The following is a 55,631-nucleotide window of genomic DNA, read 5'->3' on the forward strand; positions in this document are numbered from 1 at the left end:
TACGCTTGACCCGAAAACCTACCTGCCGCGCGTTGCGCTCGATATTGATGAGAGCTACAACCATATTCCTGATTCCAGCTCGCTGGCTATTCGTACCTCAGGCCTGCTGGGAGAACAGTACCTGGCGCTGAATATCGGTTTCGACGATCCGGAACTGGGGACGTCTATCCTTAAAGATGGCAGCACTATTCAGGACACCAAGTCAGCCATGGTTCTGGAAGACCTGATTGGTCAGTTCCTTTATAGCAGTAAGGGCAGTGACAATAAGAATTCTGGCGATGATTCGGCAGCGACAGAGAGTCATACTGACGCCACGCCACCGGCCGCCACGACGCATTAATTTCAGGAGAGACACCCTATGTTTAAACGTTTATTGATGATCGCCATGCTGGTGATTGCTCCCTTGACGGCTGCTACGGCGGCGGATCAGTCCAATCCCTATAAGCTGATGAACGAAGCGGCGCAGAAGACCTTCGATCGTCTGAAAAATGAACAGCCGAAGATTCAGGCTAACCCGAACTATCTGCGTGATATCGTTGACCAGGAGCTGATGCCGTATGTCCAGGTGAAGTATGCCGGCGCGCTGGTTCTGGGCCGGTATTATAAAGATGCGACCCCGGCGCAGCGCGAAGCCTACTTTGTCGCCTTCCGTGAATACCTGAAGCAGGCCTACGGCCAGGCGCTGGCTATGTACCATGGTCAAACTTACCAGATTGCTCCGGAACAACCGCTGGGCGATGCAACGATCGTCCCTATTCGCGTGACGATCGTCGATCCCAATGGCCGCCCTCCGGTACGCCTGGATTTCCAGTGGCGTAAAAACACCCAGACCGGTAACTGGCAGGCTTACGATATGATTGCCGAAGGGGTGAGCATGATCACCACCAAACAAAACGAGTGGAGCGATCTGCTGCGCACCAAAGGCGTTGATGGCCTGACCGCGCAACTGAAGGCGATCTCCGCGCAGCCGATCACTCTGGAACAGAAAAAATAATGACCGGGCAGCTGAGCTGGACTCGCGACGGCGAGCGACTGGCGCTGCACGGGGAGCTGGACCAGGATCTGCTGGTCCCGCTCTGGGAAGCCCGTGCGCAGGCGACCGATGGCGTGTCGACTATCGACCTGAGCGCACTAACCCGGGTGGATACCGCCGGCCTGGCGCTGCTGATGCACTTTGTGGCGTTAATTCGTCACCAGGGCCGGGAGGCGAAACTGATTGGTAAGAGCGACAACCTGCAAACTTTAGCCAGTCTTTACAACCTTCCCGCCGATATGATCCCATAGTTTTTCAGTGCGTTACTGCTGAGGTTATCCTGAAAGCCCCATCAATATCTTCGATGGGGCTTTTTGCTTATTTAAGACCGCGCCACTTTCCTCTAAGATGTTGGGCTATTTTCACTACCAGATAAAATTTGAACCCATGGAAAATCATGAAATTCAGACCGTGCTGATGAACGCACTCTCCCTTCAGGAAGTCCACGTCTCTGGCGATGGCAGTCACTTTCAGGTTATTGCTGTGGGTGAGATGTTTGACGGCATGAGCCGGGTAAAGAAACAGCAGGCTGTCTACGCTCCGCTGATGGAATACATTGCCGACAACCGCATTCATGCTCTGTCGATCAAAGCATTTACCCCGCAAGAATGGGCCCGGGACCGCAAACTCAACGGCTTTTAAGCTGCAGGGATGTTCCCCGCAGCGTATGTGAATTCTTAACAGAGAACAGAATCAATGGATAAATTCCGTGTTCAGGGGCCGACACGCCTCCAGGGGGAAGTCACCATCTCCGGTGCGAAAAATGCCGCCCTGCCGATCCTCTTTGCCGCCCTGCTGGCAGATGAGCCGATTGAGATCCAGAACGTACCAAAACTGAAAGACATCGATACCACGATGAAACTGCTGAGCCAGCTTGGCGCCAAAGTGAAGCGCAATGGGTCAGTCTGGATCGATGCGGGTCCGGTCGACGTCTTCTGCGCGCCGTACGATCTGGTCAAAACGATGCGTGCTTCTATCTGGGCGCTGGGCCCGCTGGTGGCGCGCTTTGGTCAGGGACAGGTTTCACTGCCGGGCGGTTGTGCTATCGGTGCGCGTCCGGTCGATCTGCATATTATTGGCCTTGAGCAGCTGGGCGCAGAGATCAAACTGGAAGAAGGCTATGTGAAGGCGTCGGTTAACGGACGTCTTAAAGGCGCGCATATTGTGATGGATAAGGTCAGCGTCGGCGCGACCGTGACCATTATGAGTGCCGCGACGCTGGCGGAAGGCACCACCGTGATTGAAAACGCCGCTCGCGAGCCGGAAATCGTCGATACGGCGAACTTCCTCAACGCGCTGGGCGCGAAAATTAAAGGTCAGGGGACTGACCGCATCACCATCGAAGGCGTAGAACGTCTGGGTGGCGGCGTATATCGCGTTCTGCCTGACCGTATCGAAACCGGTACTTTCCTGGTCGCTGCGGCAATCTCCGGCGGTAAAATTGTTTGCCGCAACGCACAGCCTGATACCCTGGATGCCGTACTGGCCAAGCTGCGCGATGCGGGCGCCGATATCGAAATCGGCGAAGACTGGATTAGCCTGGATATGCACGGCAACCGCCCGAAAGCCGTCAATGTGCGTACCGCGCCACACCCGGGTTTCCCGACCGACATGCAGGCGCAGTTCACGCTGTTGAACCTGGTTGCGGAAGGGACCGGCGTGATTACCGAAACGATCTTTGAAAACCGTTTCATGCATATTCCGGAACTGATCCGTATGGGTGCACACGCGGAGATCGAAAGCAATACGGCGATATGCCACGGCGTGGCGCAGCTCTCCGGTGCGCAGGTGATGGCAACCGACCTGCGTGCGTCAGCAAGCCTGGTCCTGGCCGGCTGTATCGCGGAAGGCACCACGATTGTCGATCGCATCTACCACATCGATCGTGGATACGAGCGCATCGAAGATAAACTGCAGGCGCTGGGCGCGAATATCGAACGCGTGAAAGGCGAGTAACTCTGTCGTGATAACAGCCCCTTGACGTGTGTCAGGGGGCTGTTTTTTTATTCCGTTCTGTTGACTCAGCGAACCGCTTTCATTGGCTCTCTTTCTTCTGACGTATCATTTGCGTTCTGTCGATAAACTGATGCGTCACCGGGTCATGATAGCGTGAGGGCCAGATAATCCACGGTTTGGTATCCAGCGCATGAGCAATAATCAGCTCACCTTTTGGCCACGGCCGGGTCAATGCATTCGCCAGCGTTGAAGAACTCAAGCCGTTACGCCGCGACTCCGCTGCCAGCGACGTCCCTTTTTTGCGCAATCCAGCAATGATATCTGCCGGATGCCAGTCGATGAACTTTTCCATAAATTCTCCTGGTGGTGATGATCCCAATTGCCTGATATATGAGCAACGGAATGACTATACTCCCAGGTTTAATTAAGTTCTAACAAGTTCTTGTAAGGTGTCTTTATATTCGGAATATACCAGGAGGCAAGGCGATATATGGATTTTACTGGAACTTTGTGGGGCGTTCCCGCGACAGGCGCGGGAACGGGGCTGGGGAGATCAGTGGTCGCGTTGAACCGCAATATGGGCAAGACCGATAAGCGCTTCACGCCACGGGGAATCCGGTAAGACCTGAAGCACGGCAATGGCTTTGTCCGCTTCTTCTTCCGCGCGTTTACGGGTCCATTCCAGTGAGCCGCAGGCCGCCATCGTCTCGAGAACCGCGTCGAGAAGGTGACGCCCGTTGCCTTGTTCAATCGCTCCGCGAATCATCGCTGACTGCTCTGGAGTGCCATGACGCATGGCATGCAATAACGGTAAAGTCGGTTTGCCTTCGTTCAGGTCATCACCCACGTTTTTGCCGAGACGTTCGCCATCAGAGCTGTAGTCCAGTAAATCGTCGATCAGCTGGAATGCCGTGCCGAGATAACGACCATAGTCCTGAAGCGCTTGCTCCTGTTCGGCGGTACAACCGGCCAGGATGCCTGAGCACTGTGCTGCGGCTTCAAACAGACGGGCTGTTTTGCTGTAGATGACCCGCATATAGTTTTCTTCAGTGATATCCGGGTCGTTGACGTTCATCAGCTGCAGCACTTCGCCTTCGGCAATGACGTTAACGGCTTTAGACATCACTTCCAGCACTTTTAACGAGCCGAGGCTGGTCATCATCTGGAAAGAGCGGGTATAGATAAAATCACCAACCAGCACGCTGGCTGCGTTGCCAAAAGCGGCGTTTGCCGTCGCCTTGCCGCGGCGCATATCGGATTCATCAACGACATCATCATGCAGCAAGGTGGCGGTATGAATAAATTCGATCAGTGCGGCAATAGTGACGTGCGCGTCGCCCTGGTAACCCACTGCCCGGGCGGCAAGAACCGCAATCATCGGACGAATACGTTTACCGCCTCCGCTAACGATGTAATAGCCTAATTGATTGATAAGCTGAACATCTGAGTCAAGTTGCTCAAGGATTGTCGCATTGACACCCGCCATATCCTGCGCGGTTAACTCATTGATTTTTTCTAAATTCATCGCAAAAGCCGGGCCACATGTCCTGTTACCGCGAATCCAGGTGGGTTCACAGAAGGATTAAGATAGAATTAAACGAAGCTATGATTGTACTGAAAAATTGCCATAGATAAACGTTAGCGTGAAAGTTGTGTTTTTTTTTCTGCGTTGATCGCTAATCGCTCTTGTCAAAGGCTCGCGTTTTGCGTAATATTCGCGCCCTATTGTGAATATTTATAGCGCACTCTGAATCACACAAAGAGGTGCGCGGAAGCGGAGTTTTATATGTACGCGGTTTTCCAAAGTGGTGGTAAACAACACCGAGTAAGCGAAGGTCAGACCATTCGCCTGGAAAAGCTGGACATCGCAACTGGCGAAGCTGTTGAGTTCGCTGAAGTGCTGATGATCGCAAACGGTGAAGAAATCAAGATCGGCGTTCCTTTCGTTGAGGGCGGCGTAATCAAAGCTGAAGTTGTTGCTCACGGTCGTGGCGAGAAAGTTAAAATCGTTAAGTTTCGTCGTCGTAAACACTACCGTAAGCAGCAGGGCCATCGTCAGTGGTTCACTGATGTGAAAATTACTGGCATCAGCGCCTAAGACCTGAGGAGAGATTTAAATGGCACATAAAAAGGCTGGCGGCTCAACTCGTAACGGTCGCGACTCAGAAGCTAAACGCCTGGGCGTTAAGCGTTTCGGTGGCGAATCCGTTCTGGCGGGTAGCATCATCGTTCGTCAGCGTGGCACCAAATTCCACGCAGGTACCAACGTAGGTTGCGGTCGTGACCACACTCTGTTTGCTAAAGCAGACGGTAAAGTGAAATTTGAAGTTAAAGGCCCGAATAACCGTAAATACATCAGCATCGTTGCTGAGTAAGTTTTTCGTGGTCCGGTAACGGATTAAAGCCCCGCAACGTGTTGCGGGGCTTTTTACATTAGAATCCCGGATATTTTTCTGCAGGGAAAACGGGTATGAAGCAGCAGGCCGGCATTGGCATTCTTTTGGCCCTCACCACCGCGATGTGCTGGGGTGCGTTGCCAATTGCAATGAAGCAGGTTCTTGAAGTGATGGCGCCGCCGACGGTGGTGTTTTATCGCTTTTTGATGGCAAGTATCGGCCTTGGCACAATCCTCGCTATCAGAGGTAAACTGCCGCCGCTGCGCCTCTTTCGCAAACCGCGCTGGCTGGTACTACTGGCTATTGCGACGGGCGGCCTGTTTGGTAACTTCATTCTGTTCAGCTCTTCCCTGCAATATCTTAGCCCCACGGCTTCTCAGGTGATCGGACAGCTATCTCCGGTCGGCATGATGGTGGCCAGCGTATTCATCCTTAAGGAGAAAATGCGCGGTACCCAGGTTGTGGGGGCGCTGATGTTGATTTGCGGGCTGGTGATGTTCTTTAACACCAGCCTGATTGAGATTTTTACCCGCCTGACGGATTACACGTGGGGGGTAATTTTTGGCGTTGCAGCGGCTGCGGTTTGGGTCAGCTACGGCGTCGCGCAAAAGGTGTTATTACGCCGCCTGGCGTCACAGCAGATCCTCTTTTTGCTGTACACTTTATGTACGATAGCGTTGCTGCCGTTGGCGACGCTCTCACAAGTTCTGGCGTTAAGCAACTGGCAACTGGCGTGCCTGATTTTCTGCGGGTTAAATACCCTGGTAGGCTACGGTGCGCTGGCGGAAGCCATGGCGCGCTGGCAGGCAGCTCAGGTGAGCGCGTTGATTACCTTAACGCCATTGTTTACGCTGCTTTTTTCAGATTTATTATCACTGGCCTGGCCCGATGTTTTCGCCAGACCGATGTTAAACCTGTTAGGTTATCTCGGTGCGTTTGTCGTGGTTGCGGGCGCGATGTATTCCGCCATAGGCCACCGTCTTTGGGGTGGCTTACGTAAGCGTGAAGCGGTTGTACCGCTGCCCCGCTCAGGCGAATGATTTTCGGAGAGTAAAATGAAGTTTGTTGATGAAGCAACAATCCTGGTCGTAGCAGGTGATGGCGGCAATGGTTGCGTTAGCTTCCGCCGTGAAAAATATATCCCGAGAGGCGGCCCGGACGGCGGCGACGGTGGTGATGGTGGTGATGTCTGGCTGGAAGCGGACGAAAACCTGAACACCCTGATCGATTACCGTTTTGAAAAATCCTTCCGCGCTGAGCGTGGACAGAATGGCCAGAGTCGCGACTGTACCGGTAAACGTGGTAAAGACGTGTCGATCAAAGTGCCTGTAGGGACCCGTGTTATCGATCAAGGCACCGGCGAAGTCATGGGCGATATGACTAAGCATGGTCAGCGTCTGATGGTCGCTAAAGGCGGCTGGCACGGTCTGGGCAACACCCGTTTCAAATCGTCCGTCAACCGTACCCCGCGTCAGAAAACGATGGGGACGCCGGGTGACAAGCGCGATCTGCAGCTGGAGCTGATGCTGCTGGCAGACGTCGGGATGCTGGGTATGCCGAATGCCGGTAAATCTACCTTCATTCGCGCCGTTTCTGCGGCGAAGCCGAAAGTGGCTGATTATCCGTTTACCACGCTGGTGCCGAGCCTTGGCGTTGTGCGTATGGATAACGAGAAGAGCTTCGTTGTTGCGGATATTCCTGGGCTTATCGAAGGCGCAGCGGAAGGCGCAGGCCTCGGTATTCGCTTCCTGAAGCACCTTGAACGCTGTCGCGTGCTGCTGCACCTCATCGATATCGAACCGATCGACGGTTCCGATCCGGTTGAGAACGCGCGCATTATCATCGGTGAGCTGGAAAAATACAGCGAGAAGCTGGCTGAAAAACCACGCTGGTTGGTCTTCAATAAGATTGACCTGATGGATAAAGCGGAAGCTGAAGCGAAGGCGAAAGCCATTGCCGATGCGCTGGGCTGGGAAGAGAAGTTCTACCTGATCTCCGCGGCAAGTCAGCAGGGCGTGAAAGATCTGTGCTGGGACGTGATGACCTTTATCATCGAAAACCCAATCGTTCATGCACAGGAAGAGAAAGCGCCTGAAAAAGTCGAGTTTATGTGGGACGACTACCACCGTCAGCAGCTTGAAGAAGCCGAAGTTGAAGTCGAAGACGACGAAGACTGGGATGACGACTGGGACGAAGACGACGAAGAAGGCGTTGAGTTCATCTATAAGCGTTAAGCTGCTGGAGTGCCCCGGTACATTGCCGATCGGGGCGACGGCGGGACTGCTGCCCGGGATATGCCGGGAAGCGGTTCAGAGCGCACTAAAAAGGGCCGCATTTGATGCGGCCCTTTCGTATTAGTTGTTCTGGTACAAATCCTTATACAAGCGACTCTCGAAGCGTACCAGCGGGATCCGGCGGTTGCGCTGATCCGCAGGTGGTACCGCATAGCCTGATAAGTATTGTACGAAGGCGATTTTTTGCCCGCTGGCGGCAGTGATGAAACCTGCGAGGTTGTAAACGCCCTGCAGAGAACCGGTTTTGGCCGACACTTTTCCATCGACCCCAGCCTGATTCAGGCCTGCACGATACTGCAGCGAGCCATCGTGGCCAGCCAGCGGCAGCATGGAGATGAAGTTGAGTTCATTATCGTGCTGGGCGATATATTGCAGCACCTGCATCATGGTCGCCGGAGCAATCAGGTTATGCCGCGACAGACCGGAACCGTCGGCAATAATCGTATTTCCTAGATCAATGCCGGCCTGTTGACGCAGGATCTGGCGCACCGCATCCGAACCGGCACGCCAGGTCCCTGGAACGCCAAGACGAGCGTGACCAATGGTGCGAAAGACGGTGTCCGCAATCATGTTGTCTGATTTTTTTAACATGATTCGCAGGAGATCGTGCAGCGGAGCTGATTGCGTCGTAGCCAGCACGGTTCCCGGATCGTTCGCCAGAGTCTGGCGCAGCAGCGTCCCGCTATAGGTAATCCCTGCCTGGGTCAGTTCGGACTTCAGGATAACTCCCGCATAGCTTGCGCCGTCCTGAATGGCGAAAGCCAGCGGTAAGGGCTCACTACGCTGTGGCAGGCAACCCGTCAGGGTGTAGCGGTTCAGGTCGCCGGTCACCACGTCGAGTTCGCAATACTGGGCCTCCGCGGAGCCGCGGGCCAGCGTTCTTACCTGGCTAAACATCGTCACCGGGTAGTACGATGCGACGCGAATAAAGGCCAGATCGCCAGGTTTCTGCGCGCTATAAAGTGAGATAGAAAAACAGTTACGATCGACGATAGCAGCCGCCGGCGGGGCGCTAAAGCATTGCGTCATGTCGTTCCACGGCCAGCCTGGGGCCTTGTCATGACTGGCGAAGACCGAGGTATCAATCAACACGTTCCCCTCGATCCGCTGGACGCCCGCTTTTTTTAGCGTCGCCACCATATTGCGAATATCCTGACGTTTCAGCGTGGGATCGCCGCCAAAACGGGCAATCAGGTCGCCTTTTAGCACGCCGCCATCAAGGCTGCCTTTGGTTTCCAGCGTGGTGGTAAAACGAAAGTTCGGCCCGAGCTGCAGCAGAGCAGCCAGCGCAGTGATCACCTTCTGGGTACTGGCGGGGAGCGCCATCTGCTGACTGTGGAAATCTATCTCCGGCGTCGGGGAGCCAACCTTCTGCGCCATGAAGGCGAGGTTAGCACCCGCAGGCAGCTGGGTGATATATTCGTCAATGTTCGCCGCCTGAGCGCTAAACGCTATACCGGCGGTCAATCCGATGATAAATCTGGGAAATCGCATAATCTCGCGCTAACAACCTGAAACCAGGCCGTCATACTACGGTGCAACACCCTGTAAAGTAAACGATGACCCATAGTGAACTTCAGGGTAAAATACGTATCAAATTGAAAATTGCTGCTGACCTGGGGAATGTTTTCCGGGTTGGTTTTCTTTTTGCTCCTGTCCTGCTGAAGGCCTGACTGGTGGCGGAACGGCGGCGTCCGTTCTATGAAGGAATGATAAAGAGGTATAACAAATGCAAGCTATTCCGATGACCTTACGTGGTGCTGAAAAACTTCGCGAAGAACTGGATTTTCTGAAGTCCGTTCGTCGTCCTGAAATCATCGCTGCTATTGCCGATGCGCGCGAACATGGCGATCTGAAAGAGAACGCTGAGTACCACGCAGCCCGCGAGCAGCAAGGTTTCTGCGAAGGCCGTATTAAGGATATTGAAGCTAAGCTGTCCAATGCACAGGTTATCGATATCACCAAAATGCCGAACAACGGGCGGGTGATTTTTGGTGCAACGGTAAAGGTCCTGAACCTCGATACCGATGAAGAACAGACTTACCGCATCGTGGGTGATGATGAAGCTGATTTTAAGCAAAATCTGATCTCTGTGAATTCACCGATTGCCCGTGGTTTGATCGGTAAAGAACAGGACGATGTAGTGACAATCCGCACACCAGGCGGCGAAGTAGAATACGAAATTATCAAGGTCGAGTACCTTTAATCCGTATTTCCCGCTACCATGTTGATGGATTGTAAAGAAAGGAAAAAGGCCGCATAGCGGCCTTTTATCAACGTCCGGAGCATGGCATTTTGCTCGTCTACCCGTAGAAATCCCTCGTTTTACACAAAGTTGTGTCGAGATTCAGGATATTCTTAGCGTGGCAGCGAGATTTTACGCTCTTTAGTTGGGCGATACAGGACCAGCGTTTTACCGATGACCTGTACGTTACAGGCGCCGGTTTCGCGCACGATAGCTTCCACGATCAAGGTTTTAGTTTCGCGGTCTTCCGATGCGATTTTCACCTTGATGAGCTCATGGTGCTCTAACGCTTGTTCGATCTCGGCCAGTACCCCTTCGGTCAAACCATTGTTGCCAAGCATAACTACCGGCTTGAGCGGATGTGCCAGACCTTTCAGGTGCTGTTTTTGTTTAGTACTCAGATTCATCGTATTTTTTTGCTTACGTTGGGATTGAAAACGGTTCATTCTACCGCCATCTCCCATATATCGCCAAACTACCGTGTCGATTTTTACGTCGCAAAGTATGATGAACCCGAAACGGGAATGTTAAATGACAGGTAAAAAGCGTTCTGCCAGCTCAAGCCGCTGGCTTCAGGAACACTTTAGCGATAAATATGTTCAACAGGCACAGAAAAAGGGGTTACGTTCCCGTGCCTGGTTTAAACTTGATGAAATACAGCAAAGTGACAAGATTTTTAAACCGGGGATGACCATTGTTGACCTCGGCGCTGCACCCGGTGGCTGGTCGCAATATGCGGTTACGCAGATCGGAAACAGCGGCCGCATCATCGCTTGCGATCTTTTACCTATGGATCCAATCGTTGGTGTGGACTTCCTTCAGGGCGACTTTCGTGATGAATTAGTTCTGAAAGCGTTACTTGAACGCGTAGGTGACAGTAAAGTGCAGGTTGTCATGTCCGATATGGCACCAAACATGTGTGGAACACCGGCGGTGGATATTCCCCGGGCCATGTATTTGGTGGAGCTGGCGCTTGGAATGGCTCGTGATGTATTAGCGCCGGGTGGTAGTTTTGTAGTGAAGGTGTTCCAGGGCGAAGGTTTCGATGAGTATCTAAGAGAAATTCGCTCCCTGTTTACGAAGGTCAAAGTTCGTAAGCCGGACTCTTCTCGCGCACGTTCGCGTGAAGTGTACATTGTAGCGACCGGGCGTAAACCATAACCGGTAGATTTCAAACGAAAGTTTGAAAGACGCTGGATATAGAGTATCCTGACGCTGTTTTTAACACAGTTGTAATAAGAGGTTAATCCCTTGAGTGACATGGCGAAAAACCTAATACTCTGGCTGGTCATTGCCGTTGTGCTGATGTCAGTATTCCAGAGCTTTGGGCCCAGCGAGTCTAATGGCCGTAAGGTGGATTATTCAACCTTCCTGCAAGAGGTCAACCAGGACCAGGTTCGCGAAGCGCGTATCAACGGACGTGAGATCAACGTTACCAAGAAAGATAGTAACCGTTACACGACTTACATTCCGGTCAACGATCCGAAGCTGCTCGATAACCTGTTGACGAAAAACGTCAAAGTGGTTGGCGAACCGCCGGAAGAACCGAGCCTGCTGGCTTCCATCTTTATTTCCTGGTTCCCGATGCTGTTGCTGATCGGCGTCTGGATCTTCTTCATGCGGCAAATGCAGGGCGGCGGCGGAAAGGGCGCGATGTCCTTCGGCAAAAGCAAAGCCCGTATGCTGACGGAAGACCAGATCAAAACCACTTTTGCCGATGTCGCCGGTTGCGACGAAGCGAAAGAGGAAGTCGGTGAACTGGTTGAATACCTGCGTGAACCGAGCCGCTTCCAGAAACTGGGCGGTAAAATCCCGAAAGGCGTCCTGATGGTCGGCCCTCCGGGTACCGGTAAAACGCTGCTGGCGAAAGCTATCGCCGGTGAGGCGAAAGTACCATTCTTCACCATTTCTGGTTCTGACTTCGTTGAAATGTTCGTCGGTGTGGGCGCATCTCGTGTGCGTGACATGTTCGAACAGGCCAAGAAAGCGGCACCGTGCATTATCTTCATCGATGAAATCGACGCCGTCGGTCGCCAGCGTGGCGCTGGTCTTGGCGGTGGTCACGATGAACGTGAACAGACGCTTAACCAGATGCTGGTTGAGATGGATGGCTTCGAAGGTAACGAAGGCATTATCGTTATCGCGGCGACCAACCGTCCTGACGTACTTGACCCGGCGCTGCTGCGTCCAGGCCGTTTTGACCGTCAGGTTGTTGTAGGGCTGCCGGATGTCCGCGGTCGTGAACAGATTCTGAAAGTTCACATGCGTCGCGTACCGTTGTCGCCTGATATCGACGCGGCAATCATTGCGCGCGGTACCCCGGGCTTCTCGGGTGCTGACCTGGCGAACCTGGTCAACGAAGCCGCTCTGTTTGCTGCCCGTGGCAACAAACGCGTGGTATCGATGGTCGAGTTCGAAAAAGCGAAAGACAAAATCATGATGGGTGCGGAACGTCGCTCCATGGTGATGACGGAAGCGCAGAAAGAATCCACCGCATACCACGAAGCGGGCCATGCGATTATCGGCCGCCTGGTACCGGAACACGATCCGGTGCACAAAGTGACGATTATTCCGCGCGGTCGTGCGCTGGGTGTGACCTTCTTCCTGCCGGAAGGCGATGCTATCAGCGCCAGCCGTCAGAAGCTGGAAAGCCAGATTTCGACCCTGTACGGCGGTCGCCTGGCGGAAGAGATTATCTACGGTGTGGAACATGTTTCTACCGGTGCGTCGAACGACATTAAAGTCGCGACGAACCTGGCACGTAACATGGTGACGCAGTGGGGCTTCTCCGACAAACTCGGTCCGCTGCTGTATGCGGAAGAAGAGGGCGAAGTTTTCCTGGGTCGTAGCGTTGCGAAAGCGAAACATATGTCCGATGAGACTGCACGTATCATCGACCAGGAAGTGAAATCGCTGGTTGAACGCAACTACAACCGTGCTCGTCAGATTCTGAATGACAACATGGACATCCTGCATTCGATGAAAGATGCGCTCATGAAATATGAGACCATCGACGCACCGCAGATTGATGACCTGATGGCTCGCCGCGAAGTTCGCCCACCTGCGGGCTGGGAAGATCCGAACGGCACCAATAACTCTGGCAACAATGGCACCCCGAGTGCGCCGCGTCCGGTCGATGAACCGCGTACGCCAAACCCGGGTAACACCATGTCAGAGCAACTGGGCGACAAATAAGTTAGCCGCTATTGATGTTGTTATGTCTATCGAAACCCCGGGGCGCCTGCCGCTCCGGGGTTTTTCTTTTTATTAACCTTCCGGATTCATGGATTTCGCGATGAAACTCGTAGCCCAGGGCTCAACCCTCGATCTCTCCCATCCTCACGTAATGGGTATCCTTAACGTGACGCCAGATTCATTCTCCGATGGCGGCACACATAACTCGCTCGTGGAGGCGGTTAAGCATGCCAATCTGATGATAAATGCGGGAGCGACTATCATTGATATCGGCGGCGAATCGACCCGTCCGGGAGCGTTGGATGTGAGCGTCGAAGAGGAGCTGGCGCGCGTGATCCCGGTGGTAGAAGCCGTTGCTCAGCGTTTTGAAGTCTGGATCTCGGTAGACACGTCGAAGCCAGAAGTGATCCGTGAGTCCGCTCGGGCAGGCGCGCATATTATTAACGATATCCGTTCGCTGACCGAGCCTGGGGCGCTGGAAGCCGCGGCACAAACCGGGCTACCGGTGTGTCTGATGCATATGCAGGGGCAGCCAAAAACGATGCAGGAAGCACCGAAGTACGATGATGTCTTTGCCGATGTCACCCGCTTCTTCACCGAGCATATCGTGCGCTGTGAACAGGCGGGTATCGCAAAAGAGAAATTGTTGCTCGACCCGGGATTCGGTTTCGGTAAAAATCTTGCCCATAATTATGAGCTACTTGCCCGACTCGGCGAGTTCCATCAGTTCGGTCTCCCGCTGCTGGTTGGCATGTCGCGCAAGTCGATGGTCGGCCAACTGCTTAACGTCGGGCCGACGGAACGCCTCAGCGGCAGCCTGGCGTGTGCAGTGATTGCAGCGATGCAGGGCGCGCAGATTATTCGCGTCCATGACGTCAAAGAAACGGTAGAAGCGCTACGCGTGGTGGAAGCCACCCTGAGCACAAAGGAAAATAAACGTTATGAGTAACCGCAAATATTTTGGCACCGATGGTATCCGTGGCCGCGTGGGTGATGCGCCAATTACCCCGGAATTCGTGCTCAAGCTAGGCTGGGCTGCGGGCAAGGTGCTGGCGCGCCACGGTTCACGCAAAATCATTATTGGTAAAGATACCCGTATCTCTGGCTATATGCTGGAATCGGCGCTGGAGGCAGGGCTGGCTGCGGCGGGGCTCTCCGCTTCTTTCACCGGTCCAATGCCTACTCCGGCGGTGGCTTACCTGACGCGAGCCTTCCGTGCTGAAGCCGGAATTGTCATTTCAGCTTCGCATAACCCGTTCTATGACAACGGGATCAAATTCTTCTCTATTGAAGGCACAAAGCTGCCGGATAACGTAGAAGAGGCGATTGAAGCGGAAATGGAAAAAGAGCTCACCTGCGTTGATTCGGCCGAATTGGGCAAAGCCAGCCGTATCGTGGATGCCGCCGGCCGTTATATTGAATTCTGCAAAGGTACCTTCCCGAACGAACTGAGCCTGAATGCGCTCAAAGTGGTTGTCGACTGCGCCCATGGCGCGACCTATCACATTGCGCCGAATGTATTCCGCGAGTTGGGTGCTCAGGTGATCGCGATGGGTTGTGAGCCGAACGGGCTCAATATCAACGAAGAGGTCGGAGCAACCGACGTACGCGCCCTGCAGGCTCGCGTACTGGCCGAAAAAGCCGATCTGGGTATCGCCTATGATGGCGATGGCGACCGCGTCATCATGGTCGACCATGAAGGTAACAAGGTCGATGGCGATCAGATTCTGTATATCATCGCCCGGGAAGGTCTGCGGCAGGGCCAGCTGCGCGGCGGCGCGGTGGGAACGTTAATGAGCAATATGGGGCTGGAGCTGGCGCTCAAACAGCTGGGCATTCCGTTTGTCCGGGCTAAAGTGGGTGACCGCTATGTCCTCGAGAAGCTGCAGGAGAAAGGCTGGCGTATCGGCGCGGAAAACTCCGGCCACGTTATCCTGCTGGATAAAACCACCACCGGTGACGGTATCGTCGCGAGTCTGCAGGTTGTGGCGGCGATGGTGCGTAACCACATGAGTCTGCATGACCTGTGTAGCGGCATGAAAATGTTCCCGCAAATCCTGGTCAACGTCCGTTTCACCGAAGGCAGTGGCAACCCGCTGGAACATGAAAACGTGAAAGCGGTGATGGCGGAAGTGGAAGCGGCATTGGGCAACCGTGGTCGTGTGCTGCTGCGCAAATCGGGTACCGAGCCGCTCATTCGCGTCATGGTCGAAGGCGAGCACGAAGAGCAGGTGCATGAGTTCGCGCATCGTATCGCCGATGCGGTGAAAAACGCCTGATTAAGCCGGTGATTTATTTTCTCGTCTGCGCAGTGGTGCCGTCGGCGCCAGACAACGTGAAATAATTATGCGGACTGACAGGGTGCTAAGTGTTTAAAAAGGCGGCGCTTGCCGCCTTTTTCTTCGCCAAAAAATCGTTTTTTGCTGTTTTTTTCCGCAGTTGATACAATGCACCGAAATTGCCCTTGCGAAGGTCATTCGCTTTGGTTAGTATTCACACCCGCTTCAGTGGGAAACATTAAAACCTCCCGCTTTATTGGTTGAAGCAATTGGTATGCGGCGAATCCGCAAGGAACAGGTTGATTATGCAAGAAGCTCTTTTAGTTGTTTTCCTTATTGTAGCGATTGGCCTCGTTGGTCTGATTATGCTGCAGCAAGGTAAAGGCGCTGATATGGGAGCCTCCTTCGGAGCAGGCGCTTCCGGCACGTTGTTTGGATCCAGCGGTTCTGGTAACTTTATGACCCGCATGACTGGTATTCTGGCAGCGTTGTTCTTCATCATCAGTCTGGTGCTGGGCAATATCAACAGCAACAAGACCAATAAAGGAAGTGAGTGGGATAATCTGAGCGCGCCGAAAACCGAGCAGACTCAGCCAACAGCGCCGGCACAGCCGAGCAGCGATATCCCGCACTAATAGTTATATCCGTGCCGAGGTGGTGGAATTGGTAGACACGCTACCTTGAGGTGGTAGTGCCCGATTGGGCTTACGGGTTCAAGTCCCGTCCTCGGTACCAATATTCCGAAAAAAAGACGCTGAAAAGCGTCTTTTTTTTTTGCCTTCGACAGGCGCTTATTTATTTATAAATAACTCTTCACTGGTCTTGAACCCACCGCAATCGCTAAAGTCGCGCTCATCTATTCAGAAGAGGTGAAGTGACGCCATGAAAAAAATCAGGTCGTTTATCATTGCCGGCGCCCTGTGTTTGTCCGGATGCAGTACTACGCCGTCGGCGGATACCGTGGACACTATTAACACTTTAACGGTGCCGGTATTGCATAGTGACGCGCAGCTTTCAGGGCAGAGTGCTCAGGCGGTGGTCAGTTGTTTCCAGGATAATAGCGCAATTATCGGCAGCCTGAGCCGGTCGTTAAAAGATAACTACCTGCAGGATGCTTCTAAAAAAGACATCTTTGATAAAGACAGCGAGGCGTTCCACGTCTACAGCGCTCTGACGAAACTGGAACAGATGTCAGCGATGAACGAGGTTTATCGTAAAGAGAACAACATTGCCGGACTGCAGGTGATTAACCGCCTGCTGAAAGCCGTTCCTGTGGCGGCATAGGCGAATGAGGGATTGCCGTCGGCAATCCCTTTTTGCATCAGAAACGGAAGTTGAAACCTGCATAAGCGCCATCAGCCAACGTGTTGTCATGATGAGCGTCTTTCCCCGCCATATCGATATAGCGATATCCGGCTTCAATATTCAGCGATTTAATCACGTTAATCCGCACGCCGGCATTGGCTTCCACGTAGTCATCGACGCCGCTGGACATGGAGTCCGGAGAATAATAGGTTTCACCGAAAAGCGTAAAGTATTGGCCCAGCGGAAGCTGTGCACCGCCGCCCAGTGCGACGGCGTAGCCTTCATCGCTGTCTTGCGGATTCAGATAGAGCGCTTTGCCACCCAGAGTCAGGAGAAACGGACCGAGGTTAAAGTTATAGCCCATGCCTAACCCGGCGACGTCGCCGTCATTATCGCTGTGCGCCCAGTTGCCGTTAAAGGTCATACCCGGTTCTTCGGCACCGAAGCTGGCGGAAAGGTTAGTGAATTCTTCCCCCGCCTCTCCGTGTAAGTTTACCGATGCGCAGGCGGCGCTGCTGGCGCCGAGAGCGGCAACTAACAGAACTGATTTCGGAGTGATCATGCTCATTGTTGAATTCCTTCAGGTAAAAAAATGCCCGATACGGGCGTTCGGGCAAAAATTTAACGGGTTTTTGGGTTTAATCGTTATTTACTGAAGCGCGATACCTTTGTCACGATTGCGCCAGGGGTATCGACACTTACGCTTTGCTGATTATTGGCAGCGTCGCTGGCGCGCTAAAAGATCGCGCGACCAGCCCAGTCTGGTATGACATCCGGATAGTGCGCCATCTGCTGACGGACCATCCATCAGGCGTTTTCAGGGACAGCTGAAGCACCTGATTTCTCCACCCATCCTCGCGCCTGAAGGGACATAAATGCCTGCAGCAGCCGGATGAGGGTTAATCCTCACATCAGACAACTCTTCCCAACGCATCGCCCACCTGGTCGATGAGGTACGGTCGAAGAAGATCGTCATAGTGCCAGCTGCAGAAACTGGTGTTGTCGTATCGTGCACCGGGACAGAAGGATATTAACCTTCGCACGGTACAGGGATTGACTGTGAATGGTATAAGGAGAACCATCTTCATTCCTGAGCTTGTTGTTCAGTTTTCAACACACAATCAGTGTGATAAATACATGAGCCCAGAATAAAATTATTTATCGCTTGTCGTTATCATTTGTTTGTTTAAATTTAAATTCTTCAGTCGACCCGGCGCCGACAACAATAGATAAGCGATAAATAGCCGATGGATGATTAGAATTTTTCAGGAAGCGAGCTTACGCTTTGTAAATAACCACCGCGGGCGAACTCAATATATCCTCCTTTTTTTAACGCCGACAGCACATTGAGAATACTGCTGCGTGAAAGATGGGTGCGGTCCTGAATATATTCGAGGATGGAGACCCGTAGTCGCGTCTCTTCCGGCAACAGCAGCATCTCCAGCAGATGATTGCGAATCACCGAGTAGGTACGTTGCTGCAGCACCAGATCGTCCCGGTACACCAGATAGGAAGTATGGTATGCCAGCAGACGGGTCACCTCTTCCCACAGATTATGCTCACGGAACAGTTTGATGGCTTGCTCGCTGTCGATGCGCAGAACTTCGGAGGCGACCTCAGCACGCAGAGCGTGGCTATGGCTCGGCTGCAGTATCTCGGCGACGCCAAACAGATGAGGTTCATAGACGGTCACGATCAATAATTTATCAGATGAACGAATGACGGACAGCTCACCTTTTTTTAAAAGATAGAGCTGCGCTTTACCTTTATAGTTCGGCGTCAGCCTTTTTCTGGCAACGACATTCATAGGTGTAGCATACGGTTCGAGCGTTTCCAGCAGACGGTTGATCGCCTGGTTTGGCCTGACCGGGGGATTAATATTCATCGCGATCCTCGTGGGGTCAAGGATAAATGTATTCGGGTGATTATAGACAATAATTATAAAAAATTGCGACAGGTAAAAATTACCAGACTAAGACTTTTCTGATGCCGTGTGTTGATCAGATAAAAAAAGCCGACGGATTAACGTCGGCTGAGAGCATAGTTGAAAACAGATTATTTGTCTCTGTTTTCCAGGTTTTCTACCTGCGGCAGGCCGGTGGCCGAAGAGGCGCTCAGCAGGCCCGATTGCGCGTAACCAAACAGCTTGTCACGGGTATCGGTAATATCCAGATTACGCATCGTCAGTTGACCAATACGGTCTTCCGCCGAGAACATGGAGTCGCCTTTTTCCATCGTCAGACGTTCGGCTTTGTAGGTCAGATTATCGGAGACGGTATTCAGGATGGAGTAGTCGTTTCCGCGACGCAGCTCCAGCGTCACCTCGCCGGTAATGGCGCTGGCCACCCAACGCTGCAGCGCATCGCGCAGCATCAGGGCCTGGGAATCGAACCAACGGCCCTGATACAGCAGGCGGCCCAGCTGACGACCATGGGCATGGTACTGCTCGATGGTATCTTCGTTATGGATACCGGTCAGCAGGCGCTCATAAGCAATATGCAGCAGTGCCATCCCCGGGGCTTCATAAATACCGCGGCTCTTCGCTTCGATGATGCGGTTCTCGATCTGATCGCTCATGCCCAGACCGTGACGACCGCCGATGCGGTTCGCTTCCAGCATCAGCTCAACGTCATCGCTGAAGGTTTTACCGTTCAACGCCACCGGATGACCCTGTTCAAAACGGACAGTCACTTCCTCGGCCGGGATTTTGACGCTTTCGTCCCAGAACTTGACGCCCATGATCGGGTTAACGATTTTCACGCTGGAGTTGAGGAATTCCAGATCTTTCGCTTCGTGCGTTGCGCCCAGCATATTGGAGTCGGTGGAGTAGGCTTTTTCAACGGACATTTTGTAGTCAAAGCCGCAGGAAATCATGAACTCAGACATTTCCTGGCGACCGCCCAGCTCATCGATAAAGTCGCTATCCAGCCACGGTTTGTAAATTTTCAGCTCGGCATTGGTCAGCAGACCATAGCGATAGAAACGCTCGATATCGTTGCCTTTGTAAGTGCTGCCGTCACCCCAGATATTGACGCCATCTTCTTTCATCGCGGCAACCAGCATTGTGCCGGTTACCGCGCGGCCCAGCGGGGTGGTGTTAAAGTAGGTCAGACCGCCAGTGGTATTGTGGAAAGCACCGCACTGAATCGCGGCGATCCCTTCGGCGACCAGCTGCTTACGGCAGTCGATCAGACGAGCGCCTTCTGCACCGTACTCTTTGGCGCGACGAGGGATTGCATCGTAATCTTCTTCGTCAGGCTGGCCCAGGTTTGCGGTATAGGCATAAGGAACTGCACCTTTTTTGCGCATCCACAGCAGTGCGGCGCTGGTATCCAGACCACCAGAGAAAGCGATACCAATACGTTGACCAACCGGGAGATGCTTAAGAATCGTCGTCATAAAATAAAACCCTGCTAGATAGACTGTTGTGAGTTCGGTTTATCAAGTCGTAGAACCTGTCCCATTTGACTATTCTGCCTGCCGTTTTTTCTCCGGACAAAGTGCATAATCTTCACGAGCATTGACGCTGCGCTGGTGACTGCGCGCTTCCGTACCCAAAGAGGCGGTAGCAATGGCGTCAAATGGAACAAGTTCTTATTGCATGTTTATGCATTAATTATGAGTTTTCATTTAATCATCTTTTGCGGATGACAGGAAGTGCTTCATTGCTTTTTTGCTAAAAAAGAGCGAGATGGCAGCACAAACGCGAACAGGGAGAGATGAAATACATGTTGACAAAATATAGAGTTTATCAATAAACTTTACCACGATTTTATGTCCCGTCCTCGGTACCAAATCCCAGCAGTATTTGCGTCTTTTGCTCAATAAGAGTAAAATATGCCACGTTTCAGGCGCGGGGTGGAGCAGCCTGGTAGCTCGTCGGGCTCATAACCCGAAGGTCGTCGGTTCAAATCCGGCCCCCGCAACCACTTTCCCATTGAGTACTTTTTCAAATATACTGTGAGGACCTGGTCCTTCGTATCCGAATTTGAAAGAATTCTCCTGGAAGGTGTTCCAGATCGCAGTTGCGATCGCAGGGTTCAGTTATCTAAAACCCCGATTTATCGGGGTTTTTTGTTATCTGACTTCAGAATAACTGGGCTATACGCCCTTTTTTTATGTCTTGGGGGTGGGTTTGTCCACATTAGAGCAAAAATTAACAGAGATGCTCACGGCGCCGGTTGAAGCGCTTGGCTTTGAGCTGGTCGGCATCGAATTCATTCGCGGTCGCACATCCACACTGCGCATCTATATTGATAGTGATGATGGCATCAATGTTGATGATTGTGCTGATGTGAGCCACCAGGTCAGCGCTGTCATGGATGTCGAAGATCCAATCACCGTAGCTTACAACCTGGAAGTGTCTTCACCTGGTCTCGATCGCCCGATGTTTACCGCCGAACACTATGAGCGTTTTTCCGGTGAGGAAGTCGCGCTGGTATTGCGTATGGCGGTACAGAACCGTCGCAAATGGCAGGGCATTATCAAAGCGGTAGACGGTGAAATGATCACGGTAACCGTCGAAGGCAAAGATGAAGTGTTCGCGCTGAGTAACATCCAGAAGGCGAACCTGGTTCCCCACTTTTAACAGTCTGGATTGAGGTGAAAGGCCCCGATGAACAAAGAAATTTTGGCTGTTGTTGAAGCCGTTTCCAACGAAAAGGCGCTGCCGCGCGAAAAGATTTTCGAAGCGCTGGAAAGTGCTCTGGCAACGGCAACCAAGAAAAAATACGAACAAGAGATCGATGTGCGTGTAAGCATCGATCGTCGTAGCGGCGATTTTGATACCTTCCGTCGCTGGCTGGTCGTTGAAGAAGTGACTCAGCCGACGCGCGAAATTACGCTTGAAGCGGCGCGCTACGAAGACGAGAGCATGAATCCTGGTGACTACGTTGAGGACCAGATTGAATCCGTCACCTTCGACCGTATCACTACGCAGACCGCGAAACAGGTTATCGTACAGAAAGTCCGTGAAGCTGAACGCGCCATGGTTGTCGATCAGTTCCGCGAGCACGAAGGTGAAATCATCACCGGCGTAGTGAAGAAAGTAAACCGCGACAACATCACTCTGGATCTGGGCAGCAATGCTGAAGCCGTGATCCTGCGTGAAGATATGCTGCCGCGTGAGAACTTCCGTCCAGGTGACCGTATTCGCGGTGTCCTGTATGCGGTTCGTCCGGAAGCGCGCGGCGCTCAGCTGTTCGTAACCCGTTCTAAGCCGGAAATGCTGGTTGAACTGTTCCGTATTGAAGTACCGGAAATCGGCGAAGAAGTTCTCGAAATCAAAGCCGCCGCTCGCGATCCGGGCTCCCGTGCCAAGATTGCGGTGAAAACCAACGATAAGCGTATCGACCCGGTTGGCGCTTGTGTAGGTATGCGTGGCGCACGCGTTCAGGCGGTTTCAACCGAACTGGGCGGCGAGCGTATCGATATCGTCCTGTGGGATGATAACCCGGCGCAATTCGTGATTAACGCGATGGCACCGGCTGACGTCGCATCTATCGTGGTGGATGAAGATAAACACACCATGGATATTGCGGTTGAAGCGGGCAATCTGGCGCAGGCGATTGGCCGTAACGGTCAAAACGTGCGTCTGGCCTCACAGCTGAGCGGCTGGGAACTCAACGTGATGACCGTTGACGACCTGCAGGCGAAGCATCAGGCCGAAGCCCACGCGGCTATCGATACCTTCACGAAATATCTTGATATTGATGAAGATTTCGCCACGCTGCTGGTTGAAGAAGGTTTCGCGACGCTGGAAGAACTGGCCTATGTGCCGGTGAAAGAACTGCTGGAAATCGACGGTCTGGATGAAGCCACCGTTGAAGCACTTCGCGAGCGTGCGAAAAACGCGCTGACCACGTTGGCGCTGGCTCAGGAAGAAAGCCTGGGAGATACTAAACCTGCCGATGATTTATTAAATCTGGAAGGTTTAGAACGTTTGATGGCTTTCAAACTGGCTGCCCGTGGTGTTTGTACGCTGGAAGATCTCGCCGAGCAGGGCATTGATGATCTGGCTGATATCGAAGGGTTGACCGACGAAAAAGCCGGAGAGCTCATCATGGCCGCCCGTAATATTTGTTGGTTCGGCGACGAAGCGTAATAAACTGTAGCAGGAAGGAACAGCATGACAGATGTGACCATTAAAGCGCTGGCCTCAGAGATTCAGACCTCTGTGGATCGCCTGATACAGCAATTTGCTGATGCAGGGATTCGCAAATCGGCTGATGATTCTGTGACGGCGCAAGAGAAGCAGACCTTGTTGACGCACCTGAACCGTGAACACGGTTCGGCGCCCGACAAGCTGACGCTGCAGCGCAAAACGCGCAGCACGTTAAATATTCCAGGTACCGGTGGTAAAAGTAAATCGGTACAAATCGAAGTCCGCAAGAAGCGCACCTTTGTGAAACGCGACCCGCAAGAGGCAGAACGCCTTGCCGCGGAAGAGCAGGCGCAGCGTGAAGCGGAAGAGCAAGCCCATCGCGAGGCAGAAGAAGCTGCCAAGCGAGAGGCGCAATTAAAAGCTGAACGTGAGGCCGCAGAACAAGCTAAACGTGAAGTCGCTGAGAAAGCGAAACGTGAAGCTGCGGAAAAAGACAAAGTGAGCAATCAACAAACCGACGACATGACAAAAAGCGCCCAGGCTGAAAAGATCCGCCGTGAAAACGAAGCAGCAGAGCTGAAACGTAAAGCGGAAGAAGAAGCACGTCGCAAGCTTGAAGAAGAAGCGCGCCGCGTAGCGGACGAAGCACGCCGTATGGCTGCAGAAAACGAAAAGAACTGGACCGAAACGCCAGAAGCTCCAGAAGAAACCAGCGATTATCACGTGACGACGTCTCAGCACGCTCGTCAGGCTGAAGATGATAACGATCGCGAAGTAGAAGGCGGCCGTGGCCGCGGTCGCAACAGCAAAGCTGCGCGTCCGAAGAAAGGCAACAAGCACGCCGAATCAAAAGCCGATCGTGAAGAAGCCCGTGCAGCCGTTCGTGGCGGCAAAGGCGGCAAGCGTAAAGGTTCTTCTCTGCAACAGGGCTTCCAGAAGCCTGCGCAGGCTGTAAACCGTGACGTTATCATCGGTGAAACCATCACCGTTGGCGAGCTGGCTAACAAGATGGCGGTCAAAGGCTCTCAGGTCATCAAAGCGATGATGAAGCTGGGCGCGATGGCAACCATCAACCAGGTCATCGACCAGGAAACCGCACAGCTGGTTGCCGAAGAGATGGGCCACAAAGTTATCCTGCGTCGTGAGAACGAGCTGGAAGAAGCGGTAATGAGCGACCGTGATACCGGCGCGGCGGCAGAAGCCCGTGCACCGGTTGTGACCATCATGGGTCACGTTGACCACGGTAAAACCTCTCTGCTGGACTACATTCGTTCAACCAAAGTGGCATCCGGCGAAGCGGGTGGTATTACCCAGCACATCGGTGCATACCACGTTGAAACCGAAAACGGGATGATCACCTTCCTGGATACTCCGGGTCACGCTGCGTTTACCTCAATGCGTGCTCGTGGTGCGCAGGCAACGGATATCGTTGTTCTGGTTGTTGCTGCCGACGATGGCGTGATGCCACAGACTATCGAAGCTATCCAGCACGCAAAAGCGGCTCAGGTGCCGGTAGTGGTTGCGGTCAACAAGATCGACAAACCTGAAGCGGATATGGATCGCGTTAAAAACGAACTGTCTCAGTACGGCGTTATGCCGGAAGAGTGGGGCGGCGAATCTCAGTTCATCCCTGTTTCTGCGAAAGCGGGTACCGGTATTGATGATCTGTTGAATGCTATCCTGCTGCAGGCTGAAGTTCTGGAGCTGAAAGCTGTACGTAACGGTATGGCCAGCGGCGCGGTTATCGAATCCTTCCTGGATAAAGGTCGTGGTCCGGTAGCAACCGTTCTGGTTCGCGAAGGTACTCTGCACAAGGGCGACATCGTTCTGTGCGGCTTCGAATACGGTCGCGTTCGTGCGATGCGTAACGAACTGGGTCAGGAAGTTCTGGAAGCGGGTCCGTCCATTCCGGTGGAAATCCTCGGTCTGTCCGGTGTTCCGGCTGCGGGTGATGAAGTGACCGTTGTTCGTGACGAGAAGAAAGCGCGTGAAGTTGCGCTGTATCGTCAGGGCAAATTCCGTGAAGTTAAACTGGCGCGCCAGCAGAAATCTAAACTCGAGAACATGTTCGCTAACATGACTGAAGGCGAAGTTCACGAAGTGAACGTCGTACTGAAGGCGGACGTTCAGGGTTCTGTCGAAGCGATCTCCGACTCTTTACTGAAACTGTCTACCGACGAAGTCAAAGTGAAGATCATCGGTTCTGGCGTAGGTGGTATCACCGAAACCGACGCGACCCTGGCTGCGGCATCCAACGCCATCCTGGTCGGCTTCAACGTACGTGCCGATGCATCTGCACGTAAAGTTATCGAAGCGGAAAGCCTGGATCTGCGCTACTACTCCGTCATCTATAACCTGATCGACGAAGTGAAAGCGGCGATGAGCGGTATGCTCTCTCCGGAACTGAAACAGCAGATCATCGGTCTGGCTGAAGTCCGTGATGTCTTTAAATCGCCGAAATTTGGCGCTATCGCGGGCTGTATGGTTACCGAAGGGACGATCAAACGTCATAACCCAATCCGCGTTCTGCGCGACAACGTGGTTATCTATGAAGGCGAGCTGGAATCCCTGCGCCGCTTCAAAGATGACGTTAACGAAGTCCGTAACGGTATGGAATGTGGTATCGGCGTGAAGAACTACAACGACGTTCGCGTTGGCGATATGATCGAAGTGTTCGAAATCATCGAGATCCAGCGTACCATCGCCTAATCTTCGTCGGTTTTTGGGCCGCCACGCGTTGGCTGCGCTCGCTCGCCCCGGTCGCATCGTTATCTATGCTCCCGGGGATTGATGAGAGACCTCTGTCTCTCTCACCGGAGGCCAGCCTTCGGTTGTTCAAATTCGTCCCCGATGAATTTGTCACGAGCCTGCCGCCTTGTTGCCACCCAACATCCTTAGACGATTGACTAGCGTAGGCCGGGTTAGCATAGCGCCACCCGGCAATAATTCTAAAAAGGGGCTTATGGCCCCTTTTTTGTCTTTATCTGGAGAATTTATTATGGCGAAAGAATTTGGTCGCCCGCAGCGCGTGGCTCAGGAGATGCAAAAAGAGATTGCTATCATCCTGCAGCGCGAAATTAAAGACCCGCGTCTGGGCATGATGACCACCGTTTCTGGTGTTGAAATGTCTCGCGATCTGGCTTATGCCAAAGTCTTCGTAACCTTTCTGAACGACAAAGACGAAGCCGCGGTGAAAGCCGGTATCAAAGCATTGCAGGAAGCATCCGGCTTTATCCGTTCCCTGCTGGGGAAAGCGATGCGACTGCGTATCGTGCCGGAACTGACCTTCTTCTACGACAACTCGTTGGTTGAAGGGATGCGTATGTCTAACCTGGTGACCAGCGTGGTGAAGCATGACGATGAGCGTCGTGTGAACCCGGACGACAGCAAGGAGGACTGATGAGTCGTCCTCGTCGTCGCGGTCGCGATGTGCATGGCGTGCTGTTGCTGGATAAACCTCAGGGCGCGTCCAGCAACGATGTACTGCAGAAAGTCAAACGTATCTATAACGCGAATCGCGCAGGGCACACCGGTGCGCTGGATCCGCTGGCAACCGGCATGCTGCCGATTTGTCTCGGGGAAGCCACGAAGTTTTCCCAGTATCTGCTGGATTCCGATAAGCGCTATCGTGTGATTGCGAAGCTCGGACAGCGTACCGACACCTCTGATGCCGATGGCCTGGTGGTGGAAGAGCGCCCGCTGACCTTCAGCGACGAACAGCTGGCGGCGGCGCTGGACAGTTTCCGCGGCGAAACCCAACAGGTACCGTCGATGTATTCGGCGCTGAAATACCAGGGGAAAAAGCTCTACGAATATGCCCGTCAGGGGATTGACGTCCCGCGTGAAGCCCGGCCGATTAACGTCTATGAGCTGCTGTTTATCCGCCACGAAGGGGATGAGCTGGAGCTGGAAATTCACTGCTCCAAAGGCACCTATATCCGGACGATTATTGACGATCTGGGTGAGAAACTGGGCTGTGGCGCACACGTTATTTATCTGCGTCGTCTGGCCGTCAGCAAATATCCGGTTGAGCGGATGGTGACGCTGGAGCAGCTGCAGGCGCTGGTTGAACAGGCCATGGCGCAGGATATTCCTGCCGCGCAGCTGCTCGATCCGCTGCTGATGCCGATGGACAGCCCGGCGTCGGACTATCCTCTGGTTAATATTCCCGAAACATCGGCTGTTTACTTTAAGAATGGCAACCCGGTCCGTACTGCAGGCGCCCCGTTACAGGGCCTGGTGCGGGTCACTGAAGGTGAAGAGGGTAAGTTTCTCGGTATGGGTGAGATTGACGATGAAGGCCGCGTGGCGCCGCGTCGTCTGGTTGTCGAATACCCAGCTTGAGGGCTGTTCTTGCGATAAAAGCCGGCTGCGGGTAGAATATCGCCGCTTAACGTCCGCAAAAGTGTTTTAACATTTTCGGGCGTTGCATCAGGGGTCGCTGAATTAGAGATCGGCACCCTTTCTTTCTTTTAAATCTGGAGTTTTAAAATGTCTCTAAGCGTTGAAGCTAAAGCAAAAATCGTTTCTGAGTTTGGTCGTGGCGAAAACGACAGCGGTTCTACCGAAGTTCAGGTTGCACTGCTGACTGCACAGATTAACCATCTGCAGGGTCACTTCTCCGAGCATAAAAAAGATCACCACAGCCGTCGTGGTCTGCTGCGCATGGTTTCCCAGCGTCGTAAACTGCTCGACTACCTGAAACGTAAAGATGTTGCACGTTACTCTTCGCTGATCGAGCGTCTGGGTCTGCGTCGCTAATTCTGCGAGTTTCAGAAAAAGGGGCCTCAGGGCCCCTTTTTTCGACCAGGCGGCAGCAATTCACTAAAAACTCATGTATTGTTGCTATTAATGATCTTCGTGCAGAGGTTCGCGCGGCTAATGAGAGGCTTGATCCGCAGGGGCGGGTAAAGGTTGTCATTAGTCGCGAGGATGCAGGAGATCGGGTCAACTGACGCTATGTCGTGGATATCGCGTCACCTATTGATATAAAGGATAGAATTTTGCTAAATCCGATCGTTCGTAAATTCCAGTACGGCCAACATACCGTAACGCTGGAAACCGGCATGATGGCTCGTCAGGCCACTGCTGCTGTCATGGTTAGCATGGATGACACTGCGGTATTCGTTACCGTTGTTGGTCAGAAAAAAGCGAAGCCAGGTCAGGACTTCTTCCCGCTGACTGTTAACTATCAAGAGCGTACTTACGCAGCAGGTAAAATCCCGGGTGGTTTCTTCCGTCGTGAAGGCCGTCCAAGCGAAGGCGAAACCCTGATCGCGCGTCTGATTGACCGCCCGGTTCGTCCGCTGTTCCCGGAAGGCTTCGTCAACGAAGTTCAGGTTATCGCTACCGTTGTTTCCGTTAACCCGCAGGTTAACCCGGATATCGTGGCGATGATTGGTGCTTCCGCAGCGCTGTCTCTGTCAGGTATTCCGTTCAACGGTCCTATCGGTTCTGCTCGCGTTGGTTATATCAACGACCAGTACGTTCTGAACCCGACTCAGGATGAGCTGAAAGAAAGTAAGCTGGACCTGGTGGTTGCCGGTACCGAAGCGGCCGTGCTGATGGTTGAATCTGAAGCTGAACTGCTGAGCGAAGACCAGATGCTGGGTGCGGTGGTCTTTGGCCACGAACAGCAGCAGATTGTCATTCAGAACATCAACGACCTGGTTAAAGAAGCGGGTAAACCGCGCTGGGACTGGCAGCCTGAAGCCGTCAACGAAGCGCTGAATGCGCGCGTTGCTGCCCTGGCCGAAGCGCGTCTGAGCGATGCTTACCGTATCACTGATAAACAAGAGCGTTACGCTCAGATTGACGTGATCAAAGCGGAAACTATCGCGACTCTGATTGCTGAAGACGAAACCCTGGACGCTAACGAACTGGGTGAAATCCTGCACGCTATCGAGAAAAATGCCGTACGTAGCCGCGTACTGGCAGGCGAGCCGCGTATCGATGGCCGTGAAAAAGATATGATTCGTGGTCTGGATGTTCGTACTGGCGTACTGCCGCGTACTCACGGTTCCGCACTGTTCACCCGTGGCGAAACTCAGGCGCTGGTGACTGCGACCCTGGGTACCGCACGTGATGCGCAGAACATTGACGAACTGATGGGCGAGCGTACTGACTCCTTCCTGTTCCACTACAACTTCCCTCCGTACTCTGTCGGTGAGACTGGCATGGTGGGTTCACCGAAGCGTCGTGAAATCGGTCACGGTCGTCTGGCTAAGCGCGGCGTACTGGCCGTGATGCCGACCACCGAAGAATTCCCGTACACCGTTCGCGTGGTATCTGAAATCACCGAATCTAACGGTTCTTCCTCCATGGCTTCCGTGTGCGGTGCTTCTCTGGCGCTGATGGATGCTGGTGTGCCGGTGAAGGCTGCCGTTGCGGGTATCGCGATGGGTCTGGTGAAAGAAGGCGACAACTACGTCGTTCTGTCTGACATTCTGGGTGACGAAGACCACCTCGGTGATATGGACTTCAAAGTGGCGGGTTCCCGCGACGGTATCTCTGCGCTGCAGATGGATATCAAAATTGAAGGCATCACCAAAGAGATCATGCAGGTTGCACTGAACCAGGCGAAAGGTGCACGTCTGCACATCCTGGGCGTCATGGAGCAGGCGATTAACGCGCCGCGCGGCGATATCTCTGAATTCGCACCGCGTATCCACACCATCAAGATCAGCCCGGACAAGATCAAAGACGTGATCGGTAAAGGCGGCTCTGTGATTCGTGCGCTGACTGAAGAGACCGGTACTACCATCGAAATCGAAGATGACGGTACCGTGAAGATCGCAGCAACCGATGGCGATAAAGCGCAGCACGCTATCCGTCGTATCGAAGAGATCACGGCTGAGATCGAAGTTGGCCGTGTTTACAATGGTAAAGTGACCCGCATCGTTGACTTTGGCGCATTTGTTGCCATCGGCGGCGGTAAAGAAGGTCTGGTCCACATCTCTCAGATCGCTGACAAGCGCGTAGAGAAAGTGACCGATTACCTGCAGATGGGTCAGGAAGTGCCGGTTAAAGTTCTGGAAGTTGACCGTCAGGGCCGCGTTCGTCTGAGCATTAAAGAAGCAGCTGAACAGACTCAGCCTGCCGCTGCACCGGAAGCTCCGGTTGCTGAGCAAGGCGAGTAAGGTTGCCGTTTGCCCTCCGCGTTGGCGGAGGGCGTATTACGGGCAGGACGCCCTGTTTGCAGCCGGGGAACTGGACGTTCATCCAATCGTTGTCTTCGGGAGTGGGAAATGAAGCCTTTTTTGCGCTGGTGTTTCGTGGCGACAGCTCTCACGCTGGCAGGATGCAGCAACTCTGCCTGGCGTAAGGACGCAGTCCTCGCGGTGCCATTGCAACCGACTTTGCAGCAAGAAGTGATTCTGGCGCGCATGGAACAAATTCTTGCCAGTCGGGCTTTAACCGATGACGAACGCGCACAGCTTTTATATGAGCGCGGAGTGTTGTATGATAGTCTCGGTCTGAGGGCATTAGCGCGAAATGATTTTTCACAAGCGTTGGCAATCCGACCTGATATGCCTGAAGTATTCAATTACTTAGGCATTTATTTAACGCAGGCAGGCAATTTTGATGCTGCCTATGAAGCGTTTGATTCTGTACTTGAGCTTGATCCAACTTACAACTACGCGCACTTAAATCGCGGTATCGCCCTTTATTACGGCGGTCGCGCTAAGTTAGCGCAAGATGATCTGCTGGCGTTTTATCAAGACGATCCCAATGATCCTTTCCGTAGCCTGTGGCTTTACCTCGCTGAGCGTAAACTCGACGAGAAGCAGGCGCTTGAAGCACTGAAACAGCGCTTCGACAAATCGGATAAAGAACAATGGGGATGGAACATTGTCGAGTTCTACCTTAGCGACATCAACGAAAAAACGTTGATGGACCGTTTGAAGGCAGACGCAACGGATAACACCTCGCTCGCTGAGCATCTCAGTGAAACCAACTTCTATTTAGGTAAGTACTACCTAAGTCTGGGGGACAAGGACAGCGCTACGGCACTGTTCAAACTGGCGGTCGCAAACAACGTTCACAACTACGTTGAGCACCGATACGCATTGTTGGAATTATCGCTCTTGGGCCAGGAGCAAGATGACCTGGCAGAATCGGACCAGCAATAGCTGACGAACACATCAGCCCATTTTTTTGTTTGCCATCACCTTAACGGGTGAGGGCGTTGTTGTTCGTTAATACACCTACTTTGAGCCGGTTCACACTTTTCAATGAAAATTACTCTAAATTTTCACGTTGAGTTATGTAGACTGGCCGCCATTAATTTTGAGGCACACGTACTACATGGCTGAATTCGAAACCACTTTTGCAGATCTGGGCCTGAAGGCTCCCATCCTTGAAGCGCTTAACGATCTGGGTTACGAAAAACCATCTCCGATCCAGGCTGAGTGCATTCCGCATCTTCTGGGCGGCCGCGACGTTCTGGGTATGGCCCAGACGGGTAGCGGTAAAACCGCAGCGTTCTCTTTACCGCTGCTGAACAATCTTGATCCTGAGCTGAAAGCACCGCAAATTCTGGTGCTGGCGCCGACCCGCGAACTGGCGGTACAGGTCGCTGAAGCAATGACGGACTTCTCTAAACATATGCGCGGCGTAAACGTGGTAGCCCTTTACGGCGGCCAGCGTTATGACGTGCAGCTGCGTGCTCTGCGCCAGGGACCACAAATCGTTGTGGGTACCCCGGGTCGTCTGCTGGACCACCTGAAGCGCGGTACTCTTGATCTCTCTAAACTGAGCGGTCTGGTACTGGATGAAGCTGACGAAATGTTGCGTATGGGCTTCATCGAAGACGTAGAAACGATTATGGCGCAGATCCCGGAAGGTCATCAGACCGCTCTGTTCTCTGCCACCATGCCGGAAGCGATCCGTCGCATTACCCGCCGCTTTATGAAAGAGCCGCAGGAAGTGCGCATCCAGTCCAGCGTCACGACTCGCCCGGACATCAGCCAGAGCTACTGGACTGCTTACGGTATGCGTAAAAATGAAGCGCTGGTGCGTTTCCTGGAAGCGGAAGATTTTGATGCGGCGATTATCTTCGTTCGTACCAAAAATGCGACCCTGGAAGTGGCTGAAGCGCTGGAGCGTAGCGGCTACAACAGCGCCGCGCTGAACGGCGACATGAACCAGGCGCTGCGTGAGCAGACTCTGGAGCGTCTGAAAGATGGTCGTCTGGATATCCTGATTGCGACCGACGTTGCGGCTCGTGGCCTCGACGTTGAGCGTATCAGCCTGGTTGTTAACTATGATATCCCGATGGACTCCGAGTCTTACGTTCACCGTATCGGCCGTACCGGTCGTGCGGGTCGTGCTGGCCGCGCGCTGCTGTTCGTTGAGAACCGTGAACGCCGCCTGCTGCGTAACATCGAACGCACCATGAAGCTGACGATTCCGGAAGTAGAACTGCCGAACGCAGAACTGCTGGGCAAACGCCGCCTGGAAAAATTTGCCGCTAAAGTTCAGCAGCAGCTGGAAAGCAGCGATCTGGATCAGTACCGTGCGCTGCTGGCGAAAATCCAGCCGTCTGCTGAAGGTGAAGAGCTGGATATCGAAACTCTGGCCGCAGCTCTGCTGAAAATGGCTCAGGGCGAACGTCCGCTGATTCTGCCGCCGGATGCACCGATGCGTCCTAAGCGTGAATTCCGCGACCGTGACGATCGTTTCGAGCGCCGTGGCGACCGCAACGACCGTGGCCCGCGTGGCGACCGTCCGGAGCGTAGCGGTGAAGATCGTCCTAAGCGCGAACGTCGTGACGTGGGCGATATGGAGCTGTATCGCATTGAAGTGGGCCGCGATGATGGCGTTGAAGTTCGTCATATTGTTGGCGCTATCGCTAACGAAGGCGACATCAGCAGCCGTTACATCGGTAACATCAAGCTGTTCGGTACCCACTCCACGATCGAACTGCCGAAAGGCATGCCGGGCGAAGTTCTGCAGCACTTCACTCGTACTCGCATCCTGAACAAGCCGATGAACATGCAGCTGCTGGGCGATGCTCAGCCGCGTCCGGACCGTGGCGGCGAACGTCGTGGCGGTGGTGAGCGCCGTGAAGGCGGTCGCGCATTCGGTGGCGAACGTCGTGAAGGCGGCCGCAACTTCGGTGGTGGCGAGCGTCGCGAAGGCGGCCGTGGTGATGGTCGTCGTTTCAGCGGCGAACGTCGTGACGGTGCTCGTGCTCCGCGTCGTGATGATGCCGCTGCGGCTCCGCGCCGTGATGATTCCGCTGGCCGTCGTCGTTTCGGTGGCGATGCGTAATTAGCGCACTCCGCTAGCGTAAAGTAAATAATACAGCCCCGATCGTAATGATTGGGGCTTTTTTTATTTCTTTTGTACTCGTGTACTGGTACAGTGCTGCGCGTTAACAACGAAAAGCATGAATGACTGGAGATTTCGGCAAATGGCGACACTTACCACTACGGCAACCCGACCGTCCTTGTTTGGCGGCGTGGTGATAATCGGCGGGACCATCATTGGCGCAGGCATGTTTTCGCTGCCGGTGGTCATGTCCGGTGCGTGGTTCTTCTGGTCGCTGGCTGCGCTGATCTTTACCTGGTTTTGCATGCTCCATTCCGGACTGATGATTCTGGAAGCGAACCTGAACTACCGCATTGGCTCCAGCTTCGACACCATCACGAAAGATCTGCTGGGTAAAGGCTGGAATCTGGTCAACGGCCTGTCGATCGCTTTTGTGCTCTATATCCTGACCTACGCCTATATCTCGGCCAGCGGCTCCATACTGCACCATACCTTCGCGGAGCTTTCATTGAATGTGCCGGCGCGGGCTGCGGGCTTTGGCTTTGCGCTGCTGGTGGCTTTTATCGTCTGGTTGAGTACCAAAGCGGTGAGCCGAATGACGGCAATCGTACTGGGAGCGAAGGTTATTACCTTCTTCCTGACCTTTGGAAGTCTGCTGGGGCACGTTGAGCCGACGACACTGTTTAACGTCGCCGAAAAGAATGCATCCTACACGCCGTACCTGTTGATGACGCTGCCGTTTTGCCTGGCTTCCTTTGGCTATCACGGTAACGTACCGAGCCTGATGAAGTATTATGGCAAAGATCCCCGGACCATTATCCGCTGCCTGGTGTACGGTACGCTGCTGGCCCTCGGGCTGTATGTCGTCTGGTTACTGGTGACGATGGGCAACATTCCACGCCCTGAGTTTATCGGCATCGCGCAGAAGGGCGGTAACATAGATGTGCTGGTACAGGCATTGAGCGGGGTGCTCAACAGCCGTAGTCTGGACCTGCTGCTGGTGGTGTTCTCGAACTTCGCCGTTGCCAGCTCTTTCCTTGGGGTCACCCTGGGACTGTTTGACTACCTGGCGGACCTGTTTGGGTTTGATGATTCTGCTCTCGGCCGTTTTAAGACCGCGCTTCTGACCTTTGTTCCACCGATCATTGGCGGCCTGCTGCAGCCCAATGGTTTCCTGTATGCCATCGGCTATGCCGGTCTGGCCGCAACCGTCTGGGCGGCGATTGTCCCGGCGCTGCTGGCCCGCGCATCGCGCAAGCGCTTCGGTAGCCCACAGTTTCGTGTCTGGGGCGGAACGCCGATGATTGTGCTGATTCTGCTGTTTGGTGCCGGTAACATCATCGTGCATTTCCTGTCGAGCTTTAATCTGTTGCCTGTTTACCAGTAAACAGAACGCCCGGTGGCGCGACGCTGACCGGGCCTACCGAAGCGAGCAGGCCGGATAAGACGCCGTCGCCATCCGGCAAAAAACTACCCCAGCAACTCCTCTTTTACCTGCATCGCTAAATCAAACGAATGCAGGCGCGCCTGATGATCGAAGATCTGGCCGTTCACCATCAGCTCATCGGCCTGGGTTTCCCGCAAAATGGACTCCAGCCCGTGGCGGATTTTGGCTTTATCCCCTACCAGCGACATGCTGAGCGCCTGCTGTACTCCATACTGTTCTGAGGCGGACCACAGTTGATGCATATTTTCCACCGGCGGCGGGAGCTGACCGGTTTCGCCGCGACGCAGCTTCACGAATGCCTGTTGCATCGAGGTGAACAGGAATTCGGCATCACGGTTGCTATCGGCGGCGATGATATTAATACATACCATGGCGTACGGTTTCGCTAAGCGCTCGGACGGTTTGAACTGGGTGCGGTAGAGATGCAGCGCCTGGAATAACATATCCGGCGCAAAGTGCGACGCGAAGGCAAAGGGCAACCCAAGCTGTGCCGCCAGCTGTGCGCTGTACAGACTGGAGCCTAACAGCCACACCGGGATCTGCTCTCCGTAGCCGGGAACCGGGCGCACGTGCGGATTGGGATCGCGGGCATCAAACCAGTCCACCAGTTCGGCGACATCGCGCGGGAAGTTATCAACATCCCCGCCCATATGGCGGCGGAGCGCCATCATCGTCCGCTGGTCGCTGCCCGGCGCACGGCCAAGCCCCAGGTCAATACGTCCTGGATACAAGGTATTGAGCGTACCGAACTGTTCGGCGATCACCAGCGGTGAATGGTTGGGTAACATCACGCCACCGGATCCCAGATGCAGCGTCGTGGTATTCGCCGCCAGATAGCCGATAAGCACCGATGTTGCGGCGCTGGCAATGCCAACCATGTTGTGATGTTCCGCCAGCCAATAGCGATGATAGCCGCGTTTTTCAGCCAGGCGAGCGAGATCCAGAGAGTGTGAGAAGGCCGTTTTGGCGCAAGAACCCTCGGGGATCGGTGCCAGATCGAGCACCGAGAACGGAATAGATTTGTCAGTCATAAAGGCTCACTTTGTTACAGCATCGTCATCAGATTGAAGGTCTTCTTCCAGCCTGGCGCATTCAGCGAGCGCCAGCCAGAAAAGCTGCAGCTTTCATACTGCATGAAAAGACGAAGCATGCTGTTAACAAAGCGAGCTATTTTCAGGACTGCAGTTCCAGCCCGGCCAGTCGTTTCCAGTAACCGTTGCAGTCACTGTTGGCGATCAGCGGCAGCGGCGAGGCGCCGTTTTCATTGGCGCGGAAGGCATCGAGCATAGCAAAGGTATCGTTACCCAGCGGTGACAGGCGCACCATATCGACCAGCCCCTGCATCGACGCCAGTTCGTTGCCGAGGTTATAGACATAGCCGCTCATGGTCTGAATACCGTTCAGGACAAACACCTGCTGATTTTCCTGGGACAGCACGCTGCGCCCGTTCGGGTACTTGATGCAGCAGGTCTCACATTCATCTTTCGGGCGATCTTCGGAACGTGCGGTAAAGCAGCGAGCGGAATAGGCCAACGGCAGGTGGCCGTAGCTCAGGACTTCCACTTCGAACTGGTCGCGGAGACCGAGCTCTTCGCACTGGGCGAGCAGGTTCACCAGCCAGTCGCGAGACAGCTCAACCGGCATGCACCAGCGTATCATTCCTTGTTTACGCAGCAGACGCAGGGTGACGGCGTTATAGCAGTTGAGCGCATGTCCGGCGACGAAAGGCAGTTTGCGCTCTGCGCACATATTGACGACGCCAAGGTCGCTGGCTTCGATCAGAAATTCACCGTTATCGACATAGCGCTTCAGCTCGTTGAGTTCGGAAGAGGCCTGCACCAGCGCAAGCGTGGAGAGCACCACCTGCTTACCGCTGCCCGCCAGCGCTTTCGCCATCTCCAGCCAGTCGCCCACTTTGGTGGCGCGGCGTTTGCTGCATACGGCTTCGCCCAGATAGATCGTATCAGCACTGGATCGTGCGGCCTGCTGGTAAAAATCTTCCAGCGTCTCTTTCGGCCAGTAGTAAAGCACCGGCCCTAATGAATATTTCATTACTTTTCTCACTGCCATTTACGGTGGTAGGCGCCAAGGGTGGTTTGTGTCCCTTCGGACATGGCACCGAGCGTCTCCATCCATGCGGATTGCGGAATAAAGTTTTGCGGATCGGCTTTGCAGCGATCGATCGCCTGGCGCCATACTTTCGCCACCTGGGTGACGTAGGCGGGGCTGCGCTGGCGACCTTCAATTTTCACCGACGCAATATTTGCCGCCATCAGTTCCGGCAGGAGCTCCAGCGTATTCAGGCTGGTTGGCTCTTCCAGCGCATGATAGCGCTCGCCATCTACCAGATAGCGACCCTTGCACAGCGTCGGGTAACCCGCATTTTCACCATCCTGATAGCGATCGATCAGCACTTCGTTGAGGCGTGACTCGAGACCCTGCGGCGTTTGTTGCCAGCGGACAAAGCGCGCAGGTGAACAGGCGCCGACGGTATTCGGCGATTCGCCGGTCAGGTAAGAAGAGAGGTAGCAGCGGCCTTCTGCCATGATGCACAGGCTGCCGAAGGCGAAGACCTCCAGCGGAACCGGCGTCGTGCGGGCGAGCTGTTTTACCTGATGAATCGACAGCACGCGCGGTAGCACAACGCGGGCGACATCGAAATTGCGATGATAGAAACGCACCGCCTCTTCGTTGGTTGCCGACGCCTGTACCGAAACGTGGCGTTCAATATGCGGATAACGCTCTGCGGCGTATTCCAGCATGGCGATATCGGCAAGGATTAAGGCATCCGCGCCCAGCTGTGCCGCCATGTCTACCGCACGCTGCCAGCGGGCATAACCGTCAGGATGTGCAAAGGTGTTGATCGCTATATGCAGCTTACGACGGTGCTGATGCACAAAGCTAACGGCCTCCTGCAGTTTCTTTTCGGTGAAATTAAGGCCGGCAAAGTGGCGGGCGTTGGTGTCATCTTTCAGCCCGATATAGACGGCGTCGGCACCGTTTTCGATGGCCGCCTTAAGTGCCGGAAGGTTGCCGGCTGGGCAGAGCAGCTCCATAATTTTTCCTGAAAAATGCGGCCCGTAGGGACGCTGATAGGGTTAATGAGCAGGGATTTTAGTTAACCTTCTGGTGACAATTTTTGATTTGAGGCAGTTAAAAGCGTATTGGCGGCGCCAATAATTGGTACCCGTTGTGGTGATTTTGTTGATTTACGCCGCTATGTCGTTTATTTGATATGGCACAATAGCGGAACTATTGCTTTCATGGAGTAAGGCTTGTGTTGGATAAATTGCGTTCCCGGCTGGTCCACTTTGGCCCGTCTTTGATGAGCGTGCCGGTTAAGCTGGCGCCTTTTGCCCTCAAGCGCCAGGTGCTGGAGCAGGTATTAAGCTGGCAGTTTCGTCAGGCTCTGGAAGAGGGCGAACTGGATTTTCTCGAAGGCCGCTGGTTAAGTATTAATGTGCGTGATATCGGTTTGCTGTGGTATACCTCGGTGAGCGAAGGGCGTCTGGTGGTCAGCGCTACGGCCGAAGCGGATGTGAGCTTCAGCGCCGATGCCAGCGATCTGCTGATGATCGCCGCGCGTAAACAGGATCCGGATACATTGTTCTTCCAGCGTCGGCTGGTCATCGAAGGTGATACTGAGCTGGGGCTGTATGTAAAAAACCTGATGGATGCCATTGAGCTGGAGCAGATGCCAAAAGCGCTGCGCGTGATGCTGCTGCAGCTGGCTGACTTTGTTGAAGCGGGGCTGAACGGCCCGCGGAAACCTGAACAGACATCGGTAGGTGAGGCATGCTGATTCGAGTTGAAATTGGGATTGATGCACCGGGAATCGACGCGTTACTGCGCCGTACGTTTGGCAGCGATGCCGAAGCGCAGCTGGTGCACGATTTACGTGAAGACGGCCTGATCACGCTGGGCGTGGTGGCGACAGATGATGAAGGGCAGGTTATTGGCTATGTCGCCTTCAGCCCGGTCTCCGTTGAAGGCGAAGAGCTGCAGTGGGTCGGACTGGCGCCGCTGGCGGTAGATGAAAACTATCGCGGCCAGGGAATCGGCAGCCAGCTGGTCTACGAAGGGCTGGATTCATTGAATGAGTTTAGCTATGCCGCAGTGGTGACGCTGGGCGAGCCGGCCTTCTACGGCCGCCTCGGCTTTGAGCCGGCTGCCCGCTTCGATCTGCGTTGCCGCTGGCCGGATACCGGCGAGGCGTTCCAGGTGCGCCCGTTGGCCGATGACGCGCTGGAAGGGGTGCATGGGCTGGTAGAGTACTGCGATCGCTTTAACCGCCTCTGAGGCTCTCCAGCAGAGTCTCAAAAGAACCATCTCCGGCAACGAGGCGCTCTTTCTGGCGCTTCGTTAGCTGCTTGATGCGATACTCCAGTCGTAGCGCAAGTGAGTGTTCACCAACTTCCTGGCTGAACGCCAGCTGCAGTTCGCCTTTTCCGCGCAATGCTTTTGCTCCCTTGCCATCCTGATGCTGACAAAAACGGCGTGCAACATCGGTAGTGATCCCGGTGTAAAGGCGATTATCGGCGGTACGTATCAGATAGAGAAACCAGCGCACGGTAGAAAGATCGGTATGTTAAGGTAGTTGCACCATAACATACCGGAGAGTAAAGATGGATACGCTTGCTGCTATCAGCCGCTGGCTTGGCAAACAGCATGTGATTAGCTGGTGCGTTGCCAGCGACGGAGAGCTGTGGTGCGCCAATGCGTTCTATGTGTATGACTCGCAAAACGTCGCCTTCTATCTCCTGAGTGATGACAGTACCCGCCACGGGCAGATGACCGGCCTGCGCGCAAAGGTCGCCGGCACCGTCAATGGCCAGCCGAAAACCGTTGCCCGTATTCGCGGCGTCCAGTTCAAAGGTGAAATTCGTCGTCTTTCAGGTCACGAGGAAGAGACGATGCGCGCGCGGTACGTCAGCCGCTTTCCGATCGCCAGGATGCTGCATGCGCCGGTCTGGGAAATCCGCCCGGATGAGCTCAAATTCACCGATAACACGCTGGGGTTTGGCACCAAGTTACACTGGCTACGTCACCCGGATAGCGAGTGAAAGCCCGCACGGGCGTGCAGAGTCTCACATTTCCCGCATACTCTTGTTACCGCGGCATCCGCCGCTGAAGGGCTGATTTTTCAGGGGGCATAATGAGTCAGGTGCTAATAACAGGGGCTACCGGATTAGTTGGTGGGCACTTACTTCGAATGCTGATCGAGGCGCCGGACATTGCGGCGATAACCGCAGCGACCCGCCGCCCGCTGGCGGACGCAGAGGGAGTGCTAAATCCTCACGCGCCTGAGCTGAGCGATGCGCTGGCGCAGGTTGTTGACCCTGTTGATATCGTGTTTTGCTGTCTCGGGACCACGCTGCGAGACGCGGGCAGCAAAGCCGCCTTCATTCAGGCTGACTACCAGCTGGTGGTGGATACGGCGCTCACCGGGCTCCGGCTGGGCGCGAAGCACATGCTGGTGGTCAGCGCGATGGGGGCCAATCCGCATTCGATGTTCTTCTACAACCGCGTTAAAGGCGAAATGGAAGAGGCGCTGCGTGCGCAGCCGTGGACGCGTCTGACGATTTTGCGCCCGTCGATGCTGCTGGGCGATCGAGAGCAAAAAAGGGCAAATGAAGCGGTGCTGGCGCCATTATTCCGATTGCTGCCGGGAAACTGGAAATCTATCCATGCCCATGAGGTGGCGCAAGCGATGCTGAGCGAAGCGCTGACCCCTGGCCGGGAAGGCGTGACGATTCTGCCATCGGCAAAACTGCGTGAAATTGCGGCCAGCGAAGCGTAGTATTCTGCGCTTCACATCATATCACCACATCTTTCCTGGGGAATGCTATGGCTGGTCAGTCTTCATCTCAGGCGGCGTCACCGTTTCAATGGTGGAAGCCCGCACTCTTTTTTCTCGTTGTTATCGTTGGCCTGTGGTTCGTCAAATGGCAGCCTTACTATGGCAAGGCGTTTACGGCCGCAGAAACGCACAGTATCGGTAAATCGATCCTGGCTCAGGCCGACGCCAACCCGCTAAAAGCGGCATGGGACTACGCGGTGGTCTACTTCCTGGCGGTGTGGAAAGCGGCGGTGCTGGGCGTCCTGCTCGGTTCGCTGATTCAGGTGCTGATCCCGCGCGACTGGCTGCTGCGTACGCTGGGCCAATCGCGATTTCGCGGTACGCTCTCAGGGGTGCTGTTTTCTCTGCCTGGTATGATGTGTACTTGCTGCGCCGCACCGGTTGCGGCGGGGATGCGTAAGCAGCAGGTATCGATGGGCGGCGCGCTGGCGTTCTGGATGGGCAACCCGCTGCTGAATCCGGCAACGCTGGTGTTTATGGGCTTTGTGCTGGGCTGGCAGTTTGCGTTGATTCGCCTGGCTGCCGGGCTGGCAACGGTGTTGATCGTGGCGACGCTGGTGCAAAAATGGGTCAAAGAGGCGGCAACGCAACCGTCAGATCTTCCGGCTGTCGATGGTACCGCACAGGGGCCTTTTTTCACCCGCTGGCTGAGCGCACTCTGGACCCTGTTCTGGAATACTATCCCGGTCTATATTCTGGCGGTCCTGGTGCTGGGGGCGGCACGTGTCTGGCTGTTCCCGCATGCCGATGGCGTGGTGGGGAATACCCTGTTCTGGGTGGTGGCGATGGCGATAGCCGGCTGTCTGTTTGTCATCCCTACCGCGGCGGAGATCCCTATCGTCCAAACCATGATGCTGGCGGGAATGGGGTTTGCCCCGGCGCTGGCGCTGCTCATCACGCTGCCTGCGGTCAGCGTGCCGTCGTTGATTATGTTGCGTAAGGCTTTTCCGGCGAAAGCGCTGTGGCTGACCGGTGGGCTGGTGGCCCTATGCGGCGCGGTGGTTGGCGGACTGGCGTTACTCTGAGGAAATCCCGGGCTGCGGCTAACGCCTTGCCCGGTTCGTCACCCGGCTCAGCATTGCGCGAGCCGGGACTATTTGGGGGACTTACTTGATATAGGTAAAGGCGGTGGTCACACGCGATACGCCGCTTACCCGACTGGCGATATCTGCCGCCGCACGACCTTCACGCTCCGTGACCAGACCCATCAGGAACACTTCGCCATTCTCGGTCGTTACTTTAACGTTTGACGATTTGACCTGATCGGTGCCCAGCAGCTGAGAGCGCACTTTGGTCGTAATCCAGGTATCGGAAGAGGCGGTACCTAAACCAATCGGCTGGCCCTGACGCACTTCGTTAAAGACTTCCGTTGTGCCTTCGACGCCCATGGCGATTTGTTTCGCGCGCGCGGAGAGATCCGCCACCGGAGACTGACCGGTCAGCAGGACTTTGCCCTGATAGGCGGTAACGTTAATCCGCGCCTGTTTCTTAATTTGCTCGTCTTTCGACAGCGCGCTGTTGACGCGCAGTTCCAGCGTACTGTCATCAACCTGAGTACCGACCGTACGCGGGTCCGTGGCGGCTTTGGTGCCGACAGCTGCCGTTCCGACTACCGCTGCGGCAACGCATCCTTGTAGCAGTAGCGCAGAAAGAATGATGGCGAGGGGCGAGAGAGCCTTCATGTGTTCTCCTTAATCGTCCTGGTGTGGAAAAAGCGTGTTATCAATCAAATCGCACAGGCAGTTAACGGTGAGCATATGCATTTCCTGAATTCGCGCGCTGCGATGAGACGGAATGCGGATTTCGACATCCTGCTGGCCCAGCAGACCAGCCAGCTCACCGCCGTCGTAGCCGGTGAGTGCGACGATGGTCATATCGCGGGTGACGGCAGCTTCAACGGCTTTCACGATGTCCCGACTATTGCCGCGCGTGGAAATGGCCAGCAGAACATCACCTGCGTGGCCTAACGCGCGAACCTGCTTGGCGTAGATTTCGTCATGCAGGCGATCGTTGGCAATTGCGGTTAAGACCACATTATCGGTATTTAGTGCAATGGCGGGTAAACCAGGACGCTCTGTTTCAAAACGATTAATCATGCTGGCAGCAAAATGCTGTGCGTTGGCGGCAGAGGTGCCATTGCCACAACAGAGGATTTTGTTGCCATTGAGCAGCGACTGTACCAGGGTCAAGGCCGCACGGGAGATGGCATCCGGGAGAGCTTCCGCTGCTGCAATTTGGGTTTGAATGCTTTCAGTAAAGCAGGCTTTAATTCTATCGAGCACGGGATCCCTTAATTCATTTACGCTATTCGCCAAAGGCGTTTCTCAGCCATTGGATGTCGTTTCCGGTGAAGGCTACCACATCGAAACGGCAATCCACAGTGTCAAAGCTCCCATTCTGCCGGGAGAGCCACAGGCGAGCAGCCTGGAGGAGTCTTTGTTGTTTTTTTTGCGTGACGCTGGAGGCGGCATCCCCGTAGCTTGCGCTGCGCCGATAGCGCACTTCCACAAAAACGGTTACCGCGCCATCGCGCATGATGAGGTCAATCTCACCGCCCCGCTCGCGGGCGTTGGCGGCGATAAAATGCAGCCCCCGGCTTTCCAGCCACCGGCGAGCCTGGTTTTCCCAGGCATCTCCGGTCTGTTTGGTTAGTTGGCTGCGACGATCTGTCCGTGTTGGTACTTGAGCCATGACAATTTCCTGTTGATCACGCAGTCCTGCGTGGCCGTCAGATCGCCGGTGTTACCGTTCAGCTCGAAGCCCGGCGTCTGGCGCATCTGGGCGAAATGGTTAGCCAGAGACCAGGCATCCGCGCCCATTGCATACAGGCGAGCCAGTGAGTAATCGTTGCGCACGGCGGAGAGCGCCTGCTGCATCAGCGCCGGGTTGCTGCCGGCCAACATCGGGATCTCACTATACTGCAAACCTTCCATCTCCAGGCGGAAATCCGGACCGGCAGTGCCCTGGGCGCTACGAGAGCTGGCGTACAGGGTGACATTGCTCTGGCTGCCGTTGCGCAGGGCGATCATCGGTTTGATATAGGCAATCTGTTCCGGCGTCGCCAGGATCCAGGCGGCGTCGACGCCACCGCTACTGCTGACCGGGACATCTTCCGGGTTGCCGAGGCTGCTGTCAGACGCTGACGGCAGCGTAGAAACGGGCGTACCGCTCAGAGAGATACCGCTGTTGACGCTGGATTTCAGCTCAGAAGCGGAACCAAAGCGCTGCTGCAGGACGGTTCCGCCACCCAGTTTTAACCACTCGTTGGCGAAGGCGTTCACCACGCGATCGCCGAGCGCGCCGCGAGGCGCCAGCAGCAGCGGCGTTTGTTTGCCCTGATCGTGAATATGGCGCGCCGCGTCACGGGCCTCATCTTCCGGGGAGAGAGCGAAATAGCAAATATTGGCGCGATTTTCGACTTTCTCCGGCTGGTTCAGCGCCAGTACGTTGAGCGAGGTATTGCTCTTGATGACATCCTCGACGTTATCCTTGAGCAGCGGGCCGACGACGAGGGTGGCGCCATCCTGCTGTACCTGCGCGAGCAGCTGACTCATTGGTTGCGTGGTGGTGTCGTAAATTTTCAGTTCAGCCGAAGGGTTGGCCGGGGTGGTGGCAACCGGCTGGGTCTGCGGTGCGCTGACCGCAGGTTGCGCGGTTGTGGCGGTGGCGTCGCTGGTGGCTGACTGCTCCGGCACCGCGGCAGCCTGAGTGGCGGTCGGCGCAGTGACCGGAGCCGGCGCCCGATCGGCCTCTGGCGCCTGTACAGGGACCGGCGCGGTATTGGTTGAGGTCAGGTCACCCACTTCGGCCTGTGAAGGGCTCACGACGTCGCTGCTGGCGACACTGGCGGCCTGCGCAACCTGGGCAGGAACGGCGTTTCCGGTGACGGTCGGCGCGCCATTTTTCGCCGCTTCAAAACCCTGCTGGATGGTACGACCGAAGACGGCGGCCTGGCCGTTGAGCGGCAGCAGGAGGGCGATCTTATTGGTTGAGGCCGGTTTATAATTTTGCATATTCACCAGCGCCGTTGGCAGCATTTTCGCGCCGGGGTTCTGCGGATAGCGGGTTTGCCAGTCTTTCACGCCGGCTTTGAGCAGGGTGGGATCGTTACGGTTGTCAAACCACATGCGTTGCAGATCCAGCCATCCCTGCAGGACGTTCTCATCGGCATTGATGATCAGCGCGTTAGCCTGATCCTGGGTCATTGAGGTGAGCGCTTTCCAGGTCGCGTCGATATTCTGCTGCTGTTGTTTCGGCTGACTCAGCAGCGGCTGCTGGGCGATCAGGGCACGTAGCAGCGTAATTGACGGACGGCCCTGGCTGGCATCAATCTGCGCCTGCCAGTATCGCGGCTGCTGATTCGTCTCGAAGCTTGCCGGATCGAGCTTGCTCAGCAGCGCCTGAGCGCCCTGGAAATCGTTCTGTGCCAGCTTCACTTCGACGGCCAGCAGAGATTGCTCGCGGGCCTGGGTACCGTTGAGATTAGAGGGCAGCTGGTTGAACAGGTCGATGGCCTGCTGCTTTTTGCCTTCCTGTAACAGTGCACGAATGGCGAGTAATTGCCAGTTGGTCTTGCTATCATTCGAGCTTTGCTGCATTTGCTGTAGGTAGTAACTGGAATCTGCCTGTGCCGTACCCTGTAAAAACGCCGTGCTTTGATCCGGGGTATGGGTGCCGCAGCCAGCGAAGATCAAAGCAGCCAGCAGTACGGGCAGACAACGCGCGGGTTTAGAACGAAGAAATGTTGACGGTACCATATGTATCCAGTGATATTTTTTTGGCTCAATGCTCAATATTAATTCGGCAATACGGACGAGACAATGAAACAACACGAATCAGCAGATAATTCTCAGGGGCAGCTCTATATTGTGCCCACTCCGATCGGAAATCTGTCTGATATCACGCAGCGTGCCCTGGAAGTATTACAAGCCGTTGATTTAGTTGCCGCGGAAGATACCCGCCACACCGGTTTGCTGCTCCAGCATTTTGCGATTAACGCCCGTTTATTTGCGCTGCACGACCATAATGAACAGCAAAAAGCTGAAACACTTCTGGCGAAATTAAAAGACGGGCAGAACATTGCGCTGGTGTCTGACGCCGGGACTCCGCTGATCAACGATCCGGGCTATCACCTGGTACGGGCTTGTCGCGAGGCCAATATCCGCGTGGTGCCGCTTCCGGGCCCCTGTGCCGCCATTGCTGCGCTCAGCGCGGCAGGCCTGCCTTCCGATCGTTTCTGCTACGAAGGATTCCTGCCGGCAAAATCAAAAGGACGTCGCGATACGCTGAAGGCGCTGGAAGAAGAGCCGCGTACGCTGATCTTTTACGAATCAACTCACCGTTTACTGGAAAGCCTGGAAGATATCTGCACGGTGCTGGGAGAGTCCCGCTACGTGGTGCTGGCGCGTGAGCTGACCAAAACCTGGGAATCCATTCACGGCGCGCCAATTGGCGAACTGCTGGCGTGGGTGAAAGAGGATGAGAACCGGCGTAAAGGCGAGATGGTACTGATCGTCGAAGGGTTTAAAGCGCAGGAAGAAGCCCTGCCCGCAGACGCGCTGCGTACGCTGGCTCTGCTGCAGGCGGAGCTACCGCTGAAAAAAGCCGCTGCGCTGGCCGCGGAAATTCACGGCGTGAAGAAAAATGCGCTGTATAAATATGCGCTGGAGCAGCAGGGATAAGAGACAGGCCCGGGAACCCCGGGCCATTTATCTTATTTGATCGGCGTGGCTTCAAAAACCAGCGTTTGTAGCGGCTGTAGCGTAATAACCACGGCGTCCTGATAATGCTCCGGAACCGTTGGGTTATTGCCGTAGCGAGCGGTCAGAGTAAACCGGGTTGCTTCGCCCTGAGGAATTTCAAACTCTTTTTTCAGATTCAGGTAGTAACTTTGCGGTTTATCGGAAGGGTTACGCAGTCCCAGTATCGCCTTGTCTTTGCTCCAGGAGGCCCAGCCATACACCTCAAGCGCCGTCGGATCGCCGCCGACCCAGTGTGTATCCACCAGCACGTGGGCATTTTCACGCGACCATTTTGCGGCCTCTGCCAGAACGTCCCACTTGGCTTTGTTCAACATGGACGGCGTGATGTACAGCTCCTGTAGCTGGGTCCCCGTCGCGAAATAGCTCCACACCTGATCGGCAAAATCGCCGTCGCTCTGCACTTTCTCCAGTCCATAATAGGCATTCTCTGCACTGACAATACCATGATACATCAAGGAATTAAGTGGGAATAATGGCCCCTTTCTTACGATTGAGCGCCAGGTTTCCGCGTCGCGATAGGTCATCCACTGCTGTACCGGCGTTCCGGGACCGTACAGATTGATATCATCGCCCTGACGCCAGATCGAATCAGCGTAGAACAGCCATGACGGGCTGGCATCGGTGCCGGTCGTCAGGTTGATAAACAGGTTCGGGTTTGCGCTACGCATGTTGTGTAGCAGGGCGATAGAGGCATCAAAATCGGAAGCAAACGGGCTACCCTCAATATGTGAGTTGGCATTGCCCATGCCGTCCAGTTTGAAGGAGGTGATGTGTTCGTTCTTAATCAGGCTGGCGATCTGTTCATTGAAATTCTTGAAATAGCGAGGCCCTGAGAGCGCAAATTTACCGTCGACCGTTTCAAAACCATACTCTTTGGCATGAGAGACGCGAATATCGCGCGGTTTATTGTAGCCGCCCCACGGTGAGAGCCATAAACCGACGGAACTATGCAGGCTGTCCGCTTTCTCCCTGACCTTGCCGAAACCCTGACTGAATGCCGGGCCAAATAACCATCTGCCGGTACGATCGTCCCAGCCATCATCCAGCAGGAAAGCATCGAGAGGTACGCCGCGGCCGGTAATAAACGCCTTATTCCATTCATCCATACGCCCCAGCACGTCCTGCTCGGTGTAGGTGGTAAAGAAGCCGATGTCCATCCAGCTATTGTAGTGGAGGTAGGGTTTATAAGGGCGCGGGCGAACGGCATCGATAAACTGGTTAACACTGCGGCGCAGCTGGCTGGTTTCCGCCACGGTGCCAAACCAGGTGGTATAGCTCACCGGTGTTTCTGGCTGGACGGGCGTTTTCAGTTCGACGTTGAGATTGGTGGTGCCTTCATAGGCATAAGTATTGACGACAGGCTTATTCGGCAACATGAAAAACGTGTCGGCAATAATCGGCGAACTGTTAATTGCGCCATCGACATAAGGGGCCTGCGCCTGTTTTTTGGTCGGGAAGAAGGTGATTTTCGCGACATTCTGCGCTTTGCCAACGGCGGCAATGGTGTAATCGATACTGGCGTACTTGCCTTTCAGCAGGTTCAGCGTCATGGTCACGTTGAAATCGGGATGGACGTACTCCACCACCAGCGTATTCTCTTTTTTCTCAACGTGGCTGATTTTAAAATCAGCCGTATGGATAACGGTCTCATCCGGTAGCGTCAGAAAGAATGGCTCCTGAGGCGACAGCTGATGGCCGGAATGCGTATCTTTAACCACCACAGCCGAACTGGCATCATCGAATGAGAAAGCCATATTGTCGTTATTCAGTGCATAGTTCGCCGCAAAGGCACTTTGTGAAATAAACAGGGCGAGCAACGAAACATTGAGCGCTTTTTTCATGGGGCAGAGGTCCTTTGTTTTCGTTTTATCAGCGTTCGTCAGCGTTATCCTGTCGTGAATAACGCTGTGGGACAGAGGCGTATCATGACCGCCTGCGAAAGCGATCAGGCTTCAGCGGGGAGCAGTAGACGGCTGGCTGAGCCGCAGACGGTGATTTTGTGTCTGACCACCTCTTTCATGGCATCCATACCGACGCGCATGTAGTAGCGAGGATCGTTACCCTGCGGATTTTCGGCGAACCATTTTTTGACCGCCGCGGCGAAGGCGATTTTTAGCTCGGTGGCGACGTTGACTTTACATACCCCCAGTTCGATGGTGCGGCGAACGTAATCGTCAGGTACGTCGCTTGCGCCGTGCAGCACCAGCGGTACGTCCACGACCTCGCGGATTTCCGCCAGACGCTGGAAGTCAATTTTTGGCGTTTTGCTGTAGAGCCCGTGGGCGGTGCCGATTGCTACCGCAAGACTGTCGACTCCGGTCAATTCAACAAAACGCTTTGCCTCCTGCGGATCGGTCAGAAAAGCGCTTTCAGCATCAACGCTCATATCGTCTTCCACGCCGCCCAGGCGTCCGAGTTCTGCTTCGACGCTGCAATCACGGGCATGGCAAAAATCCACGACCGATTTCACCAGCCGGACATTCTCTGCAAACGGGAAATGGCTACCATCGATCATGGCGCTACGAACGCCGGCATTTACTTTACGGGTAATATCTTCCAGCGATTCGTGATGATCGAGATGCAGCGCCAGCGGCATGTCGTAGGTAGTGGAGTAAGCGCTGCATAGCGCATAGATCTCCTCCAGCGCGATGTGCTTAAACGTGCCCGGCGTTCCTGCGAGGATCACCGGCGATCGCATTTCACTGCAGACTTCAAGGATCGCCTGGATCGTCTCGGCGTTATGAATGTTGAATGCCGGTACCGCATAGCCTTTTGCCTGGGCATCCAGCAGGAGATATTTCGTCGAAATAATACTCATGATGCGTTCCTCTCAAGCATTCCAGGGGTGAATGACAACACCTTGCACCACGCGGTTAACCGTACCGCTGGCGGAAGGGGTATCCGGGGTATTACCAACGCGGATAGATTGTGCGAGCGCAAACGTCTGGGCATACATCAGGAAGCAGAACGCCTGCTCGACATCGCTAAAGGTGCGGGAAGAAGACGGTAACAGGATGTGTGGGCCGGCTTCGACGGCGGCGTCGCTTTCGGCCGCTATTGCTACCACGCGCATGGCCTGGTTGTCGCGACGCAGCTCGGCCAGTAGATCGAGATCGTACTGGCGGGTATAGGGATGGCTGGACACCATCACCACCACCAGCGTTTCATTATCCACCAGCGATTTAGGTCCGTGGCGAAAGCCGACAGGGGAGTCATAAAACGCCGCCAGCTTACCGGCGGTCAGCTCCAGGACCTTGAGGGCCGATTCACGAGCCGCGCCCTGTAATCCGCCGCTGCCAAGATAGACGATCCGTTTCCACGGCTCATAACCAAACACCCCATCGCTAAAATCACCCAGCGACGTGAGGATCGTTTGGCAACGATCCGCTACGTCACGGAAGGTTTTGCTGTTGATCGTCTCCGGCGCGAATACCGCAAGGCAGCTTGCCATCATGGTGGTGATACTGCTGGTCATTGCGAAGCCGCGGTCATGTGTTTCTGCCGGCATCAATAGCGCAAAGGCGTTATCGCGGTTCACCGCATTTTGGTACAGGCTGCCGGCTTCATTACAGGTAATCGACAGGTGGTAGCATTCCGGTACGAACTGATTGGCCAGCTCAACGGCGGCGACGCTCTCCGGGCTATTGCCGGAGCGGGCAAAGGAGACCAGCAGCAGCGGATGTGCGGCGTTAAAATAGTCCATGGGGTTGGTGACCAGGTCCGTCGTTGGGATCGCGCTGATATTTTTTCCGCTCTGGCGCGACAGCCAGGGCGCGATGATCTCGCCGATAAAGGCGGAGGTGCCAGCACCAGTCAGGACAATCCGCAGATCGTTTTTGCGCAGCAGCGGGGCGAGGAAGCTGTCGATCGTTGCACGATTATTGTCGATGTTATTGAGTGAGCGAAGCCAGCAGGAGGGCTGTTGACGAATCTCTGCTTCAGTCCAGGTGCCAGTCGAGGCAAAGGCGGCGGTATAGGTTTCAGGCATAACTCAGTCCTTAGTCGTGTGAATTCCACATCAGACGCTGGCAAAAATGTCGCTATCTTTCGTTTCGTTTCACTTATTCATGTAATCAGTTAGATAAAATCTATAGGAAAGAAATCGAAAGTTCAATGGAAGAAATTAGAAATAAAACGAAAACTGTGATCTTTGAAGTTATGATGTTTTTATGTGACTGATAAACAATAAATTATGTGTTTTTATTGTCAGACTGGCGTTATTTCAGAAAGAAAGGAAAAGGCCTTTCGGTACAACGCCGAAGGCCAATGTGATACATAACGAAAGGATTAAAGGGAGAGCGCCTGTCCCTGAATCCAGATTTTTTGCAGCTGCAGGCTGTCATCCAGCGCAATAACGTTGGCGTATTTTCCCGCCCGCAGCGATCCCAGCCGATCGTCGATACCCAACAGACGAGCAGGGTGGAGCGATGCCATATGAATGGCCTGTTCTGGCGTGGCGCCTGCTTGTTCAACCATGTTGCGAACGGCGGCATCAAGAGAGAGCGTGCTGCCCGCGAGGCCACCGGAAGCGGTACGTACGATGCCCTTACGCATTTCTACCTCTTCGCCGCACAACGAATAGTGGCCATCCGGCATGCCGGCTGCCTGCATCGCATCGGTGATCAGGACCAGCCTCTCTCTGGCACAGCTGCAACACAGCTGCATGGCGGCAGGATGGACATGATGACCATCGGCGATAAGTTCCAGCCATGCATGCCGGGTGGTTAACCCGGCACCGACCATGCCAGGCTCCCGATGATGTAATCCGCTCATGCCGTTGTAGCAATGCACCAGCCCGTCAGCGCCTGCGGTAAACGCCGCTCGGGTCTGTGCATAGGTGGCAGCGCTATGGCCCAGCATGACGCGGATACCCTGCTGTTTAAGATGGCGAATAGCCCGTATGGCATCCGGTTTTTCCGGTGCCAGGGCCACGACCCGCAGCGTTTGCCGGGAGCGAGCAATCAACGTATCCAGCTCGGCGATATCCAGTTCACGGAACAACTCGGGTGGATGGGCGCCTTTATTTTCTGGCGTAAAGTAGGGGCCTTCAAGATAGCTCCCCAATACCAGGGCGCCGGGGCCGCCGGAAAGCGTGCGCCGGGCGATACGTTCCAGCGCACCGTGGATGGCCTGCAACGGCGCGGTGACGGTAGTCGGGAGCCAGGCCCCCACTCCCTCGCGAGTTTTATACATCGCCAGCCTGTCGAGTGCTTCCGGTGCCTCGTCCATCACATCAATACCCGCGCCGCCGTGGACATGCGTATCGATGTAGGCCGGGCAAAGCAGATCGGCATCGCGCGCGGTGACGCCAACCGGAACGGGCTCGATGGCGGTGATAACGCCCGCTTCCATCCGAAGCTGATGATCGGCAAGCCAGCCCTGCTCGGTTAGCAAGCGTCTGGCACGCAGAATTTGCGTCATATTCCTTCCTCAACCGGTTTTTCTTCGCGACAGCGCGCCAGTTCATCGACCAGGCTGGTTAACCCGCGATGCCCGCATTCCAGCGCCTGCAGGCGAAACGCCTCGCTGTTCAGCCCCTCGCGTTCCAGCACCATTTCAAGCAGTAGCTGCAAATTCGTGCCGGTAATCACCTCGCGCCCGGTTTTTTGCATTGCCAGCGTCGAGGCTACGCGAAAGGGGGTTCCCCCCAGGAGATCGGTCAGAAAAACGATATCGTCCTGAGCATCCAGTGCGTTGACTGCCTGCTCAAGCTGCGCAGTCAGCAGGGCCGTGGTTGAGGTTTCTGGAAAGTCGATGGCAATAAACTGCGATTGTTCACCCAGAATTTGTTTCATCGCCATTTCCATACCGCTGGCAAAGCCGCCATGCCCCGTCAAAATAATGCCTAACATCGGATACCTCTTTGTTTTTACAGGAAGTGGCAGAATTTACCCACAACGCCCAGCACAACGGTGAGCGCGATGAGGCGCAACGGACTCCAGCCGCGACGCACCAGCCAGAACATGGTCAGGGTATAAACCAGTGGAAGAAACGCCGGCATCAGTTTATCGATGACATCGGTTTGCAGTTTCACCACCGCATCACCCGCGGTGATCTCCAGCGTAGTGCTGAGACGGACATAGGTGGCCACCAGCGCGCCAATGACCGTCATGCCAACAATAGACGCCGCGTGTCCGACTTTTTTGGTATTGGCTTTAATCAAAGGGATCGCCGCCACGCCCATACGATACGCGTAGTGTGCAAGACCAAAGCGCAATCCGAGATGTACCACGTTAAACAGCACAATAAACACCACCGCGCCGAGGATAGAGCCTTGTAGCGCGAGGCTGGCCCCAATCCCGCCGCAAATGGGCAGTAGCGTCAGCCAGAACATTGCATCGCCAATCCCGCCGAGCGGGGCACCCACGGCAATTTTGGTGCTCTGAATGCTGTTGACATCCTGCTTGGAACGTTCCATGGCGAGAATGATGCCGATAACAAAAGTCACCAGAAAAGGATGGGTGTTGAAGAACCCCATATGCCCTTTCATGGCTCGTGCCAGGTCGCGTTGGTTGGTATGGATCTTTTTCAACGCGGGCAGCAGACCGTACAGCCAGCCTGAAGCCTGCATACGTTCATAGTTGAAGGAGGCCTGTAAAAGCATGGACCGCCAGGCGACGCGGTTAATGTCTTTTTTCGTCAGCTCCGCACCGAGACTCTGGTCTTCGTAGACGTTTTCATTCACGCCGGAAAGCAACGTCTCTTCAGGAGCGGAGACGCCTGGCAGAGTGGTTTGATTAGATGCCATCTTCGAATTCCTCTTTCTGTGCCGCAGAAGCAGTCGGTTCAGGAGATTTACGCAGCAGGTCTATTAACGCCATTGCCAGCGCCGCGGCGGCAATGGCCAGCACCGGTAGCTTCAGCCAGGCAGCGGCGACAAAACCGATGATAAAATAGGGGATATAGACGTTTTTCATCATGATTTTCAGCAGAACAGCGAAGCCGATAGCAGGCATAATGCCGCCAGCCACGCCGAGACCGTCAATCAGGCGCTCAGGCAGAACATCAATGGCCGTTTTCGCATGTTCCGCGCCGAAATAGATCGGCAGAAAAGCACAGAGAAAATAGAAAATCCCCAGCGCCAGCAGCGCCAGATAGTTAACCCGTTCAATACCGCGGGTATCAGCATTCGCTGCCATACGGTCGCAGCGAGACATCACCCCTGACATCACCGAGAACAGGAAGGTGATCCCCATTTGTACTGCGACGGCGAAGGGCACGGCGACACCGACGGCAACGTCAGGTTTCACGCCGGTAGTAATGGCAAAGGTGGTGCCGACGATGGTACCGATAATCACGTTTGGCGGCTGAGCGCCGGCCAGCGGTGCCAGCCCCATCCAGACCAGTTCCAGCGTACCGCCGGTTAAAATGCCGGTATGCAGATCGCCCAGAATCAGGCCAACCAGCGGGCCGAGCACCACCGGACGGTGCATATGTGTCAAACCATTGAACATATCCAGGCCCGCAATAAAGGCCAGAATGCCCAACGCAAATGCCTGCAACAGACTGATTTCCATTATGAATCCCTCAGAGTAGTTTAAAGAGATCCAAAGCGGGTTCTGTCGGAACGCCCTGAACAAAGCATTCCACCCCGGCGGCCTTCAGGCCGTTAAACGCCGCAATATCGTCAGCGTCTACAGAAACCGTTTTGGCAATGTGTTGTTTGCCATTGGCGTAGTGCATATTGCCTACGTTGATACGTGTGACGGGAACGCCGCCTTCGACCAGGCGTAAGAAATCTGCTGGCGTTTTGCAGACCAGTAGAATCTTTTGTCGATCGGCGGCGCGGTGGATATTGTCGATAACCTTTTGCAGTGACCAGAAGCGTACGGCGATCCCTTCTGCCAGGACCATTTCCATCAGGTTTTGCTGCACCGGGTCTTCAGCAACCTCATCATTGGCCACCAGTACCAGGTTTGCTCCCGCAAATCCGACCCACTGGACACCTACCTGACCGTGGATCAAACGTTCATCAATACGGCTTAAGACAATGTTTGGCATCGCGTTTTCCTCTTCGTTGTTATGCGTTATGGGACGTAACGCCCACACAGGCGGCGTGGTACTGCTGCAGTATGTCCTGAATGTGATCGAGGATGAGTTCTCGCGGCTCCGCCTTGAGATCGCCCTCGCGAACTTTGATGTACTGCAGCGGCATATACTGACTGAGGAGCGGCAGCGGGAGCGGCCAGTCCGCGAGATTACGCACCAGGCGGGCAAACGCCTCATCGATTTGCCGATCCGGCCAGTAGTAGCGCACGCGGTCTGAATAGCTATAGCCTCGCGCCAGACGTCGCGCATGACCATCGCCGTGATAGTGGTTTTGCCAGTATTCCGGGCGATCGAGCATCACGTTTTCCAGCACCTGACGCAGCCCGGAGCAGGCCTTCGCAGGCAGCAGCTCCTCCTCTATTGCCGCCAGTGAGAACAGCGCTTCACGCAGGGCGAAGGTGAGCGCCGGGCCAACCTTCAAAATAGCAAAGTGATCTTTAACCAGCTGCCGCAGCGCCTGCGGCGTCTGGTAATCGGTCGAGTGGGCTTCAAAGACCAGCGCGTCATAGTCTTCAACCATGGCGCTAAGCGCTTCGGCTTGCTGGGGTTGATAGTCGATAATATGCGTGTGATCGAATTCGACGCCAGGCTGGACCACTAATCCGATGATACGTGGCCAGATGTGGGTCAGCCCGCGTAGCTCAAAGGCATGTCGATGTGCTTCCAGCGTCGCACGCGCGGCATCAGGCGTCGTAACCTGTAGCTCGGTCAGGGTTTCATGAGCCCCGCCTGGGACGGGGACTTCGGTGCCGATGACGTAGACCAGGTCAGATTCACCGAAACGTTCACGGCAGGTCTCTTCCGCCACCGCGGCCAGGCGCGCGGCGCGTTCAGCGACGATGTCATCGGTTAACGGCAGCGGATCACCTTCGCAGGACATACTGCAATCGAGGTGGATCTTCTTAAAACCGGCGGCGACGTAGCTTTTTATTAAATCATCGGCATTCGCCATCGCCTGGGCGGCAGGCAGGGTTTGCCAGCGGTTGGGCCCAAGGTGATCGCCGCCGAGGATCAGCTGTGATTGGGGAAAATCGAGCGAGTCGGCGAGCTGGTGGACAAAACCGCGGAAATCGGCCGGCGTCATGCCGGTATAACCGCCGAACTGATCGACCTGATTGGATGTGGCTTCAATCAGTAACGGGGTTTGCTGCGCCCGGGCGTAACGAATGGCGGCCTCAAGTACCAGTGGATGGGCGGAACAGACGGCATAAATACCGTTGCCTCTACCTTGTTTATGCTGCGCCACCATTTTTGTCAGATGTTTCACTTTCCTCTCCATTTCGGATGGTAATGAGATTAATCTTTCGTTTTGTTTCATTTAATACTGCATCATGGTGATGTAAAAATAAAACGAAAGATAATAGTTTTCCGATCTGTTTCACAAAAGAAACATAATGAAAGGTTTCAGCGAGGGGCGTTGCGCTGCTCTCTG

At 54.7% G+C, this 55,631-nt stretch carries 57 protein-coding genes and 2 tRNA genes (1 of these 59 cut by a window edge); 35 read left to right on the plus strand and 24 right to left on the minus strand.

Annotated elements, in window-relative coordinates:
• From mlaD to murA, 5 genes are all read left to right on the plus strand, one after another.
• On the plus strand, positions 1–340 hold the 3' portion of the coding sequence (mlaD, locus tag DSD31_RS02810; RefSeq protein WP_004868136.1) for an outer membrane lipid asymmetry maintenance protein MlaD. It extends 212 nt beyond the left edge of the window; the window shows 340 of its 552 coding nt (coding positions 213–552); the start codon falls outside the window, past its left edge; its stop codon occupies positions 338–340.
• 18 nt (positions 341–358) lie between these two features.
• Positions 359–994 (plus strand): phospholipid-binding protein MlaC, encoded by a 636-nt coding sequence (mlaC, locus tag DSD31_RS02815; protein WP_044346932.1) that lies wholly within the window; start codon positions 359–361, stop codon positions 992–994.
• Positions 994–1,284 carry a lipid asymmetry maintenance protein MlaB gene (gene mlaB / locus DSD31_RS02820; protein ID WP_004868129.1) on the plus strand — a complete coding sequence of 97 codons (291 nt, stop codon included), beginning with the start codon at positions 994–996 and terminating at the stop codon, positions 1,282–1,284. Before mlaC ends, mlaB begins: the two co-directional genes overlap by 1 nt.
• Before the next feature lie 136 nt (positions 1,285–1,420).
• Positions 1,421–1,675, plus strand: coding sequence for a BolA family iron metabolism protein IbaG (gene ibaG / locus DSD31_RS02825; RefSeq protein ID WP_015585657.1), 255 nt, complete (start codon positions 1,421–1,423; stop codon positions 1,673–1,675).
• A gap of 54 nt (positions 1,676–1,729) precedes the next feature.
• A complete protein-coding gene (gene murA / locus DSD31_RS02830; RefSeq protein WP_113990820.1) occupies positions 1,730–2,989 on the plus strand; it encodes a UDP-N-acetylglucosamine 1-carboxyvinyltransferase in 1,260 nt (419 codons plus the stop codon).
• Positions 2,990–3,068: 79 nt separating this feature from the next.
• Here murA and sfsB read toward each other — a convergent pair whose 3' ends face one another.
• Positions 3,069–3,341, minus strand: coding sequence for a DNA-binding transcriptional regulator SfsB (sfsB, locus tag DSD31_RS02835; RefSeq protein WP_004868119.1), 273 nt, complete (start codon positions 3,339–3,341; stop codon positions 3,069–3,071).
• Positions 3,342–3,542: 201 nt separating this feature from the next.
• Entirely contained in the window at positions 3,543–4,514 is a 972-nt protein-coding gene (gene ispB / locus DSD31_RS02840; RefSeq protein ID WP_004868118.1) for an octaprenyl diphosphate synthase, read from the minus strand.
• Between the two features lie 261 nt (positions 4,515–4,775).
• Between ispB and rplU the strand changes: the two genes are divergently transcribed.
• The 4 genes from rplU to cgtA all read left to right on the plus strand — a co-directional run bounded on the left by rplU (position 4,776) and on the right by cgtA (position 7,619).
• Entirely contained in the window at positions 4,776–5,087 is a 312-nt protein-coding gene (gene rplU, locus DSD31_RS02845) for a 50S ribosomal protein L21 (protein WP_004106123.1), read from the plus strand.
• 19 nt (positions 5,088–5,106) lie between these two features.
• A complete protein-coding gene (gene rpmA / locus DSD31_RS02850; RefSeq protein ID WP_003861831.1) occupies positions 5,107–5,364 on the plus strand; it encodes a 50S ribosomal protein L27 in 258 nt (85 codons plus the stop codon).
• A 95-nt stretch (positions 5,365–5,459) separates the two neighbouring features.
• Complete coding sequence (locus tag DSD31_RS02855) at positions 5,460–6,425, plus strand: DMT family transporter (protein ID WP_015585658.1); 966 nt, start codon at positions 5,460–5,462, stop codon at positions 6,423–6,425.
• Between the two features lie 15 nt (positions 6,426–6,440).
• Complete coding sequence (gene cgtA, locus DSD31_RS02860; RefSeq protein ID WP_004868113.1) at positions 6,441–7,619, plus strand: Obg family GTPase CgtA; 1,179 nt, start codon at positions 6,441–6,443, stop codon at positions 7,617–7,619.
• 120 nt (positions 7,620–7,739) lie between these two features.
• Here cgtA and dacB read toward each other — a convergent pair whose 3' ends face one another.
• A complete protein-coding gene (gene dacB / locus DSD31_RS02865; RefSeq protein WP_004868111.1) occupies positions 7,740–9,173 on the minus strand; it encodes a serine-type D-Ala-D-Ala carboxypeptidase in 1,434 nt (477 codons plus the stop codon).
• A 235-nt stretch (positions 9,174–9,408) separates the two neighbouring features.
• Here dacB and greA point away from each other — a divergent pair, with 235 nt between their 5' ends.
• Positions 9,409–9,885 carry a transcription elongation factor GreA gene (gene greA, locus DSD31_RS02870; RefSeq protein ID WP_004868107.1) on the plus strand — a complete coding sequence of 159 codons (477 nt, stop codon included), beginning with the start codon at positions 9,409–9,411 and terminating at the stop codon, positions 9,883–9,885.
• Positions 9,886–10,037: 152 nt separating this feature from the next.
• Here greA and yhbY read toward each other — a convergent pair whose 3' ends face one another.
• Positions 10,038–10,331: a ribosome assembly RNA-binding protein YhbY gene (gene yhbY / locus DSD31_RS02875; protein WP_004139797.1), complete on the minus strand. Its 294-nt coding sequence runs from the start codon at positions 10,329–10,331 to the stop codon at positions 10,038–10,040.
• A 124-nt stretch (positions 10,332–10,455) separates the two neighbouring features.
• Between yhbY and rlmE the strand changes: the two genes are divergently transcribed.
• The 7 genes from rlmE to DSD31_RS02915 all read left to right on the plus strand — a co-directional run bounded on the left by rlmE (position 10,456) and on the right by DSD31_RS02915 (position 16,682).
• A complete protein-coding gene (gene rlmE / locus DSD31_RS02885) occupies positions 10,456–11,085 on the plus strand; it encodes a 23S rRNA (uridine(2552)-2'-O)-methyltransferase RlmE (protein ID WP_004106110.1) in 630 nt (209 codons plus the stop codon).
• 99 nt (positions 11,086–11,184) lie between these two features.
• Positions 11,185–13,119, plus strand: coding sequence for an ATP-dependent zinc metalloprotease FtsH (gene ftsH / locus DSD31_RS02890; protein WP_015585660.1), 1,935 nt, complete (start codon positions 11,185–11,187; stop codon positions 13,117–13,119).
• A gap of 100 nt (positions 13,120–13,219) precedes the next feature.
• Entirely contained in the window at positions 13,220–14,068 is an 849-nt protein-coding gene (gene folP / locus DSD31_RS02895) for a dihydropteroate synthase (RefSeq protein ID WP_071359794.1), read from the plus strand.
• A complete protein-coding gene (gene glmM / locus DSD31_RS02900; protein WP_015585662.1) occupies positions 14,061–15,398 on the plus strand; it encodes a phosphoglucosamine mutase in 1,338 nt (445 codons plus the stop codon). Before folP ends, glmM begins: the two co-directional genes overlap by 8 nt.
• Before the next feature lie 305 nt (positions 15,399–15,703).
• Positions 15,704–16,033, plus strand: a complete 330-nt coding sequence (gene secG / locus DSD31_RS02905; RefSeq protein ID WP_004868090.1) for a preprotein translocase subunit SecG — start codon at positions 15,704–15,706, stop codon at positions 16,031–16,033.
• 13 nt (positions 16,034–16,046) lie between these two features.
• A tRNA-Leu gene (locus DSD31_RS02910) sits at positions 16,047–16,133 on the plus strand.
• 147 nt (positions 16,134–16,280) lie between these two features.
• On the plus strand, positions 16,281–16,682 hold the full coding sequence (locus tag DSD31_RS02915) for a hypothetical protein (RefSeq protein WP_004868088.1): 402 nt from the start codon (positions 16,281–16,283) through the stop codon (positions 16,680–16,682).
• Between the two features lie 37 nt (positions 16,683–16,719).
• Here DSD31_RS02915 and DSD31_RS02920 read toward each other — a convergent pair whose 3' ends face one another.
• From DSD31_RS02920 to argG, 3 genes are all read right to left on the minus strand, one after another.
• Positions 16,720–17,271, minus strand: a complete 552-nt coding sequence (locus DSD31_RS02920; RefSeq protein WP_004868084.1) for a YfaZ family outer membrane protein — start codon at positions 17,269–17,271, stop codon at positions 16,720–16,722.
• A gap of 687 nt (positions 17,272–17,958) precedes the next feature.
• A complete protein-coding gene (locus tag DSD31_RS02925) occupies positions 17,959–18,588 on the minus strand; it encodes a helix-turn-helix domain-containing protein (protein ID WP_004868081.1) in 630 nt (209 codons plus the stop codon).
• Between the two features lie 170 nt (positions 18,589–18,758).
• The gene (gene argG, locus DSD31_RS02930; RefSeq protein ID WP_004868077.1) at positions 18,759–20,102 is read right to left on the minus strand and encodes an argininosuccinate synthase; all 1,344 of its coding nucleotides are present in this window, start codon (positions 20,100–20,102) and stop codon (positions 18,759–18,761) included.
• Between the two features lie 453 nt (positions 20,103–20,555).
• Between argG and DSD31_RS02935 the strand changes: the two genes are divergently transcribed.
• The 12 genes from DSD31_RS02935 (at position 20,556) to mtr (ending at position 34,468) form a co-directional block, all read left to right on the plus strand.
• Positions 20,556–20,632: transfer RNA gene (locus tag DSD31_RS02935), tRNA-Met, on the plus strand.
• Positions 20,633–20,838: 206 nt separating this feature from the next.
• Positions 20,839–21,291, plus strand: coding sequence for a ribosome maturation factor RimP (rimP, locus tag DSD31_RS02940; RefSeq protein ID WP_004868075.1), 453 nt, complete (start codon positions 20,839–20,841; stop codon positions 21,289–21,291).
• Positions 21,292–21,318: 27 nt separating this feature from the next.
• The gene (gene nusA / locus DSD31_RS02945; protein WP_004868073.1) at positions 21,319–22,806 is read left to right on the plus strand and encodes a transcription termination factor NusA; all 1,488 of its coding nucleotides are present in this window, start codon (positions 21,319–21,321) and stop codon (positions 22,804–22,806) included.
• Positions 22,807–22,830: 24 nt separating this feature from the next.
• The gene (infB, locus tag DSD31_RS02950; RefSeq protein WP_004868071.1) at positions 22,831–25,515 is read left to right on the plus strand and encodes a translation initiation factor IF-2; all 2,685 of its coding nucleotides are present in this window, start codon (positions 22,831–22,833) and stop codon (positions 25,513–25,515) included.
• A gap of 289 nt (positions 25,516–25,804) precedes the next feature.
• Complete coding sequence (gene rbfA, locus DSD31_RS02955; protein WP_004106092.1) at positions 25,805–26,206, plus strand: 30S ribosome-binding factor RbfA; 402 nt, start codon at positions 25,805–25,807, stop codon at positions 26,204–26,206.
• The gene (gene truB / locus DSD31_RS02960) at positions 26,206–27,150 is read left to right on the plus strand and encodes a tRNA pseudouridine(55) synthase TruB (RefSeq protein ID WP_004868069.1); all 945 of its coding nucleotides are present in this window, start codon (positions 26,206–26,208) and stop codon (positions 27,148–27,150) included. Before rbfA ends, truB begins: the two co-directional genes overlap by 1 nt.
• A 147-nt stretch (positions 27,151–27,297) precedes the next feature.
• On the plus strand, positions 27,298–27,567 hold the full coding sequence (gene rpsO, locus DSD31_RS02965) for a 30S ribosomal protein S15 (RefSeq protein WP_004868066.1): 270 nt from the start codon (positions 27,298–27,300) through the stop codon (positions 27,565–27,567).
• Between the two features lie 242 nt (positions 27,568–27,809).
• Positions 27,810–29,945, plus strand: coding sequence for a polyribonucleotide nucleotidyltransferase (gene pnp / locus DSD31_RS02970; protein ID WP_004868062.1), 2,136 nt, complete (start codon positions 27,810–27,812; stop codon positions 29,943–29,945).
• A gap of 108 nt (positions 29,946–30,053) precedes the next feature.
• A complete protein-coding gene (nlpI, locus tag DSD31_RS02975; RefSeq protein ID WP_004868058.1) occupies positions 30,054–30,938 on the plus strand; it encodes a lipoprotein NlpI in 885 nt (294 codons plus the stop codon).
• A 102-nt stretch (positions 30,939–31,040) separates the two neighbouring features.
• A complete protein-coding gene (gene yrbN, locus DSD31_RS02980) occupies positions 31,041–31,121 on the plus strand; it encodes a protein YrbN (protein WP_099001532.1) in 81 nt (26 codons plus the stop codon).
• Positions 31,114–33,081 carry a DEAD/DEAH family ATP-dependent RNA helicase gene (locus DSD31_RS02985; RefSeq protein WP_004868054.1) on the plus strand — a complete coding sequence of 656 codons (1,968 nt, stop codon included), beginning with the start codon at positions 31,114–31,116 and terminating at the stop codon, positions 33,079–33,081. Before yrbN ends, DSD31_RS02985 begins: the two co-directional genes overlap by 8 nt.
• 142 nt (positions 33,082–33,223) lie before the next feature.
• Positions 33,224–34,468: a tryptophan permease gene (mtr, locus tag DSD31_RS02990; protein WP_004868052.1), complete on the plus strand. Its 1,245-nt coding sequence runs from the start codon at positions 33,224–33,226 to the stop codon at positions 34,466–34,468.
• An 83-nt stretch (positions 34,469–34,551) separates the two neighbouring features.
• Here mtr and DSD31_RS02995 read toward each other — a convergent pair whose 3' ends face one another.
• The 3 genes from DSD31_RS02995 to ubiU all read right to left on the minus strand — a co-directional run bounded on the left by DSD31_RS02995 (position 34,552) and on the right by ubiU (position 37,584).
• Positions 34,552–35,559: a luciferase-like monooxygenase gene (locus DSD31_RS02995; protein ID WP_004868051.1), complete on the minus strand. Its 1,008-nt coding sequence runs from the start codon at positions 35,557–35,559 to the stop codon at positions 34,552–34,554.
• A 142-nt stretch (positions 35,560–35,701) separates the two neighbouring features.
• Positions 35,702–36,580 carry a U32 family peptidase gene (locus DSD31_RS03000; protein WP_004868048.1) on the minus strand — a complete coding sequence of 293 codons (879 nt, stop codon included), beginning with the start codon at positions 36,578–36,580 and terminating at the stop codon, positions 35,702–35,704.
• 8 nt (positions 36,581–36,588) lie between these two features.
• Positions 36,589–37,584, minus strand: a complete 996-nt coding sequence (gene ubiU / locus DSD31_RS03005; RefSeq protein ID WP_004868047.1) for a ubiquinone anaerobic biosynthesis protein UbiU — start codon at positions 37,582–37,584, stop codon at positions 36,589–36,591.
• A gap of 221 nt (positions 37,585–37,805) precedes the next feature.
• Here ubiU and ubiT point away from each other — a divergent pair, with 221 nt between their 5' ends.
• On the plus strand, positions 37,806–38,330 hold the full coding sequence (ubiT, locus tag DSD31_RS03010; RefSeq protein WP_004868045.1) for a ubiquinone anaerobic biosynthesis accessory factor UbiT: 525 nt from the start codon (positions 37,806–37,808) through the stop codon (positions 38,328–38,330).
• Entirely contained in the window at positions 38,324–38,827 is a 504-nt protein-coding gene (locus tag DSD31_RS03015) for a GNAT family N-acetyltransferase (protein WP_004868043.1), read from the plus strand. Before ubiT ends, DSD31_RS03015 begins: the two co-directional genes overlap by 7 nt.
• Here the strand turns inward: DSD31_RS03015 and DSD31_RS03020 are convergent.
• The gene (locus DSD31_RS03020; protein WP_004868040.1) at positions 38,814–39,098 is read right to left on the minus strand and encodes a GIY-YIG nuclease family protein; all 285 of its coding nucleotides are present in this window, start codon (positions 39,096–39,098) and stop codon (positions 38,814–38,816) included. The two genes, DSD31_RS03015 and DSD31_RS03020, sit on opposite strands and share 14 nt — an antisense overlap.
• Before the next feature lie 55 nt (positions 39,099–39,153).
• On the opposite strand from DSD31_RS03020, the gene DSD31_RS03025 reads away from it, so the two are divergent.
• From DSD31_RS03025 to DSD31_RS03035, 3 genes are all read left to right on the plus strand, one after another.
• Entirely contained in the window at positions 39,154–39,591 is a 438-nt protein-coding gene (locus DSD31_RS03025) for a YhbP family protein (protein WP_104895543.1), read from the plus strand.
• A gap of 92 nt (positions 39,592–39,683) precedes the next feature.
• Entirely contained in the window at positions 39,684–40,328 is a 645-nt protein-coding gene (locus DSD31_RS03030; RefSeq protein WP_015585665.1) for an NAD(P)H-binding protein, read from the plus strand.
• 47 nt (positions 40,329–40,375) lie between these two features.
• Positions 40,376–41,413, plus strand: coding sequence for a permease (locus DSD31_RS03035; RefSeq protein WP_004868030.1), 1,038 nt, complete (start codon positions 40,376–40,378; stop codon positions 41,411–41,413).
• A gap of 81 nt (positions 41,414–41,494) precedes the next feature.
• Here DSD31_RS03035 and dolP read toward each other — a convergent pair whose 3' ends face one another.
• The 4 genes from dolP to DSD31_RS03055 are packed head-to-tail and all read right to left on the minus strand — an operon-like array spanning position 41,495 to position 45,145.
• Entirely contained in the window at positions 41,495–42,070 is a 576-nt protein-coding gene (dolP, locus tag DSD31_RS03040) for a division/outer membrane stress-associated lipid-binding lipoprotein (protein ID WP_004868028.1), read from the minus strand.
• Between the two features lie 9 nt (positions 42,071–42,079).
• Positions 42,080–42,670, minus strand: coding sequence for a DnaA initiator-associating protein DiaA (gene diaA / locus DSD31_RS03045; protein WP_004868024.1), 591 nt, complete (start codon positions 42,668–42,670; stop codon positions 42,080–42,082).
• 22 nt (positions 42,671–42,692) lie between these two features.
• Positions 42,693–43,079 (minus strand): YraN family protein, encoded by a 387-nt coding sequence (locus DSD31_RS03050; protein ID WP_004868021.1) that lies wholly within the window; start codon positions 43,077–43,079, stop codon positions 42,693–42,695.
• Positions 43,037–45,145, minus strand: a complete 2,109-nt coding sequence (locus tag DSD31_RS03055) for a penicillin-binding protein activator (protein ID WP_015585668.1) — start codon at positions 45,143–45,145, stop codon at positions 43,037–43,039. Before DSD31_RS03055 ends, DSD31_RS03050 begins: the two co-directional genes overlap by 43 nt.
• Positions 45,146–45,208: 63 nt before the next feature.
• Here DSD31_RS03055 and rsmI point away from each other — a divergent pair, with 63 nt between their 5' ends.
• Entirely contained in the window at positions 45,209–46,069 is an 861-nt protein-coding gene (rsmI, locus tag DSD31_RS03060; protein WP_015585669.1) for a 16S rRNA (cytidine(1402)-2'-O)-methyltransferase, read from the plus strand.
• 32 nt (positions 46,070–46,101) lie between these two features.
• Here rsmI and DSD31_RS03065 read toward each other — a convergent pair whose 3' ends face one another.
• The 9 genes from DSD31_RS03065 to kbaZ all read right to left on the minus strand — a co-directional run bounded on the left by DSD31_RS03065 (position 46,102) and on the right by kbaZ (position 55,478).
• A complete protein-coding gene (locus tag DSD31_RS03065) occupies positions 46,102–47,991 on the minus strand; it encodes an alpha-galactosidase (RefSeq protein WP_015585670.1) in 1,890 nt (629 codons plus the stop codon).
• A gap of 104 nt (positions 47,992–48,095) precedes the next feature.
• The gene (kbaY, locus tag DSD31_RS03070) at positions 48,096–48,968 is read right to left on the minus strand and encodes a tagatose-bisphosphate aldolase subunit KbaY (protein ID WP_048023314.1); all 873 of its coding nucleotides are present in this window, start codon (positions 48,966–48,968) and stop codon (positions 48,096–48,098) included.
• A gap of 12 nt (positions 48,969–48,980) precedes the next feature.
• Positions 48,981–50,138: an AgaS family sugar isomerase gene (locus DSD31_RS03075; RefSeq protein ID WP_048023316.1), complete on the minus strand. Its 1,158-nt coding sequence runs from the start codon at positions 50,136–50,138 to the stop codon at positions 48,981–48,983.
• 299 nt (positions 50,139–50,437) lie between these two features.
• Positions 50,438–51,571 (minus strand): N-acetylglucosamine-6-phosphate deacetylase, encoded by a 1,134-nt coding sequence (gene nagA, locus DSD31_RS03080; protein ID WP_015585673.1) that lies wholly within the window; start codon positions 51,569–51,571, stop codon positions 50,438–50,440.
• Positions 51,568–52,002 carry a PTS galactosamine/N-acetylgalactosamine transporter subunit IIA gene (gene agaF, locus DSD31_RS03085; protein WP_015585674.1) on the minus strand — a complete coding sequence of 145 codons (435 nt, stop codon included), beginning with the start codon at positions 52,000–52,002 and terminating at the stop codon, positions 51,568–51,570. Before agaF ends, nagA begins: the two co-directional genes overlap by 4 nt.
• A gap of 17 nt (positions 52,003–52,019) precedes the next feature.
• Positions 52,020–52,898: a PTS N-acetylgalactosamine transporter subunit IID gene (gene agaE / locus DSD31_RS03090; RefSeq protein ID WP_015585675.1), complete on the minus strand. Its 879-nt coding sequence runs from the start codon at positions 52,896–52,898 to the stop codon at positions 52,020–52,022.
• Complete coding sequence (gene agaW / locus DSD31_RS03095) at positions 52,888–53,667, minus strand: PTS N-acetylgalactosamine transporter subunit IIC (protein WP_015585676.1); 780 nt, start codon at positions 53,665–53,667, stop codon at positions 52,888–52,890. The genes agaE and agaW overlap by 11 nt, the downstream gene beginning before the upstream one ends.
• A gap of 10 nt (positions 53,668–53,677) precedes the next feature.
• Positions 53,678–54,151, minus strand: a complete 474-nt coding sequence (agaV, locus tag DSD31_RS03100) for a PTS N-acetylgalactosamine transporter subunit IIB (RefSeq protein ID WP_015585677.1) — start codon at positions 54,149–54,151, stop codon at positions 53,678–53,680.
• A gap of 19 nt (positions 54,152–54,170) precedes the next feature.
• Complete coding sequence (kbaZ, locus tag DSD31_RS03105; protein WP_071984184.1) at positions 54,171–55,478, minus strand: tagatose-bisphosphate aldolase subunit KbaZ; 1,308 nt, start codon at positions 55,476–55,478, stop codon at positions 54,171–54,173.
• Positions 55,479–55,631: the final 153 nt, after the last annotated feature.

The sequence above is a fragment of the Klebsiella sp. X13 genome (assembly GCF_003323835.1).
Lineage (GTDB): Bacteria > Pseudomonadota > Gammaproteobacteria > Enterobacterales > Enterobacteriaceae > Klebsiella > Klebsiella ornithinolytica.

What these genes read in the sequence shown, in the direction of transcription:
- mlaC (WP_044346932.1), top strand. Translation starts at nt 359, where the DNA reads ATGTTTAAACGTTTATTGATGATCGCCATGCTGGTGATTGCTCCCTTG.
- mlaB (WP_004868129.1), top strand. Translation starts at nt 994, where the DNA reads ATGACCGGGCAGCTGAGCTGGACTCGCGACGGCGAGCGACTGGCGCTG.
- ibaG (WP_015585657.1), top strand. Translation starts at nt 1,421, where the DNA reads ATGGAAAATCATGAAATTCAGACCGTGCTGATGAACGCACTCTCCCTT.
- murA (WP_113990820.1), top strand. Translation starts at nt 1,730, where the DNA reads ATGGATAAATTCCGTGTTCAGGGGCCGACACGCCTCCAGGGGGAAGTC.
- sfsB (WP_004868119.1), bottom strand. Translation starts at nt 3,341, where the DNA reads ATGGAAAAGTTCATCGACTGGCATCCGGCAGATATCATTGCTGGATTG.
- ispB (WP_004868118.1), bottom strand. Translation starts at nt 4,514, where the DNA reads ATGAATTTAGAAAAAATCAATGAGTTAACCGCGCAGGATATGGCGGGT.
- rplU (WP_004106123.1), top strand. Translation starts at nt 4,776, where the DNA reads ATGTACGCGGTTTTCCAAAGTGGTGGTAAACAACACCGAGTAAGCGAA.
- rpmA (WP_003861831.1), top strand. Translation starts at nt 5,107, where the DNA reads ATGGCACATAAAAAGGCTGGCGGCTCAACTCGTAACGGTCGCGACTCA.
- DSD31_RS02855 (WP_015585658.1), top strand. Translation starts at nt 5,460, where the DNA reads ATGAAGCAGCAGGCCGGCATTGGCATTCTTTTGGCCCTCACCACCGCG.
- cgtA (WP_004868113.1), top strand. Translation starts at nt 6,441, where the DNA reads ATGAAGTTTGTTGATGAAGCAACAATCCTGGTCGTAGCAGGTGATGGC.
- dacB (WP_004868111.1), bottom strand. Translation starts at nt 9,173, where the DNA reads ATGCGATTTCCCAGATTTATCATCGGATTGACCGCCGGTATAGCGTTT.
- greA (WP_004868107.1), top strand. Translation starts at nt 9,409, where the DNA reads ATGCAAGCTATTCCGATGACCTTACGTGGTGCTGAAAAACTTCGCGAA.
- yhbY (WP_004139797.1), bottom strand. Translation starts at nt 10,331, where the DNA reads ATGAATCTGAGTACTAAACAAAAACAGCACCTGAAAGGTCTGGCACAT.
- rlmE (WP_004106110.1), top strand. Translation starts at nt 10,456, where the DNA reads ATGACAGGTAAAAAGCGTTCTGCCAGCTCAAGCCGCTGGCTTCAGGAA.
- ftsH (WP_015585660.1), top strand. Translation starts at nt 11,185, where the DNA reads ATGGCGAAAAACCTAATACTCTGGCTGGTCATTGCCGTTGTGCTGATG.
- folP (WP_071359794.1), top strand. Translation starts at nt 13,220, where the DNA reads ATGAAACTCGTAGCCCAGGGCTCAACCCTCGATCTCTCCCATCCTCAC.
- glmM (WP_015585662.1), top strand. Translation starts at nt 14,061, where the DNA reads ATGAGTAACCGCAAATATTTTGGCACCGATGGTATCCGTGGCCGCGTG.
- secG (WP_004868090.1), top strand. Translation starts at nt 15,704, where the DNA reads ATGCAAGAAGCTCTTTTAGTTGTTTTCCTTATTGTAGCGATTGGCCTC.
- DSD31_RS02915 (WP_004868088.1), top strand. Translation starts at nt 16,281, where the DNA reads ATGAAAAAAATCAGGTCGTTTATCATTGCCGGCGCCCTGTGTTTGTCC.
- DSD31_RS02920 (WP_004868084.1), bottom strand. Translation starts at nt 17,271, where the DNA reads ATGAGCATGATCACTCCGAAATCAGTTCTGTTAGTTGCCGCTCTCGGC.
- DSD31_RS02925 (WP_004868081.1), bottom strand. Translation starts at nt 18,588, where the DNA reads ATGAATATTAATCCCCCGGTCAGGCCAAACCAGGCGATCAACCGTCTG.
- argG (WP_004868077.1), bottom strand. Translation starts at nt 20,102, where the DNA reads ATGACGACGATTCTTAAGCATCTCCCGGTTGGTCAACGTATTGGTATC.
- nusA (WP_004868073.1), top strand. Translation starts at nt 21,319, where the DNA reads ATGAACAAAGAAATTTTGGCTGTTGTTGAAGCCGTTTCCAACGAAAAG.
- infB (WP_004868071.1), top strand. Translation starts at nt 22,831, where the DNA reads ATGACAGATGTGACCATTAAAGCGCTGGCCTCAGAGATTCAGACCTCT.
- rbfA (WP_004106092.1), top strand. Translation starts at nt 25,805, where the DNA reads ATGGCGAAAGAATTTGGTCGCCCGCAGCGCGTGGCTCAGGAGATGCAA.
- truB (WP_004868069.1), top strand. Translation starts at nt 26,206, where the DNA reads ATGAGTCGTCCTCGTCGTCGCGGTCGCGATGTGCATGGCGTGCTGTTG.
- rpsO (WP_004868066.1), top strand. Translation starts at nt 27,298, where the DNA reads ATGTCTCTAAGCGTTGAAGCTAAAGCAAAAATCGTTTCTGAGTTTGGT.
- nlpI (WP_004868058.1), top strand. Translation starts at nt 30,054, where the DNA reads ATGAAGCCTTTTTTGCGCTGGTGTTTCGTGGCGACAGCTCTCACGCTG.
- yrbN (WP_099001532.1), top strand. Translation starts at nt 31,041, where the DNA reads ATGAAAATTACTCTAAATTTTCACGTTGAGTTATGTAGACTGGCCGCC.
- DSD31_RS02985 (WP_004868054.1), top strand. Translation starts at nt 31,114, where the DNA reads ATGGCTGAATTCGAAACCACTTTTGCAGATCTGGGCCTGAAGGCTCCC.
- mtr (WP_004868052.1), top strand. Translation starts at nt 33,224, where the DNA reads ATGGCGACACTTACCACTACGGCAACCCGACCGTCCTTGTTTGGCGGC.
- DSD31_RS02995 (WP_004868051.1), bottom strand. Translation starts at nt 35,559, where the DNA reads ATGACTGACAAATCTATTCCGTTCTCGGTGCTCGATCTGGCACCGATC.
- DSD31_RS03000 (WP_004868048.1), bottom strand. Translation starts at nt 36,580, where the DNA reads ATGAAATATTCATTAGGGCCGGTGCTTTACTACTGGCCGAAAGAGACG.
- ubiU (WP_004868047.1), bottom strand. Translation starts at nt 37,584, where the DNA reads ATGGAGCTGCTCTGCCCAGCCGGCAACCTTCCGGCACTTAAGGCGGCC.
- DSD31_RS03015 (WP_004868043.1), top strand. Translation starts at nt 38,324, where the DNA reads ATGCTGATTCGAGTTGAAATTGGGATTGATGCACCGGGAATCGACGCG.
- DSD31_RS03025 (WP_104895543.1), top strand. Translation starts at nt 39,154, where the DNA reads ATGGATACGCTTGCTGCTATCAGCCGCTGGCTTGGCAAACAGCATGTG.
- DSD31_RS03030 (WP_015585665.1), top strand. Translation starts at nt 39,684, where the DNA reads ATGAGTCAGGTGCTAATAACAGGGGCTACCGGATTAGTTGGTGGGCAC.
- DSD31_RS03035 (WP_004868030.1), top strand. Translation starts at nt 40,376, where the DNA reads ATGGCTGGTCAGTCTTCATCTCAGGCGGCGTCACCGTTTCAATGGTGG.
- dolP (WP_004868028.1), bottom strand. Translation starts at nt 42,070, where the DNA reads ATGAAGGCTCTCTCGCCCCTCGCCATCATTCTTTCTGCGCTACTGCTA.
- DSD31_RS03050 (WP_004868021.1), bottom strand. Translation starts at nt 43,079, where the DNA reads ATGGCTCAAGTACCAACACGGACAGATCGTCGCAGCCAACTAACCAAA.
- DSD31_RS03055 (WP_015585668.1), bottom strand. Translation starts at nt 45,145, where the DNA reads ATGGTACCGTCAACATTTCTTCGTTCTAAACCCGCGCGTTGTCTGCCC.
- rsmI (WP_015585669.1), top strand. Translation starts at nt 45,209, where the DNA reads ATGAAACAACACGAATCAGCAGATAATTCTCAGGGGCAGCTCTATATT.
- DSD31_RS03065 (WP_015585670.1), bottom strand. Translation starts at nt 47,991, where the DNA reads ATGAAAAAAGCGCTCAATGTTTCGTTGCTCGCCCTGTTTATTTCACAA.
- kbaY (WP_048023314.1), bottom strand. Translation starts at nt 48,968, where the DNA reads ATGAGTATTATTTCGACGAAATATCTCCTGCTGGATGCCCAGGCAAAA.
- DSD31_RS03075 (WP_048023316.1), bottom strand. Translation starts at nt 50,138, where the DNA reads ATGCCTGAAACCTATACCGCCGCCTTTGCCTCGACTGGCACCTGGACT.
- nagA (WP_015585673.1), bottom strand. Translation starts at nt 51,571, where the DNA reads ATGACGCAAATTCTGCGTGCCAGACGCTTGCTAACCGAGCAGGGCTGG.
- agaF (WP_015585674.1), bottom strand. Translation starts at nt 52,002, where the DNA reads ATGTTAGGCATTATTTTGACGGGGCATGGCGGCTTTGCCAGCGGTATG.
- agaE (WP_015585675.1), bottom strand. Translation starts at nt 52,898, where the DNA reads ATGGCATCTAATCAAACCACTCTGCCAGGCGTCTCCGCTCCTGAAGAG.
- agaW (WP_015585676.1), bottom strand. Translation starts at nt 53,667, where the DNA reads ATGGAAATCAGTCTGTTGCAGGCATTTGCGTTGGGCATTCTGGCCTTT.
- agaV (WP_015585677.1), bottom strand. Translation starts at nt 54,151, where the DNA reads ATGCCAAACATTGTCTTAAGCCGTATTGATGAACGTTTGATCCACGGT.
- kbaZ (WP_071984184.1), bottom strand. Translation starts at nt 55,478, where the DNA reads ATGGAGAGGAAAGTGAAACATCTGACAAAAATGGTGGCGCAGCATAAA.